Origin of the sequence: Rhizobium sp. 2MFCol3.1 (assembly GCF_000377565.1) — a bacterium.
GTDB lineage: Bacteria > Pseudomonadota > Alphaproteobacteria > Rhizobiales > Rhizobiaceae > Rhizobium.
In genome coordinates this window covers 163738-218530 of sequence record NZ_KB898363.1, presented here as the reverse complement: position 1 = coordinate 218530, position 54793 = coordinate 163738, and the positions used below count along the sequence as shown (strand labels likewise).

Sequence of the window (54793 nt, the reverse complement as noted above, 5' to 3'; positions counted from 1 at the left end):
TTTTTGCCACCGGAAGAAAATCGTGGCTGTTCAGCGATACCGTCGATGGAGCCAAAGCCAGCGCCGTGATCTACAGTCTCATGCTGACCTGCCGCGCCTGCGGCGTCGATCCGCTCGCCTGGCTGCGCCATGCGCTCACTGAGTTGCCTCAGCGCAAAGAAACTGCCGGCATTGGCGACCTGCTGCCGTTCAACTTCTCCAGAAACTCAGCCGCCTAATTAGCCGCATGTCGCTCTCAATGTAGCCGACCTGGCCCTAAAACAGCCGTCAACGCGCATGGAAAATCGCGCTTACATTGAGACTGCGCCAGAGGAACCGCGGGCCGCCCTCGACGCCCTAAGGCGCGCTTTCGGATTCATTCCGAATAGATCGGCCGGCGCTTGCCGGGGCTAGCAAGTTGCCAAGCCATCACCACGGAGAATCTCAGTTTCGCCGCTCCGAATTGGAGCGATCCCGCGTAGGCTGTCTGTTGATATTCACTGATCGGCGGCGGCGGTCTTAGCGACGCCACCGCCCTCCGGCTCGAGAGCCACGCCAGACGGATTCCATTTTCGACCGAAGCTCGCTTCCTTCAGTTCTTCAATAAACTCAGCGTGCGATTGCTTTAAGTCGACCTTGTGAATTACAAGGTACGAGAGGTTCCATATTATGTAGTGAACGTTGCTCGCCTCGACCTCGGCTACACTTCGAAAACCGTTATGAATGACTTTCGACCGTATGTCGTAAAGTTTCTTGACGGCTTTATAGAAGGATGATCTGGTCGCCTGATCGGCCGACCAGATAACGCTCGCGCCCCGCGCGATCGTCTCCGTGATCGGCACGTCTTTGGCAGAACTCGAGAGCAGCGCCTCGATTGCCGTAAAAAACAGGAGGAGGCGTTCAGCCGGCTCCGCCTCCTGACGAGCGCGAGACATCCATCCCAGCACTTGCTGCATTCGTTCGGCCACTGATCGGCTTGGGGGAGAAAACACCACCTCGGCCAAGTAACGAGTCTTCGCCTCCGAGAATCTTGCGACCAACGCAGGACCAACCTCGTACCAGGTCGGAGCGGTCCCGCCCCCGAAACGAAGACCAGCGTCTGCGCTCACGACAAAGCCTTCTTGCATCCATTGATACGGTCTGACTGGATGGGGCTCGATATCTTTAAGACGAGGAAAGAGCCCCGAATATTCTTTGTATTGCAACCGTGCGAACGACACTGCGACATCAACCAGCCAGAGCGCCTCTTGCTCGATCTTTTGCGGCATCCCTTGAATCGTAACATCCCAACAAACCTCAGGCAGATGTATCTCTGTGTCTGCCAAATCGTTGGAATGAGTTACGGTGATGGCTTCGCTCTGGCTTTTTTGCGGGGTAATTCTTACCCCCCTATTGGTCGTGCCTATCTCAGCACTCAATAGGTCACGCCTCACTATGCGCACTGGTCCTATATTAACTTCATCGACACCATCGACCAGTCGGAACAATTGGTTAGGACGGATTACTCGGTGCGTCTTCGTCGCAGCAGCGGCGATATTCGCTATTACGTCTCGCGCAACTGTTTTTGGCGGAAGTTCTCCGTCTGAATCGAAGAGGACCGACCGAGCAGCTTCTTCGACCGACTTAGCATGAATGCGAGCGGGACCAAACGACAATGTCGCGAGGTCACTCAACTTACGGCCTGCCTCGACAAGCTGCTCAGTGAACTCTACCGTCCCCCGCGCTCCAGTGCTGAAACCATTGTTGCGACTGCGAACTAGCCTTTTGTAATCGTCATGACCTGTAACGAGAGCTGCGCGAAACGCTTCTACATACTCTACTGCGAGTTTCATGAGCTGCGCCTCGTTCTTCATGCCATCCTCGCGTCCTCAACACCTAGCACTCTTTCCGATTCACATTCACGGCAAAAGTCGTTTTCACTCGTTTCGGTGACCTAACGGTCGCATAACCGCTTCTTCAAACTCTTGAACATCGGCGATTCTTATCTCGGCTCGATAAGGCGAATTAACAGCCCATACACTTCAAAGGCCGAGACTACCTCTTCATCGTTTGCCACTGCCGCCTTGTAGCGAAGTTCTTCGATGGGTGGAGCGCTCGCCTCGTCTGCGACCGACTCCAGAGAAGCGCGGGGAACGCAACGTCATCAGAGAAGACTTCTCTGATGCAAACCACACCGCGCGCTATCTCCTCAAAGGATCGAGTTGATTTCCATAAAAAGCGTCACACGCTCGATCACCGCGCTGAACATTGTATCTGCCTCGTACCTTACACCTCAACCGATGCCCTCGCCAGTCAGCCCAAAGGTCCGGCAGGAGGCATCCACGCCCTATAGATCGATGTCTGCTCGCTTGGTCAGAACGAAATCAGTTTCCACAAAGTGATAGGGACGGGCGAAGTCTACCCCTGCAAGCCCAACCTCAGCTTCTTCGGCAGCGTCAGATATCGTCTTAAAGTTGGCGATCAACGATTCCCTAACCCCAAACACGGCGTCCTCATACAGATACTGACAGTCGTCAGTGAAAATGTGCGTGATGACGGGATCGTATCCCGGAGCGCTGACGATGAAATGAATATGGGCGGCACGGTTTGGATGACGACCAAGTTTCTCGAGAAGCTTTCCAACAGGGCCATCATCGGGGATTGGATAGAACCGGGGCTTAGTAGAGCGATACCAATAGCTGCCGTCCTCTTCCGCCGTGAACACGCCGCGAAGATTCCAGTCAGGCTGTACGCCTTTCTGCTGTACGTCGTAAAAACCATCGTCGTTTGTCTGCCATACATCCACCAGCGCACCGGGTATCGGCTTGCCGTCGAGGTCGGTCACCCTACCCCTGACGACCAACGGCCCGCCCTTGCCGTCGAGGCAAATGTTGGACCCATTCGGATAGCGAGGAGCTTCCGGAACGTAAAACGGTCCGAGTACCGTATTCTCCGTCGCGCCGCTCGGACGGCGGCTGTTGATCGTCTCCACAAGCATCGAAACGCCGAGCACGTCGGACAGGAGGATGAATTCCTGTCGCCAGTCGGTACAGGTGTGGCCGACCTCGGTGAGGAATTCGATGGCCTGTTTCCATTCGTCGTGAGTGGGTTCCACTTCGATGGTAAGCTCGTGTAGATGCTTGACGACAGCCGACATCACGCGGCGCATGCGGGGACTGACGTCGTTCCCCATACGGGAGTTGACGACCGAAACGGAATTCTGCTCCTCGAGAAATGAAGGTCTCTGGGTCGGGTTGGGACTGTTATCCATGGCTTTTCTCCTCTTCCGATGCCGCTACGGGCTCATCCCCGGCGTACGCACGTTCGAGCAGACACGCGATCCCTGCGCGGTCCAGAGCTCGCGGGTTCCAATAGGGTTCTGAAATTGCGGCCGTTACCGCGTCTTCAATCCGACCCGAAGGCATCCCGATTTCTGCGAGCGATCTTTTGATCCCAAGCGTCGTGTTGAACGCGAAAAGCGCGCGCGCGGGATCGGCGTGATCGAGAACTTCGCCCAGCAGCGTTCTGACCTCGGGGACTGCAGGCATATTGTAGGCGACTACATGCGGCAGCAGTATCGAGTGCATATCTGCATGCGGCAGATCGAACAGCCCACCTAATGTGTGACAGAGTTTGTGGTGCAGCGACATCGGTACCGATCCGAGGCAAATGCCGCTCAGCCACGCCCCGTAAAGGGCAACCCTACGGGCTTCGGGATTGCCGGCAACAATTCCCGGCAGGGCTACCTTCAGAGACCTGATCGCTTCGGAAGCCATTAGCGTTACAACGGGATTCCTCTCCTGCGAGTACAACGCTTCGACGGCGTGAGCCATGGCGTTCATGCCGCTTGCAACAGCGATTTCGGTCGGAAGGCTCCTCGTCAGCTCGACATCGTAAATGACGACCTCGGGTCGCACCCTGGGATCGGTAACTGTAACCTTTCGGCCGTCATTCGTTTCCCCCAGAATCGATGTCATCTCCGAGCCAGCGAACGTGGTCGGCACGACGATCTGAGGGAGGTCGGTGCGCAGGGCAATGGCCTTTCCGAGGCCGGTTGTCGATCCTCCGCCGATGGCCACGATCCCGTCCGCATCCAACTCGCTCGCCGCCGAGAGAGCACGCTCAGTAACCGCGAAGGGAGTATGCATCGTCGCACCGGAGAAATTTCCGGCCGACACCGATCCCACTTTCTCTGCGCAACCCTGGACGAACGCGGCTTGGTGAGGCGTCGAAAGGAACAGCACGCGCTTCAGCCCCAGACGGGAAATCTCGTCTCCTAGTCGCTCGATTGTGCCCGATCCGAAGATGACACGTGCGGGCGCGGCGGTGTATGTGAACGAGCGCATCCTTCCTCCAAGGCCAAGCCAACTGCTGTGTTACCGTAAGGCCCGATCGGCGACTGCTGCCGCCGACCGGGTGGACTACTAAGCTGCGTTTTCGCTTACGCGCTCGTTCGTGGACCCGATGTACCCTTCGTGCACATCCTGGGCGCGGGCGTACTCTGGCTGGAAGCGCACGTTCGCGTAGTGCGAGGTCTTCTCGGCTTCCTGCGCGCGCTTGCCCAGCTCCGCTGTGTCACCGAAGCCGAGGACCTCACGGGCAAGCGCCGTAAGCGGGCCATCGACGTGATATTCCGTGCGCTGCAACGTGAGAAGGTTGATCAGGTACAGCGGCGTGCCGTTGAACTTCTCGAACATCTCGTGGCGGGTGCCCCATTCGGTGAGGAATCGCTCGCTGATCTGGCGGAAAATCTTGATACGGTCATTCGCACTGATTTCCGGCCCTCGAAGAGCTTCCGCGAGTTTCGGGCCGAGATACGGGTGATCGAGCTCCTTCTTGGTTGGCTGCAGAACGATGCCGCGACCGCAAAACTCGATCAGCATGTTCACCATGCGGGGCTGGTTTTCGAGGTAGTGAGCCCGACCGAAATCGATGTAGATGTTGTTCGGCTTGAACAGGCCACCCGGCGTCGCGAAGCCCGTTTCCTCGGCTGCCAACATGAAGGCGGTGCAGGTCTCGCGGAAGCGGATGAGTTCCGCCAGCTGCGACTGCACAACTGGGTTGGCGCTGGTTCCAAGGGATTGAGTTAGCAGAAGCGCGAGGCCGACCATGAGTTCGGCGTGGACGCAGTGACGAATCTGGGTTTCCAGGTGAACCCAGTCGAACTGACGCTGCGGGTACCATTTCGAATGGTCCGGATTTCCGAAATGTTGGACTTGGGACCAAGGGATCAGGACGTCGTCGAAGTAGACCATGGCGTCGAGCTCGTCGCCGATCGTCGCTAGAGGGCGGTCATATGGGTCGGCGTCCGGCACGACACGGGATTCGCGGGCGACGACGGAAACCCCTGGAGTGTTTATTGGCACAAGCGCGTAGATCGTCTGGTCCGGTGTCTGGCCCGGACGCCAAAGGTTGCCGACCAGAATATGATTGACGAAAGGAAGAGCCGTACCGATGGCCTTCCATCCCTTGACGAGGATGCCGTCGTCGCGCTCCTCAACAATGCTGAGCATCGGAGTTTCTCCGAGCGCATCCGTTCTCCCGCGGTCGAACTGGACGTCAACGAACATCGGCGAGATGGCCAGGTCTTTGCTGGTCACCTCCTCCCACTGGCGCTGGATGTTACCGCTGAGGTCGCGTTGTCCGTTCTTGAAACGCGAGTTTTTTGCCCACGGCTCCTGGTCGTCGACCTGCGTGAACATAACGCAGTTCATGCCCATCGGCGGGCGCGTGAAGATGCCACCCTTAAAATGACGGAAGATAAAGTCGGCGTATTTGCGCCGACGAACGGTGTCTTCCTTGGTCCGCGGCAGGAACCAGTGCATCGACTGGCGCTGCCCGTTGTCATCGATGAACGTGCAGATGTCTTGGTTGGCAGGGTTGAGATGGAGGTCGTAGTAGTCTGCGATAGCTTGCGCGTAGCCACGCGTCTTGGGATGTGTCGTCACATCGTCGATCAACTCGCCGCCGACATAGACCTTGCGGTCGTCCCGCAACGATTCAAGATATTCTTTGCCTGATCTCATGATCATATCTCCTTCGTGTTAAAGCTGAGTTGTTTCTGGAAGGTGGCAGCGTCCCAATAGTCTTCGCTGCGCTGGATTTTCCCGTCGCGCAGCGTCAGAACCTGGACCCCGCGCAGCGAAATTTTCTGACCATGCGCTTCCACCGGACCCATCGCCGCCTGCAGGGACGCCTTCAGGGTGTAAGTGACGGCGACATGGTCGCTGTCGGCCGAGATGATCTGCGCGACGTCCCACGCCGCATCGGGGAACCATTGGAAGAACTTGCCTAGTCCCTCGGAAATTTCCGATGAGCCCAATTTCGGATGCCCATGGGCAACATCCACATGGGAGGAATCTTCAGCGTAAAGCTGCGCCACCGCCGCCGTGTCGTGGCTGTTGTAAGCTTGGTAAAGCTCGCTGGCGATTTCTCTCGCGGTGACTGCGGTGCTCATACCGCTACTGCCTCGAGGGAGATGCCGTGCATGTATCTGCCCTCGCCATAGAGCAACGGCCTCTTCGCAGCTGGAGCAAGAATGGAGGACACCGAAGCCAGGATCACCAGATGGCTACTGGCGACGATGGTCATGTTCACTTTGCAGTCAAAGGTGATCAGTGAGTGTTTCAAAACTGGCATTTGAACCCGACCAGGCACCTCCTCGGCTGGAACGACGAAATGGTCCACGAACTTGTCTTCCCGCGGTCGGGAGCAATGTTGAGAAATCTCAATCTGATCCTGGCTGAGGATGTTCACGGCGAACCGGCGGTCTTTGGTTATGTCACCCCCCGTCACAGTATCTTTGTTGACGCAGACGAGCACTGTAGGCGGCTCCATGCATGCGGGCGTGAAGGCGCTCACCGTCATGCCCCACGGTCGCCCCTCATGAAGGGTCGTAATCACTGTCACGCCACCGACAAACCTTCTCATCGCCGAGCGGAAGGCTAGCGAGTCAGGGCCCGCGTCCAGCTCCCATCCACTGGCATCGCCAGCAAGTTCACCACTACCGGCGGAATTCTCGAGATTAAAATTGCGCATAGCCACTCCTTTGCCGCCGAGATACTTCTAGGCAAGCCGTTGCTGGTTCAATTTTACTTCGATGAACGGAAGAGCTTTCTTGGCCTCTACGAGGTCATTGCTCGACGTTCCCACTCTGTTTTAATTTTTATTGACAGCGATGTTACGTTTCTGACGTAATGTGTCCAATCGATAATTCAGAATATATCTATCCACCGCATAAATAGATCAGAGGCCTCCTGATGAACCTGCGCGCAGTCGATTTGAACCTCCTCGTCGTTCTGGATGCGCTTCTGCGGGAGAAAAGCGTCAGCCGCGCTGGTGAGGAAGTCGGCCTAAGTCAGTCAGCCACCAGCGCCGCACTCGCCCGGCTCAGAGACATATTCCACGACCCTCTCCTCGTCCGCGTCGGTCGGCAACTGGCTTTGACGGAAAACGCTGAACGCCTGGTGGAGCCGCTCCGGGATGCTCTGAGCAAGGTGCAGCAAACCCTTATGCAACAGGGAGGTTTCGACCCCGCGACCGATACGAGGACCTTCACGATCAGTGCTTCGGACTACGCCATTCTCGTGATCCTTCAGCCGCTGGTTCGCAGGCTGGAAACGCAAGCGCCGAACGTCACTGTACACATGCTCCCGCGCTCAAGGGAGACAGAGAAAATGCTGCTCGAGGACCGCGTCGATGTCGTGATCGAACCAAGTGAGTTGATGCTGGACAGCGACTTTCCTTCCGAACCGCTCATCAGCGATCGATGGCTGTGCGCTGCTGACTCACGAAACGGCTCGGTCCTAGACAACGGTCGTATTTCCCTCGAGAGATTTCTCGCGGCATCGCATCTTGCCTACGGAATTGGGTTGGATCGGCAGTTCAATTTAGCCGATCAGCACTTGGCACGCCAAGGCATCCGACGCAGGATTACGGCGACGGTGGAAAGCTTTGTGCTTGTGCCATTCCTCCTGCGAAATTCGAACATGATCAGCCTGGTTCTGGAACGGAGCATCAGGGAGCTAGGAGTTCCCGGAATCACGGGCCACGAGCCGCCTGTGCAGCTTCCCACCATCCACGAACGGACGTTCTGGCACGCGCGGCACACGAGTGACCTCGCACACGCATGGCTGCGAACTCAGCTCTCAGAAATCGCGGCATCGATCGCCGGTTCTGGTACGTGAATCGATATTGTTCCGCGTCCCATTAGATCGCTCGATCAGCCTGGTGAGTCCTCTGTGGTCCACCACGTGCCCTTGCTAATGCAGACAAAGAGTTCCTTGATCGCCGGATTCTTCTAGCTGATATACTGCCAGCGGCTCGATCATGTAGCAACGCATGTTGATGGCAGCCAAAACTGGCGACTGGTGGCGTCAATCTTATTCGATGATCATCAGGAATTCCGTCCCTCGCGCTGTGGTGGAATGCATTCGGCTTGGATGCGCCTTCTGCCCGCATCGAACATGGCCGTCAGTTTATATCGAGGTACCAAACGTACAAGATGGAGACTTTCGCGAGAGCTAAATTAGCTGTCGAAGGAGCGGTTCTCCCCCATCCTTCAGCGGCTCCGTTCCCGCCGCACCCGGCTGCTCCCCTCCCGCCGGGAATGGCCGTCCTCTGGCGATGCGTCGTGCCGGAGGACGGCCTCTTTTTGACATCCCAAACCGTTTAGTTTGAGCCCAGCGGTCGTGAGGCATAATACTCCGCAGCCGCCGAGATTTCCGCTTCGGTCATCTGCCGCGCGATGGTCCGCATCTGCTGACTGACATCGTTTGTACGGGAGCCTGCCGCGAAAGAATGAAGCTGCGCTCTGATATACGTGGCTGACTGCCCTTCGAGCCACGGACTTCCAGATTTGTTTTCGATCGTTCCATGACATGACCCGCACGGGGCGATACCGCGCATGGGGGAACCGCTCTGAACGATCAAAGGAGCGGCGTCGGCGTCCGACGGATGAAAGCCCGGAAGACGCGGTAGGAACGCGTAATACGCCGCCAGGTCGCGCATGTCCTGCTCGGTCATGGATTTCAAGAAGGGGCTCATCACGGCATTCACACGGGCTCCAGACTTGAAGTCTAGCAGCTGTTTGTAGATGACACTCGCGTACTGCCCCGCCAGATTTGGCGAGTCCGCCCTGCTGATCCCTGTGGGGCCGTGGCAAATAGCGCACTGCTGCGCCAAGGTCGCTCCTCTACCTACGGAATCCGCCGGTGGATTTCTGAATTCCGATGCTCGAAGGACCACGGCGGATGTCTGATACGGCGCGACCTCACCCTGGTCCGCCGATCGTTTGCTTGGAACACCGGCGGCGCTGCAAATGGAATCCCAGATGCCTCCGATCGCGGTGCCGTCCAGAGAGGGCGAAACGACAAATCCATAAGCCGCAGAGGCGACAAATACAGCTGTGGCCAAACCTACGCTGACACGCAACCATTTGTTTTTGAGATCAAAGAGACGGTCGTCGCTCATTTTTGTGTTCCGACGTAGAATGCAGGGACATTCGTATCGGACCGCCATGCAAGCTGCGCGATCGGGAAACCATAGTTGCTGATGGTCAACCCGATCATCAACGCAATCCACAACGCGTGCCCATTCAAAGCTGCCGGCACCCTGATGGGTGGGTGGACAGCGACAGCGAAACGGTAGGGTCCGGCTTCAGCGGGACGAGCAGACTGACTGCGGAACAAGATCACAAAGAACACGATTGCGGACGCGAGGAGCACAAATCCCCCAAACGCCGACATCACCACAGGGATGGCCTCGGGCGCAATCAGCGGGTCGCTGTAGTCGAAAAACGCCATGCGACGCGGCATGCCCAATATGCCGACGTAGTGCCAGGGGAATGTCGTCACGATCATTCCTATGAACCAGAGCCACAGCTGAAGCCGCATCAGACCGACCGACATGATCTCGCGCCCGGTAAGATGGGGCCAAAGATCGTAGGCGATGACGAAATACATGATCACGATCGCACCGCCGAATATCAGGTGAAAATGTCCCGTGATCCACTGGGTGTTGTGGATCGAAGCGTCAAGCTGATAGCTCATGTTGATCAGGCCGCCCGCGCCTCCGAAGCCGAGCATGATGAACGAGAACGCCACCGCCAGCATGACCGGGTTGCGCCAGGGCAAAGCCAGCAACCAACCAAACGGACCGCGACCGCCTCGCAGGCGACCAGCGATTTCGACCGATGCGCAAATGTTGAAAACCGTCAGCAACGTCGGGAGGGCCACAATCGCCGTAAAGGCAGAATGGATGAACTTGAACCCTGCTCCGACCTGCGGATCGGCGAATGTGTGGTGTATACCGATGGGCATTGCCACGACGAGAAACAAGACAAAAGAGATGCGAGCCATGGCGTCGCTGTAGAGCTTTCCTCCGATCGCCCTGGGGACGATCGTGTAGTAGGCGATGTAGGTCGGCATGAGCCAGAAATAGACGATCGCATGGAGGGTCCAGGAGAAGAATACGCGGGCGAGGCCTGCGTCGATCGTGGACTTGAAGCCAAGCGCGACCGGTAGAAGCTGGAAAATTAGCTCCGCCGCTGCCCCAACGGCCGTCCAACCCCACAGCCATGAGCTTGCCACGTTGGCGTACATCGGCAAAGGGACTGCGGCTCCCGGGTTGGCCCTCTTCCAGACCGCGAGATTGATCGCCATCAACGCGACCCAAATCCAAGACCCCAAGACGACGAGGACGACGCCGATATAGTAGCCGGGGTTACCGATTAGGGGCGGATAGAAGGTGTACAGGACGGAGGCCCAACCGAGCGAGACCGGCACCATTGCCGTTACGCTGCCGATCACAACAAGCCAAAAGCCTGCCCATGCCCACTGTCTCCCCACCAGTTTCTGGTTCAGGGAGCTCTCACTGATGGCGTATCCAAAACCCATGGCGACAAGCGTGGGAAAGACATAGGCCATGACTGTCCCGTGGGCCGTCAGCGACCTGTAGTACCACTCCGGATTTCCGATCCACGCAGCCATAGGACTGCGAATGAACATCTGCCAGGCACCGAGCAGAAGCGCCAGACCGAAGAGGCCGAAGGCCAACCAGAAATGGGCCAGTATCAGGCGTTTGCTACTTAGCACAGCTCAGCCTCCTCTGCGTCTCGGAGAGAGCCAGGAACTCCTCCTTCGTCACGACCTTCACGCGGCCCCACATCCCCTCATGTCCGACCGAACAGAATTCCTGACATGGCATGAGGTGCTCGCCGGGTTCGGAAAAGCTGGCATGCTGGACGGAAACGTAACCGGGAACCAGCATCGTGTTCACGTTGGTGCCCTGCACCAACAGGCCGTGCACCACATCGGCACTGGTGGCTCGCAACGTAATGGGGGTGCGCGCCGGGACAAGAATGCACTGCGGGACGAACGAATACTGTTGTCCGATCGCGCGTACGGTCACTGAGCCATCAGGCTCGATCGCGCTACCCAAATTGCCTTCGGAGAACTCACCCCCAAGGTGAAGGGTTGTCGGGTCGATCGTCTCGACTTGGGCCTGAGGCATCGTTGCTTGATGCACGCCCGCGTAGGCTGCCATCCCGGTTAGAAAAGCTATGATGATGATCGAGATTGCCGCCCATCGCTTCTCTATCCTGGCGGCGACGCCTGCGCTATGCGAACCCTCGTGGACATCGCTCATATTACCCCTCCCCGGGGAACGAACACGAGTGCGTAAAAGAGCACCCACATCAACACGACCAATGCGGTCGCTATCCCGGCGACGGTCAACGCACCAATCGGACCCGAGCTCACGATCTGTTCGATCTCGTCGTCCCTTGCTTTCGAAACATCAATCTCACTGGAATCAATCATCGAGACCTCACTGAAGGGGCGCTTTGCGCAATTCGTTAGCCTCGTCGGCACTGACGGTCGTCCCACGGTTGCCCCATGATGTCCTGATGTAGCTGACGACGGCCGCGACCTCATTGTCGGACAGGGTGACAGCGAACGGCGGCATTCCATGCGGCATTGGATTGCCCTTGGTGCCGGGTGCGTAACCACCGTTCAAAACCATTCGGATGGCGTTGACGGCTGACTCCATCTGGATGGATTGATTTGCCGCGAGCGGAGGATAGTGAGGCGGCCTTCCCTCGCCTTTCGAACCGTGACAGCTGGCGCACTGGCCGTCGTAAACCGTCTTCCCGAGGCTGATCAGCAAACTGCTTTCCGAGCGGGGCAGTCGCGAGCTGGGCGGCTCGGGCGAATCCTGCGCGATGCTCTTTAGGTAGACCGCCATCGCCTTGGTGTCTTCATCGCTCAAGTACTGGAGACTATTGTAGACAACGTCCGCCATCGGACCGTAGACCGCACCGCGCGCCGAGACGCCCTTTTGAAGCAGATCGGTGATGTCCTTGATGCTCCAGTCACCGAGACCCGCCTCCTTGTTGGAGGTCAACGACGGAGCATACCAGTTCTGCATCGGTATCAGCCCACCCTTGAAAGCTTCGGAGTCGGAGCTTCCGCCAAGCGCATTGATTGGGGTGTGACACATCCCGCAGTGTCCAAGGCCCTCTACAAGGTAGGCACCCCTGTTCCACTCCTCGGACTTGTCCTCGTTAGGACGGAATTCGCCCTCGCGAAAGAACAGCGTTCGCCAACCGAGTACGAGTGACCTGTTGTTGTATGGAAAGCTCAGCTCGTGCTCACGATCCTTCTGCGAGACGGGTTCAACCGTCTGGAGATAGGCATAAATGGCGTCGCTGTCGGCGCGGGTCACCTTCGTATAGGACGCAAAAGGCATTGCGGGGTAGAGCAATCCGCCGTCCGGGAAGCGGCCATCGGGCATGGTCTTATAGAAGTCGTCGGCGCTCCACTTACCGATCCCGGTTTGCGCATCGGGAGTGATGTTCGATGTATAGAGCGTGCCGAACGGCGTCGGCATGGCACGCCCGCCGGCGAAAGTACGGCCCTCGGGAGCGGTGTGGCAGGCGATACAGTCACCTGCCCTCGCCAAATACTCGCCTTTGGCAATGACGGAGGGATCGACGGTGGCCTTGAGCTTAGTTTCCTGCGAGTAGGAAACCGAGGCGAGCAGGACGAGCACAATGGAGATCGGAAGCTTCTTCATTTGTGTTCGTCTCCGCTTGGCTGACTTCCGCATGCGAAAGGCAAAGCGTAGCTGTTCGCGGGAGCCGGCGATGCATCTGCAGGCGCTGTCACAGAAGCTAGCCAAGCAGCGACCGCGCGAACGTCGTCTTCCGTGAGATGTCCCGCCACGATCTGCATGCAGTCCGGCGCTATCGCAGTTCTGGTGCCGTATCGCCAAGCTCCCAGCTGCGCGCTCAGATATGTCGCGCGCAACCCCAGCAAGCCCGGAATGGCGGGCTCCTGTCCTGTCAAATTGGCACCGTGACAGCTAACGCACGCCGGAAGGCCCCTCTCGATGTCTCCCTGCTTGGCTATGGCCTCGCCATGCGCGAGGACGGCTTGGCTCACTTCGTTGGCAGTAGCGACTGGCAGAGGCGGCCGTTGATCGGCAAAATAATCTGAGATTTTCTTGAGATAGTCGTCCGGCATGAATTGCAGGAGGTAGTTCATCGGCGGGTACTTGCGGCGGCCGCTACGGAAGGCGAGCAACTGGTTATAGAGATATCCCGACGGCTTTCCCGCCAAACGCGGAAAGTACGGATCGTTGGTGCCTTTACCGGCCGCGCCGTGGCACGGGGTGCATGGCTGGACGCGAGCTTCCATCGTGTCGGGCGCTGATATGGTCTGCCCGAACATTTGTCCGCTCGCCAACAGCGACAAACAGAACGCCAAACAGATGGTCTTTCCGGTTTTCACTCGCCACCCCATCTATCTAAGACGCGACCTGCCCGAGGTTCTACGGTCATCGCCTACGCGCGAATTGGACAATTCGGACATCCGTGGCCGTATCTGCGCAGAATCGTCGCGGCACGGCCGCGGCTGACGGCCGCCGCTGCGAACAGAACCGCCCCCAGTCAACGCGCCTTGCTATTTGTCCGGCACGGTCAGTTTCTTGTCGTCAGAATCCACGACGAAAACCGCCAAGAGGCTCGCGGATTCCGTCTCACTGGCATTCTCACTAATCGAGTGACTGGAACCCGGCTCTTCGTAGAAGCTTTCGCCAGTTTTATAGACCTTGGTCTCTCCATCGTTCACTTTGCTCCGGATCGATCCGGACAAGACGTGAGCGAAGATGAATGCCGACTTGGCGTGGTGATGCGCCGGGGACTTTCCCCCCGGTTCGTAGGTGACAACCGCGGCGATCATGCTCTTGCCCGGGACGTTGGGTAGTTCATGCTGGAAAACCGGTTGCACATGCTCGCCGACATCATGCGCGCGCGCAACCAACGCCGAAAACTGGAGGCAGGTCGCGGCTACCAAACATGTCGCGATACGGAGCGTGTTCATCATACGGTTCCTTCTTGGGCAGCCACAGGCTGCTTGTTCCAGTGGTTATTGGCAGCGGCTACTGTCTGGAAATTGATCGCGATAACTTGGGACACGAGAATCAGACTGTCGGCGTCCTGCTCGTAGACCTCCCTTAGCCTGGAGCGGACCTCGTCGGACGGTTGGGTCACCTTAACCCCCATGCGGGAAAGCTTTATCGCCAGCTCCCAACCCGCCTGTGGGGTGGGCGTAATTAATGAAGTCAACCAGGGCTCAGCCATCGATCCTCTCCGTCGTTAGGACTCCGACTCCTAGCGGCCGCGATCGCGAATATCTGTCACGAACAGGGCGGGGCTAGCACAAAACGGACGCGATCTTCGCGACCACGTCTGGAGGCAACACGGCATACGCAAGAAGATGTGGGTATTCGTCACGAATGGTTGAAAACCGCTAATCTCGACTTCTGACTAGATTCCTATCGGCCCTATTGCCGCCGGCGGTTTTCGCACTGAGCATCGGTTCATAGGAACACGATGCGCAAGCAAGAAATTGATCAGGACGTTCGAGACAAGGCTGATATCAGAGGGGCGTAAAGCGGCCCGTCTTGCGCCCGTTCTTGCCGAATATGCCGACCTAATGAGCCGAGCCGAGCGTCTGTTGCTGGCGCAACTCAAGGCAGGTCGGTCGTGGACCGGTGATCTGAAAGTTTCGTTCTACCAGCCGCTGGGCATCTCGTCCGTTCATCTCGACATGGCGTATCGCCAGCAGGTGGCAAAGCTGGCGTCTGTCTCCGAGCTCGCTAAGGAGCACGCCAAGGACCTCGCGCAGAAGGTCGCATCGAAGAAGACCGACATTAAACGCAAGACACTGGCCTTGGCGCGCGCCAAGAAGGCGCGGGTCAAGCTGGCCGAGGAACTGGCGGCGGTCAGCGCCAAGGTCGAGAAGCGTCGCTCGTCCATGATGATCGCGACAGAGAAACACCGCGCCGACGAACTCTTCGCGTTGAAGCAGCTTCTCACCAAGCATCACGCCCGCACAGCGGAGCTCGACAGTGTCACTGTCGAAATCCAGGGACTGCGGTTCGCACTTCATCAACACCAGCGGCGTCTTGGAATCCTCGTGACGAAGCACGAGACAGCGCGCGACCAAGCGGTCGATCCGACGCTATGCTTCGGCTCGAAAAAGCTGTTCCGCGAGCAGTTCGACCTACAGGGAAATGGCTTTACCGATCACGCGGAGTGGCTATGTGCTTGGAAAGCCGCACGCTCTGCGCAGTTCACCCTCGATGGCAACAGTAGAAAGGAAGGCGGCAACCAATTCGCCCGCCTGCGACCGCGCGGCAATGGCCGGTTCGATCTGGAGCTGCGGCTTCCGAGAGCTCTGGCACATCTCGCCACGAGGACATTTAAGGTGACGGGTCAGACAATCGCATGCGTCGACTTCCGCGGCCTATCCTTCAATCATGGAAACGACGTCATCCAAGAAGCTCTGGCGACCCGCAAGCCCGTGACGGTGAAGTTCGTGCGTGACGCGAAGAGCTGGAAGGTCGCGGTCAGCATCGATCATGCCCTGGATTGGAAGACGCCGGACTTCAGCGCCGGCGCGCTCGGCGTCGATCTCAACGCAGGACATGTGTCGGCGGCGCTGGTCGATCGCGACGGCAACCCGGTAGAGGTCTTCAATTTTCCATGTGTGACCTACGGCAAGACCTCCGACCAGGCACAGGACGCGATCCGCAAAGTCGCCGCCCAAATCGTAGCGCTAGCAGAACGACTGGGCGTGCCCGTCGTCTGTGAGCAGTTGGACTTCAGCGAGAAGAAGAGAACGCTGAAGGATGCAAAAGACGCGCGCTACGCCCGGATGTTGTCGTCCTTTGCCTTCAGTGCCTTCGGGAAAGCCCTCGGTTCTGCGTGCGCGCGCCAAGGCGTGGCACTACGGCGGGCCAATCCTGCCTATACATCGATCATCGGTCGCGTGAAGTTTGCTCGCCGCTACGGCTTGAGCGTCCACGAGGCCGCATCCGTTACCATTGCCCGACGGGCAATGGGTTATTCCGAAAGACTGCCCCGTTCCTCGGGTGGTACCGTCAAGGTGCCGACGAATGGCTGCGATCATGTCACCCTCGACCTACCTGTAAGGAAGGACGCCTCGGAGCTCGCTCCGAAGTCGAGGCATGTATGGTCGCGGTGGAACGGGCTGAACAAGGAGTATCAGAAGGCGCTTGCAGCGCTGGGGTCGTCGCGGCGAAGGCCGCGACCCAAAAGGGGGAAATCGCAGGCTTGGGGCAGGCAACTGTCACAGGCAGGCGGCGGAACCCTGGCGGGCGGAGCGGAGAACCGCTCCATGGTTCTACGGAAGAGGCAGGACGTTTCTGCTGAAAGCCGCTTCAGTCACGTTGCCAGGGGTGGGCAACGTGCCGGGAAATAATTCCTGAAATGAAGTTCGTTTCGGTGGGTGAGATTTGTGTTCAACCATACGTGACGAATACCCGGAGATGCGACAGAACAACGCAAGGTGAAAACATATATTGCAGATATATCTTTAAAAGCCTAATCGTCCCGCCATCAGTCAAAACACAAAAAGGAGATGACCGATGTCAAAGCTTCTGAGCGAAGGAACCAAGGCGGTGGTCAGGGCCACCGTTCCCGCCCTGCAGGCCCATGGAACCGCCATCACGGCTGCAATGTATGAGCGCCTCTTTAAAGACGAAGAGGTGCGCGAACTGTTCAATCATTCAAACCAGGGCGAAGGTGGCCGACAGACGAAAGCGCTCGCCCAAGCGATCCTGGCTTACGCTCAGAATATCGACAACCTCGGTGTTCTCGCCTCTGCGGTGGAGCGTATCTCGCAGAAGCACGTGGGCTTGAGCATCAAGCCGGAACATTACCCCTATGTCGCAACGGCACTTCTCGGTGCGATCGGTGACGTTCTCGGCGACAAGGCTACTCAGCCTGTCCTCGATGCATGGGGCGAAGCTTTCTGGTTTCTTGCCAATATCCTGATCGGAAGGGAAAAAGCGGTCTATGACCAGCTTGAGGCGGCCCACGGCGGCTGGATCGGCTGGCGGGAATTCAGGGTTGCTCGTAAGGTCGACGAAAGCGAAATCATCACCTCGTTTGTCCTCGAACCGGTGGACGGCGGTCCGGTATTGCTCCACAAGCCGGGGCAATATCTAACCTTCCGCATCCCAATCGACGGCCTTGGCCCACAGAAACGCAATTATAGCATTTCGTCAGCGCCAAACGGCCACACGTACCGCATCTCAGTGAAGAGAGAGCCGAACGGGCTGATCTCGAACCATTTGCACGACAACGTTCACGAGGGTTCGATATTACAGGTGGCCCCGCCGACCGGAGACTTCTTCCTTCGCGAGGAGTCGGAGCGGCCAGTCGTCCTCCTGAGTGGCGGCGTCGGCCTTACCCCGATGGTCAGCATGTTCGAAGCACTCGTCTCTTCCGATAAGGCCGTTGACGTTCATTACGTTCATGCGGCGCAGAACGGGCGCGTTCACGCCATGGGCAAGCACGTGCGTACGCTCCGAGAGAAGAAGCAGAATGCCAATACAGCATTCTTTTACGGCGATCCCCACGAGCACGATCAGCAAGGCGAACACTACGATCACAAAGGCTACATCACGGTGGATTGGCTCTCAGCCAATACTCCTATTGAAGAGGCCGACTTCTACCTTTGCGGTCCCAAACCCTTCCTTGCCGCGTTCGTTAACGGTTTGGCACGGGCGGGTGTGGACCAGAACAGAATTCACTACGAGTTCTTCGGCCCGGCGGACGGCCTGCAAGAGTAAATACCATCGACGGGGCGGCTTGGCCGCTGCCCCGTCGCTATGCTACATCGCCTATAGATGTTTATGACGGAGCAAAGCATGCGTCTGACGGTATATTCCGACTTTGCCCTGCGGCTGATGATGTACCTTTGCCTGAACCACGACAGGCTCTCCACGATATCCGAGGTTGCGGAAGCGTACGACATTTCGAAGGCACACCTGATGAAGATCACCAACGAACTCGGGCAAAAGGGCCTTGTCGAAACGGTGCGCGGGCGGCAGGGAGGAATGCGCCTCGGCAAATCCGCGTCCGCAATCAGCGTCGGGGAAATCGTACGCGCCTGCGAGCCAGATTTCGCCATCGTTCCCTGCTTTGAAGCCAAGGGTGCCGTCGTGTGTGTCATCCAGCCGGCCTGCGTATTGAAACGAGCGCTCGCGGCAGCAACGGCCGCATTCCTCGAGACACTCGACGGTTACACACTCGCCGACCTCGTGAGGCCGACCGTTCCTCTTCGATCCTTGCTAGGTTTGGACAGTTCGACGAGCGGCTTGGCCGCCCACTGACCACTCCTGAGCGAACGCGAAAGGCCTGCGCAAGGCCGGAAGCGCATTGGTCATCGACAACGATCCGGCTCGAGACCAATGCAAATAACATCCAGCAACATCTTCGAACTGATGACCCGCACGACGCTCAAGTCGGGTTCGACGCAGAAAGATGCCACTACGCTCTCCAGCGATCAGGTATGGAGCGCGGATCGATGGCGTCAGCTGGCCGACGATGGCGACGCCGAGGCCCGGGCAGCCCAAAAGATCGCCGACGCCAAAGAGGAACTGGAGTTCCTCAGGCGCTCCGGTTTCCCTCCGGATGTCGTCGTAAGACTTGCCCAGGAGTTGCTTCACAAGATTTCCTCAGCGATGGGCGAATACGGGGCGTCTGCTGCGGATCACTCGGACCCCCTACCCGGGGACGTCCAAGTGCAGCCCGTTACGGCGTCGCAGTCATCCGATACCTCGGTTTCGACGCACCCCGACACAGCTGACGCGGGAAAGATTGCGCAGGTCAACGGCGCTTACCTTAGCGTGATGGACGATAAAGATCGCTCGGGCTTGCCCCAAGGCAATGACGAAACAAACGATAGTTTCAGGTCTTTGAGGACCGAGATCAGGGCGCTTATCGCCAAAGCCGAGCGTGAGAGAGGCGACCAGTCGCCGTGATCAGGGCGGCCGGCGACATGTCGTCCGCTTTGGACGCACCGGTTCAGTTTCGTCCGGTTTTTAAAACCCGCGACCAGCTTGTTCTATAGCTGGCCACCAGCTCCCATAAAGTCCCTAGATGCGGCGCAAAGCGCCCTGGAACCAGGGGACTCCAAATGGCACAGAGACTAGACTACCAGTCGCTCGCTCCCGAAGGGATGCAAGCATTCGGCGCTGCATACGGGTACATCAGCCAATGCGGTCTCCCCACGGAACTTATCGACCTCGTCTACCTCCGAGTTTCGCAGATCAACGGATGCGCTTACTGCATGGAAATGCACAGCCGCGGTCTGATGGAAAACAACGTCCCGATTTCGAAGATACTCTTAACGTCGACTTGGCGCGAGGCCGGGGATTTGTTCGACGCGCGGGAACGCGCCGCCCTTCAATGGGTCGAAACCGTCACCCTGATCAGCGTCTCGCATGTCCCAGACGACGCTTTCGCTAAAATCCGCGGCCTCTTCGAAGAGAAGGAAGTCGCCGACCTAACCATCGCGATCGGTCTTATGAATGTGCTCGATCGTATGGCCATAAGCTTCCGCGTCCCTCCGAGCATCGGACACTGACACCCTGGAGACAGCCCGGATAGGAGCAAGACATGAAGACCCAACCTGTTGAAATCGTAAGACGCTTTTTACAGCTCCCCGCATGCAAGAAAACACTTTCGAACATCGTTGCCGGAGACGTCACCCTCATCGCCCCTGACGGAGTGTTACCTAGTCAAGTGTCACGGCTCCCCGGACTGGACGACTGTAAAACAGACGTTCTGGATGCCGCAGTAGCACTACTCCACTGCTCCACAACTCGGCGCGTAACCGTCAGCTCTATTTTCGGAGCGGGGGCTAATGTTGCTGCTTTTGGCACCGTTACCGAGGTTATGTGTTCGGGCGAAGATGTCGCAACTCCCTTCTCGCTTTGGATCAAAGTCTCCCACGGGCGTATCACCTACATTCAGTACCTCGACGGTGACTCGAGAGCCGACACCTTAAGAAAGTCGAAAGAAGCGTGAACTTCTCCCGGCAACATCGAGACGTATTGAAACACGAGTTGAGAGGTGGCATGCCAGGGTGAGGGTGTGAAATCTGCTAGCCAGGCGGAAGCACCGCCAACTTTCAGCCCGCAATCGGTGGACATATGGATCGTCTTACAAGTCTTCTCGTGTTTGGTCGTGTCGTGGAAAGCGGAGGATTTTCTGCAGCCGCCCGAAGGCTGAACATGTCGGTGACCATGGTAGGCAACCACGTCCAGTCGCTGGAAGACAGGTTGGGAGTGCGTCTTCTGAACAGGACGACCCGGAAGGTCAGTCTAACCGAGACGGGCAAGTACTATTACGAGCGCTCCGTCCAGATACTCGGCGATCTCGAAGAAGCCGACCGGACTGCCGGCGCGCTTAATACCACGCCCAGAGGTACGCTGAGGGTTTACACCAGCAGCGCAATTGTCAGGTTTCTTAATCCCATCGTGACGGAGTTTCTCGAGAGTTACCCAACGATTTCGCTTGATATCAACATCGGCGAACGGATGGTCGACATGATCGAGGACGGGTACGACCTCGCCATTCGGACAACCCCTCCCCCGGATTCAAGTTTGGTCGTTAGAAAGCTGACGCCTTGGCGTCACGTTCTGTGCTGCTCTCCCGGATACCTTGAAAACCATCCGATGCCCGAGGAGCCTGAAGACCTCGCCGTGCACAATTGCCTTCGATACGCCTATTACCCCTTCGGTGACGAGTGGCGGTTTGAAGATGCGGCAGGCTCCGAGCAAAGCGTCAAGATCGCGGGCAACGTGATCTCGAACAGCGCGGAGACGCTCCGGTATCTAACGGAAGCCGGTAAGGGTATCTTTCTCGCACCGAGTTTTGTCATCTTCGAGGACATCGCAGAGGGGCGGATGGTTCGGATCATGCCTAAGTTCAGCCCGGTCGAATTCACAATCAACGCGATCTATCCCAACCGCAGCCATCTCCCAACGAAGGTGAGGCTTTTCCTTGACCTCTTGGCGGAACGGTTCGCCGAGCATCGAAAGTGGATGGCGTAACGTCTCGATTGTCCAGCGTGGCTTGCATATCCTTCCCTAATTGCCCGGATTATCGGCAGCCTCTGAATGACGCATCTTCTGTCTGCGACGGCCGAAACGGCCATATCTTCAGGAGAACTGACATGAGCAATCAAAAGACAATGCTGGCCTACCGCGTCCATGAATTTGGAGCTCCGGAAGTCATCAAGGCTGAACAGGTTGAACTTCCCGTTCCTGGCCCGGGCGAAGTTTTGGTGAAAGTACATGCCGCGGGCGTCGGCCCATGGGACGGTTGGATACGGAGCGGAAACAGCGCTCTGCCGCAGCCTCTGCCGCTTACCCTCGGCTCCGACCTATCGGGCGTTGTCGAAACCATCGGGCCCGACGTAGACGGTTTCGAGGCTGGCGACGAAGTTTACGGAGTGACGAACCCGCGTTTCATCGGCTCCTACGCGGAATATGCCATAGCGCAGGCCTCGATGATCGGTCACAAGCCCAAGAAGATCGACCATGTCGAAGCCGCCTCCATCCCCGTCATAGCTTCCACCGCCCGGCAAGCCCTGTTCGAACAGGCAGGCCTAAAAGCTGGACAAACCGTCTTGATCCACGGCGCGGCGGGTAACGTCGGAGCATACGCGGTTCAATTCGCCCACAAGGCCGGGCTCAGGGTAGTAGCCACCGCTGACGCAAGAGACATCGAAACAGTCCGAAACCTCGGTGCCGATCAAGTGATCGACTATCAGAAAGAGCGCTTTGAGGATGTGGTCAAGAATGTCGATGCAGTCATCGACCTCGTCGGCGGAGAGACCCAGACCAAATCTTTTGCTGTCTTGAAGCGTGGCGGAAAACTCATTTCCGCTGTTTCCAAGCCCGATCAGGAGGTAGCTGCTTCATTTGGCGTGAGCGCGAGTTTCTTTTTGGTGGCGGTCAACACACGTGAACTCAACGAAATCGCCGAGTCCGTCGACGATGGAAGTCTCAAGACAAAGGTTGGTACCGTCCTTCCCCTGACCGAAGCAATAAGCGCTCACGAAATGCTGGAGGGAACGCGCGAGCACGCCAAGGGGAAAATCGTTCTCAAGGTCGACTGATTGACCAGCGACTGCATCCTCGCTCCGGTGATAGCCGGAGCGATAATCTCTTTCAGCGGCCGGACATCACGAGCGATCACGCATACCAACCGTCAGTGCCTGAGAAATTCGTTTCTGTTCGCGCGAAAGAACTCCGGCGGGTTACCAAGGACCGCCATGAACGAGGCGGTCATGTGGGAACCGTCAGGGTACCCCGCCATGCGAGCGATCTCGTCGATCGGTTTGTTACTCTCCCTTAGTAGCGAAATGGCTTTGTCGGTACGTCTCCGAGCCAGCCATTCCGGGGCACTGGTTCCCGTTTGCTGACGAAAAAGCATTACAAATTCGCCCTCGGAAAGCCCGCAGACCGCAGCGAGTTGCGCTAGGGCTATGTCACCGTCCAAATTCGCGTCCATCAATTCCATTGCGGCACTCAATCGTTTCCCGCTGATCCTTGGTGTGTTCAGCTTTCCCCTGTCCAGTTTGTGCGAGTATGTCGCTAGGAGGTGGCTAGCGGCGGCATTGACGATATGGTCCACAAACAAGGTGCTCGCGTGACGGCGGTTACGAAATATGGGAACCAGTCCTTTCGCCAGATGGAACATGATGAGGTCACTGAAAGCGAAGCTATCAGGCACGGCAAGCTCGCTTGACGCATATCCCAGTTCGGCTGCAACTGTGTCGAGGAAGGTCTTGGACATGTAGAAATGGACGTGTTGGAATCGGCGAATTCCGGACGCGTAGGCTTGGGTCCTCAGATCGAAGATAGAACAAGAACCGCGCCGCAGTTCTCCGCTCAGGAGGAACTTGCCGTCGATCCACAGCTGGTAAGGCGTGGAATCCTCAAGTCTGACGACAAACACGTACGCTTCGTCATATGGCAGTGGTGCCGAAACCGCGTTGCCGTCTCGTCTACCTGTCACCAGGGAAATCGATGCATCCACGCGACGGGTGATGACCTGAGGATTAAACGCCAGAAGAAAACGGTCCTCCATTTGGCGGACGTAAGAGGCACTATGGCCGCCAGCCTGCATAATCTCGATCGACATCAATAAATCCTCGGGACCAGAGTTCTGACCAGCGACAATGCAGCAAGAACACATCCCTGCATTGTACGAAGCGGACAATAATTCTCGGTCCGTCGATCTGAAAGATGAGTGATCGAGTCCGAAACCGAACATGCATATCGTCTTGGTGCAAGCGCGCTCCGCGGCCTCGAATTATGATGGCCACTGAAGCGGATACTCTGTCTCCCCTCATCCGCTTCCCAGCGGCAAGAGCCGCCGCACCCGGTGTCCCCCACCCGATGGTGCCCGCAGACTGCCCCTCGAATCCGACGAGGGGCAGTCTCACCTCATCGGCGACCCACCATCTCACGCCGCCATGCGCTCGGCGTCGCTCCAACGATGGTAGTGAATACCCGAGAAAAATGGCCGGGGTCAGCAAAGCCGACGCGAAGCGCGATCTCCGGGAGACCGGAATCCGGCTGTCCGACGAGCAAAATCTTCGCCACCTCAATTCGACGATAGCGGAGCCACTCATGAGGCGATCTGCCCACAGTCGAAACGAATGCCCTCGTGAAATGCCTTACCGATAACCCACATTCCGCCGCGAGGTCGACCAAGCCTGGAGGACTGGCAAGCCTGGCATCCATCATGTCAAGAACACGCCGCTGCTGCCATGGGGCTAGACCGCCTTTCGTGACGGCAACGGAGCTGCGATCTGCGTAGTTCATGGCGAGATGGCTAACGAGCGCCAGACCGACATGATCGAGATAAAGTTGATTGCAGACCTGCCCTTGGACCAACGCGCCACGAGCGGACAGGATCAGATTTCTGAGGATGACGTCGGTCATCCCCATGCCCGGCTCATATCGAAGGTTCGACAATCCGGTCGCTCGTTCGTCGTATATCTCGTCCAGCGCTGCGCGAGGAATGTGGCAGTAGACCGTATGAAACGGTCGGTCCATGATCGCACGCCCGTCGAGACGCATGTCGTTGAATGTCACCTGTCCCTTGATCAAATCGCGGACCGGTGCGGCCCGTCCGTCTTCCCAATACTTGTATTGCGGAAAATCCTGCATGATCACGCCGACTATGTAAGCGTCTTCCTGCACCCGAGGCGCAGTTTGGAACGGTACATGCCGATCGGACTTGAGTTCGACGAAGCTGAGCGTCCTCCTACGTCCCGCGTGCGAGACCGCCGAGGGTGCCTTGTCGAGCTTGAACCGCCCCCCGAGCTGAGTGGCGACATCTGATGCGCGCATAGTGCTCTCCCTTTCGATAAGGGTTATTGGCCGCGAGACAGCTCTGTATTGTCGATTTCGGATATCAGTATAACAAATCGGCCATCAGCATTCAGGCGAGAGTTTGGAGAACCTTGTCCGCAACCGACACGTCCGATGTGCCCTGGCCCTCCGCGATGCGTTCCCTAACCGAGCTTAACAAGGCTTTGGCTTCGTTGTCGCGCCCGCCAGACATCCACACGCGTGCGAGTACGGTCGCGCTGCGCAGTTCCCACGCGACCGCCTGCTGCTGTCGCGCAATTTCCAGCGACTTCTGAAGAAGCTTTTCGGCGGCCAGAGTGTCATTGGGATTGGTCTCGAGAAGCAACTCTGCGTCGACCCGGAGCAATTCCGGTGTGCACCAACTTCTCTCGATTATGCGCTCGCTCGCTCCGTACGCGGCCTGCTGAATAGGACAGAGCAGCGTGGCCATAGTCTCCTGTTGGAGACTGCCCTGCGGAGCGACGAGGCCGGCGACTGACGATGCGTCGCCCGTCGTGCGGTTTTGGATAATGGCATGGAACATCTTCCCCCATGAGTGCCAGTGGCCGAGCGTGTAACGAGATGCCGCATCAAGTAGCGTCATGGTCCTTTCAAGAGCGCGCTCGTTTTCACCCCGCCACAGCAATATCGGACAGGCCGCTAGTGCGAGCACCTGGCACAGCGCCATAGGGCCATCCTCCTTCGACAACTCGATCGCGTCGTCGATCACGGCCAACGCACGATCCCCCTTTCCCTCTAACCAGAGGGTGCGGGCCAGGACAATCCTCATCGAGACCCGCCTATCGACCTGCACGCTTCCGTAAGCTACCGGGATATTCACTACGGGATGCTGCAGGACGAGCTTCGCGAGTTCCGCAGCTCTGGTATGCTGTCCACTGAAGTGAGAAATCTGTGCAAGTACTCTCCTCACACCGAGTTTGGCGATGTCGTCGTCCACCCTTTCCGCGAGCTCCATCGCCTGCTCTATGTGCTCCAGAGCGACTGCGTAGTTTCCCATACCCAAGTTGAACGCGGCAGATACCATATGAGGTTCGATGCGGAATCGATCGTCACCTATCTTATTGGCGAGATGAGCAGCCCGGACGAGACCCGCCTCGTTGAAGCTTACGGGCCGAACCTGGTTCTGGTTTAGAATCCCATAAACCAGGTTAAGGCGCATTTCGGCAAGCAACTCGGGTGGCGCGAGCTCGCGTGCGTGCTGGATCGCTCGCTCTACATGAGTGCGAAATTCGTCCACCAAACCCATCTGCAGGCCCAGCGGGACCAGAAGCGCCGACAGTACCACCCCGGGGGCCGTTTCACCGTTCTCAGAAAATGCCCACGCAAGAGCCTGTCTTGCATCGCCAAGTATCGGTTCGTACGCCTCGAGCCATGAAGCTCGGCGCGTGTTCTGCCACTCGTGCTCAGCGCGACGAAGGACATCTGTCACATAGTCCAGATGAAGCCGCTTGACCCGTAAAGATTCATCCACTTCGCCGAGCTTTTCCAGCGCGTAGAGCCTTGTGCTCTCCAAGAGACGATAAGCGATCGTCCCCGCCCTGCTTGACGGATGCAAAAGCGACTTTCGAACCAGGCTGGCAACGCCTTCCCGTACCGCAAAGGGATTGAGGTATTCATCGCCGGCGACCATTACAGCGGCCTCTAGCGAAAAACTCCCTGCGAAGATGGACAACCGCCGCAAAAGCACGCGCTCGGCATCGGCCAGCAACTCGTAGCTCCAGTCGAGCATTTTACGGATCGTCTGATGCCGCTGGACAGATGTCCGCCTGACGACAGCAAGAACCTTCAGACGGTCCTCGAGACGTTCCGCGAGTTCGCTGACACCGAGAGTTTCGGTACGAGCTGCCGCGATTTCGATCGCAAGCGGGATGCCATCCAACCGTCTGCATATCTCGGCGATGGCGGGCAAATCCCGCTCCCCCATGAGCCAATTCTGATTGCACGACATGGCACGTTCAACAAATAGCTCTATGGCGGGATATTCCAGCGCGGTTTCCATGGTCAGCTCTTCCACATCGCTGGGGAACCCAAGCGGCTGAAGTTTGAAGAGCCATTCTCCCTGCGCCGAGAGCGGCTCGTGCGACGTTGCAAGCAGCTTGACGTTGGGTGCACCACCGAGGATCGCTTCCGCCAGCTCGGCTGCAGTGGCAATCACGTGTTCGCAGTTATCCAGAACTATCAGCAGGTTTTTCCGACAGAGGAAGTCCACCAGACTGCCAATAGGTCGATCGGATTCGAGGGATACATTGAGGGTCGCGGCGACCACATGCGGCACCATGGCTGCTTCTGAAATGGTCGCGAGATCGACGAAGCACGCGGGCGCGTCTATGCCTTCTTGAAAGCGGTGAGCCACCGCGAGTGCGACTGTGGTCTTCCCCGTTCCTCCCGGACCGACGACTGAAACTAGCCGCTGCCGGGTCAGTAATCCTAAAATGTCGCCGATATCGCCTGCTCGACCTACGATCCTGGAAAGTGGCAGCGGCAGGCTGGAGGAGATCGGCGCTCCATCGTTTGATGCCTTCGGCCCAAGCTCAGACCAGGAATCCAGACGTTCGACATTCGCGGTGAACCGATACCCCTGACCGACAACGTTGTCGATCAGCCTCAGATTTGCTGAAGCGTCCTGGAGTGCCCGGCGGAGGGCGTTGATGGTGACCCGCAAGTTACCTTCCTCGACGTGCGTCGATGGCCAAGCGGCCGCAAACAATTCAGCGTTGGTCAGAATTTCACCGGGCCTGCTAAGAAAAGCGTGAAGGATCGCCCCGGCTCGGCTTCCCAACTTGAGTTCTCTTGACCCCAACACGAGAGTTCTCGTTGCGGGATAGTAGATCAGCTCCTCAAAGGCAAAGCCAATGTCGCGGGTAAGCTTCCGCTCGGTAGCGGCCGGATTTGCCAATACTGAATTCCGCAAGCCTTCCCGCATAGCACTGTCTATTTTCTCGATAACGCTGTCCTCAAGAACAACGGAATGTACACCTCATTGCCCATCCTGTGCAATCACGCGTCACCACTGCTCTATTCGTCGCTTCCATGCAACAGCGCCCTGCATCTCCGCTTGGCGCAATGCCTGCTCGAAAAGACGGACCGCGCGTGCTCGGTCCGTCGGATAAAGACGCGACGCCCGGATTCTGAGTATCTCAGGCGCATTCCAACTCACGATTCCACTCTCGACTCTTTTCAACGCGTTGGAGCTCAGGAATCGATCGTCGAACGTGGGCAGCATGTCGCTGACCGAGACGTCTCTCAGCTCGTCGTCTTCATCCACGAGCTTCCCGAAGGAGGACGGAGTGAAGCGACCGCGCATATACGAGATAGCGTCGCCAAGGTTTGACGCAAGCCGTCCCCAATAGGCGTATTTGTTACGGATCGCGATGCCAAGCGCTGTCTCCGTCAGCGGTTCTGCCTGATCTAGCAGTCCTAGCCAAAGCGCCAACGGAACGGCACACATGGTCAACGCGAGACAAAGTGATGACGCGTGTTCGCGTGCACGCTCTAGGAGCTCTCCGTTTAGAGCCTGAGCCTCGTCGTCCCTTCCTTGAAGGAACGCCACCCTCGCCAGGATGATCTTCATGGACACTTTGTGGCTGATTTTCGAAAATGGCAGATTCTCAAAAGGGCTCTCGACAACCGCCTGCGCCAGCTCCTTCGCATCGGTCTGATGGCCCTCGAAATGAAGGGTCTGGGCTTTGAATCGCATGGCCGCGACCCTTAGCGCTTCGCTGTCCAGCTTTCTCGCGAGTTCGGTCATGCGATCTGCTGCAACTGTCGCTGTCGGATAGTCTCCTCGGACAAAGGCATCCCCCCATTCCGAGTAGATGGCTTCCGGCGTTTCCGATCCAGTTCGTTCCCGCCACTCGAGCGCCGCGTTGCGAGCTCTATCGTACGCGGCCGTCTCGCCGAGCTGTGTCAGCTCGGCGTTCAGTGACAGGCCGAGGGCGAGCACGTCAGGCGAAGCCGCCGGGCCGATATGACCCAGCCTCGCCATCGCTTGGTAGAGGCGATCTCTGTATTCTTGGAAGAGTTCGAAGTGTTGCGCGAAAGGTGCCGACGCAACCGTCAGCTTTGCGGCGATTTCGTCGTCGCCTCCTGAGGAAAAAGCCCATTCTAAAGCCGCCAGCACGTCGTCGACAAGGTCGCCGTAATGCCCAGCCCACGTGACGTTGTCCATGGACAGAAGGTCCGTCGGTGCATCCCTCATCAATTTCAGCATTAAATCTGCATGAAGTCGGCTGGCGCGCTGTCTCCGCTGTGCAGAAGCGAATTTTGCGACAGCATAAGTCCGGACGATTTCAGATAATTTGTAACGCGATACGCCATCGCGCACGTCCGCGCGCAGAAAGGACTTCGCCGCAAGATCAGCCAGTGAAACCGCCACATCGGCAGGCGTCAGGTCCTGACCTGCCGCTACGGCAACCGCATGATCAATCCCGAAGCCACTACAAAATACAGAGACGTCCGCGAAAACCTGCTTCTCAGGCGGCGACAATGTTTCGTATGTCCAGTCCAGCAGGGTTTTTAAAGTACGGTGTCGAGCAACCGCCGTTCGGCGGCCCGGAGTTTCGAGTATCGTTCGCGTCCCATTTTCACTGTTAAGCTCTCTAAGGCCGAGGACGTCGACGCGGGTCGCCAACAGCTCGATCGCGAACGGATTTCCGTCTAGCTTGCGACAGAGCCCTATCAATTCTGAGGTGTCGCACTCTGAAAGGGAAAAGCTCCGGGAAGATGCAGCCGCCCGCTCCCAAAAGAGCCGCAAAGCCGAAAAGCGCATCGCGTCGACCTCAAGCAGGTCGTCCCCACTTGGGACTTCGAGACCGGGGAGACGCAGAACTCGTTCGCCAGGAACCCGGAGCGGCTCGCGGGAGGTCGTCAATATCCGGATATGCGGAGCGCTGGTCAAAAGCGCTTCCACAACAGCAGCGGTGGATTCGATGACGCGATCGCAATTGTCCAACACGAGAAGAGCGCGTTGGGTCACCAGCAGCGGTCCCAATTCCTTGCTATTGCAAACAGCCTCGTGTCCGAAAGCTTTCCCCACCGCGGACACCACAGGCTCTGCTGCCGACAACGTCGATAAATCCACGTAATTGATCGGCTGCCCGGAGTTAGCGGCACTTATCGCCACTGTGCTTTTGCCGGAACCGCCGGCACCGACGATCGTCACGAGCCGCCAGGTCGCTAACGCGGTTTTGATACCGGCCACGAAGTCATCACGTCCGATCGGAGGCTCGATCAGCGGAGGCAGCGCACCGGCGAGTGCGGCCTCCGAAAAGGTGACCACGCTTTCGCGTTCAGCCCGGATTGGAGCCACGAACGAATAGCCGCGTCCATGTTCATTGGATATATAGTGTGCGGTGAGATTACTGTCGCCGAGCAGCCTTCGAAGGGAACTCATGTGTGCCCGGAGGTTCGCGGCATCGGTGCCCACTGCTGGCCATCCCCGAGAAATCAGTTCGTCCTGTGAAATGAGCCTGCCCGGCGTTTCCAGAAGGATTGCCAGAAGGTCCGTCAGGCGTTCGCCCATTCGCAGGGGCTGGCCATCCTGGTAGAGAAGACGTTCGTCCTCATCCCACTCGAACGGTCCGAACCTCAACAGGCGACCTGCGACTTTCAAAACTCTTTCCTTTGCTTCCCTGTATCTCTCATTTCAACTGACGGCCCGCACGACCGGACGGTCCCCAACCTAGCACCAGTCCAATGAAGAGAACCAGCGTACCTGCAATGACCGTGAACATAGCATACGCTCCGTGTGATTGCAGTACGGGCAGTAGTGCAAGCGGCGTCAAAGCCGAGCCGATGCGATTGGCCGACCAGGCAAATGACGTCGTCATCGCGCGACGACTGTTCGGAACCATCTCGGCGGCGTACAAAAACAACACTGGCAAAAAGAGCGAGACCAAAAGATTGAAGGCGATCCCGCAACCTATTAGCCACATCGGAACGGTCGTACTAGCAAACAAAAGGCCGATGAGCGCCATCGCCGTGGCACTTGCGATCAGAGCCGTTCGCCGTTGCACCTTGTCGATGAAATAGCCTCCAACGATTGTTCCCACGATTGGTCCGAGCGTGGATATGCCGAGATACAGCAGTGAGTCTTGGAGATTTATGCCTTTTTGGACTAAAACGGCCCCAGACAGCAAGGTGAAGCCAACTGTCGCCCAAGGGGTGAGGAAAAACACAAGCACTAGGAAGCCTACCACGAAGCGGTGAGTACGAAACTGATCGTCTTCCGTCGAGATGGACTTCGGGACACTCGGGAGATGTTTGAAGCGAGAAACGGGTCTCGATGCCTCGAAAGCACGAGCAGTGACGTTTGCCTGTGCGTCTCTTCCCTTGGACATCAACCAAGACCCGGACTCCGGGAGCCGGTAGAACAAGAACGAACACACGGCGGCTCCAGCCCCGCCGAACAGAAAACCCCACCTCCAGGCGTCGAACCCCAGGGGGGCGATGGGCGTGAGCCAGCGGACCAAGAAGATGAAAATCGTCGGCCCTGCATATCCGAACGCAGTGGCGACCATGACGAGTTTTCCCCGTTGTGCGGCGGGAAGGATGTCGGACAAATAAGAGAACATGAGAGGCGGATACGCACCGAGGGCCAAACCCGACAGCATCCGGAAAGCGACAAGCCAACCGACATCCGGAGCGAAGGCAGCGCCCACTGATGCAAGTGCAAGCGTAGCCATCACCGACGTAAGGCCGATACGCCTGCCGTGCTGGTCCGCAAGCCAGCCGAAAAGAGGCGCTCCCGCGATCGCCCCAATGTAAACCGCTGACAGAAGCCAGGAAATTTCCGTCTTGTCTGCGGCATACGGCGGCGACGAAAATACGGCCGCCAGGATTGAGCCGAAAGCAATTTCCGCGAGATCGAAGCTAAAGCCAAGCGCGCACGCTCCGATGATGAGCAGGTGGAGCCTCTTGAGCGATCCTGCCGACGTGGGAATGATGGGTTCGTTTCCTTGCACGCCGGTCTGCATTCGTCCCCCCTGTAAAATGAAGCCTACAAGCGGCGATAGGAGGAATTGCACCGAGACGTGAGTTAAACCTTGTTAAAAAGCGAAGGACGTCGAAGGAGTTGGCGCATATGGCATGGGAGGCATTAAGCGAACTAAATTCCGAGCGCTGACATTTCCAGCTCCCAGGCATCCATCCCGTCTTTGATCAACGTGTACACCTTCTCGTTCGAGCCGTCGTTGAGCATGAGGGCCAAGAACGTAAAAGGGGTGAGTGGCCCGCTCAGGTGCGTGACGCCTACGAAGAATGCGTGACCGAGCGTTTCATCGGGACGCTGACCATGCGACACAAAGAGCGCGTTGTGGCGGTCAAGCTGTCCATGCTTGTGACTATCGTGAGCATCTCTGATCTTTGCGAGTGCCGGATATCGCTGGCCAAGATCATCACGAAACGGGCGGGGCTTCCGGCCGATATGATGGGCTACGACTTCAGCTAGGATATCGATTTGCGACAGCGCATGAACAGCGAGGTGTTTGGATTGCTGGTTGGCCTTCCAGGCCTCGGCGGCCGGCACGACATATTCGGCCATGAAGTCGTTTGGATGCATGAAACGCTCGAAGCAGAAAAAGGACTCGGATGCTGTAGAAAAGCAGTACTTACTACGATATCGATTACAACCCTAAGATTTATCGAAAGCGGGAGCGGGCTTTGTCCTTTGACGACATGCTGAATGACGTGGTGATCTTGGTGAAGAAAGACGGCACGATCGCCAAAGAAGGCATCAAAGCTCAGGTTTCCAAGGGGGCGATTATAACTTTCGACGGAAGTTTACCGATTGAGCCAGGTGACCATTTCGTACGCATTCAAGAGAGCGGTCTTGCCGAGGACTATGTCGTCATCGATCCAGGATATACCTCCGGAATCGGCGGTCGTGCTGGCATTCCAAATCACTTCCAGAGCAAAGTCCGTCGAAGCAATGCTCCTGCCGCGCCGCCTTCGACCATAATCAACAACCTCCACGGGGCAAACGCGCGGGTAAATATCAACTCGACCGATAATTCCACGAACACGACGATCACCGTCCAACCCCTGGAAGTCGCCGCACTACTCGAGAAAATCAAGCCCCACCTTTCCGCGCTTCCCGAGGAAGCAAGGAGCAAGATGCAGGTGTCGATTGAACTGGTTGAAGCAGAAATCCGATCGGGAGCCGGTAAAAGCTCTGTCCTGATGGAAGGGTTGAAATCGATGAAGGTGATCGCGGAAGGCGCAGCAGGAAATTTGGTCGCGGCCGGTATCGGAGCTGTGATTGGATCGCTGATTGGGGGCTAGCCGGGTTTTTTCCCCATATCCCACATGGGCACTACCAAATGGATGTATTAGGTACTCTCTTCAAAACGATGAGCCGCGTTTGCGTTGGTGGGGGGGTAGGGCAAGAAAATTAGTCCTTGCACTTCTTCACTCGCTGAAGCCAAGCCAGTAACCGCAAACTGCGCGAGCCGATCAAGGGCTGTTCTGATCGAGGGAACGCCTCCATTTCGCTGGGGACGTGCCGAACTCCTTCGTGAACACCCGGGTGAAGTGGCTCTGATCTGAAAATCCGCAGCACACGGCGGTCTCCGCCAGTGATGTGGTCCGGTCTATCAGGATCGCTTTAGCGTGTTCAAGGCGTGCAAGAACCGACCACTGATGCGGTGAAGTTCCGACCGTGTCGGTAAACGATCGCGTGAAATGACGGGTTGAAATTCTGCAAGCCTTCGCGACTTCGGAAAGGTTTGGTGTCGAACGCATGTCCCCGGAGAGCATCTGCTTGGCGATCTTCAACTGCCATGGTGCCAGCTGATTGCAATTACGGCCACTGGCACTCTGCGATCGTCCATATCGCTCAACAGCATGAGCGCAAAGAGCAAGGATGATCTGCTCAGCGAAATGTGTGTTTCCACCGTTTTCGCTCCTGTGGCTGAGGTTCAAGCACGTTGCCAGGTCAGAAATGACCTCGTCCTCGATCTCCTGCCCCCACTCGACGGACAAGCCGTAGAAGTTCTTAATTCCAGATTTTCGCGCACATTTAACCAAGGCATCGGTTGGCAGGAAAACCTCAAAGTGCTGCCCGTCGTCGCCAGCACTCGTATGGCAGCCCTCGACAAAAACGACGTTCTTGGACGAGCCACCACCTTGAACGACGACAGTGATGCCCTCCATATGCGCCGCACCAAGCAGTTTATTCGTGGCTGCTCTTGGCAGATTGGAGGTTGATTTTCCGTTTTGCGCGGCGGACTGGGCACGGCTTGGAGTTCCCCAATCAGCCGAGCGCTCAGCGAAGTCAGTTATTTGCTGCTGTCGGCTGACAAACTGGTTCATGACCCGCTCCAAAGCTATCAATGGGATCACTCTGGAGCCTAAATCATTAGTGCGCGAGTTAAACTCCGTTAAAAAAGGCAACTCGCGTAGTTTAACTCCCACTATTGACTGAATACTTGGCCTTTCTCCATGCCCCCGGCGTCATTCCGACCAATTGCGCAAAAACCCTTGTGAAATGGCTTTGGTCAGCAAACCCGCAAGCGAGCCCGACGTCGCCGAGACAAGCGTTCGTCTGACTCAGCAGTAACTTGGCCTGCTCGACGCGGGCGTTCTGAATGTAAAGGTGAGGAGCTGTGCCCATCGTTTGTCGAAAGGCTCGTTGAAAATGACGATGCGATATCCGACACTCGTCCGCAAGGTCGCCCACGGTGAGACCGCCCTCTGTTCCGGCCGCTATGAGCTCTTGTATTCGCTTTTGCTGCCATGGAGCCAAGCCGCCTCGGCGTCGACGACTGTGAGGAGTCATTCCCCCATACGCTTGCGCCAAGTATGCTACCAACGCCGCTCCGACATGATTGAAAAGACCATCCTCGCGCCCCTCGCCCGAGCGCAGCGCCGACATTAAAACCTTCATAAGATTGATGACGGTTTCGTCGTAGACGCCTTGACCCGCTTGGGAACCCAAGCCCGCGATTTCTTCGGACTGGCAAGCCTCGGCAGCCTCGTCGAGCGCATGGCGGGGAATGTGCAGGTTAATAGAATGAAAGGGGTGCTCGAAGTTCAGACGCATGGGGCGATTGAGGTCCTGAAATACGGCCTCCCAAGGCCCCACGTTCACCGCCGGACATTCGGCATCCACCTCCCCAATGCTAACAAACCGAACAGGGGAAAGGTAAAGCGAGACCATATACGCGTCTTGGCGGGGAAGCGGTTTGGTCTCTAGTCGCTGGTTGGGTGATCGAATTTCCGTAAGCTCCAGTACCGACAGGGCCGCGGTCTTAATAACAGCGCTTCGCGCGCTTTCGTTTTGAAAGGCAGTGCGGAGCTCGCGGCCGAATTGCCCACCTCCGGGTTCAACCTCTGTCATCGTCCTGGTACTCCTCCGTAGACATAAGCTGTGGCTTAGGGAGGAATGTTCGGGCAATGGCAGAGTGCCCGTTGGCGCGCGCGGAGACGCTCTATATGGCCATGGCGTCCAAATCGTTCTCTTATGTTCAAAAAACGCGTTGCCGCTCAGTCCCGGCAGCGGGCGGGCTCAGCTAGACTGCGGCGTCTAAACAGAGCGGCACTGACGAGCTATCTTATCAATGTCGGGACGGTGCCGCGAAATATGGAGGCGGCTTGCGTTCGATCCTGAGAGGAAAGCGAGGGCGCTCTTGCACAGTCTTAATGCTGCACACGCCAAATCTCGGGGTGGACCCCGACGTGACGGCTGAAAGCTGAGACGAAGTGAGGAATGTCTACGAATCCCACTATGTCGCGTACTTGATCCAGCGGGATGAATGGCCGGACAAGCAAAATATCGCGCGACGTGCCCACCGCACAAGCTTCCAGCCACCGCCAGGGCGGCATCCCGGTTGTTTTTCTGAATGACCTCGCAAATTCAAGGGCTGGCAGCCCGCACTGTGCCGCGATGTCGTCGAGGGAAATCCCACCGTCCAAATGTGCCCGCAACATCTCGCATGCCATCGCCTTTTGCCATGGCGAAAGCGGCTTTGGTTCGGCCATGCGCGTTGGCGACCGCCCGCTGGAGACCCCGTAGGTCCGCAATACGTGAGATGCAGTGGCCATCGTCAGATGATCCGTAAAAAGTCGGTTGGCATGCTCCGCCCTCTTGAGCGAAGGGAGAATTGTCTTTCCGAGTGTCGCTAAAACGCGGTCCTGATGCCCGTCCAACAGGGAAAGGCGAAATTCATCGACCGTCGCTAGTCCCTCGCGCTCCGCTATCTGGTTCAGGGCGGACTTTGGCATATGGAAACTAACGTGGTGAAACGCCTCCAATACTCTTACTGAAGGTTCGCTTCTCAAGTCATAGAGGACCGTAGTTCCTGCGGCCAACGGGTTTGTCTTCAAGAAATCATTCGCGATCCAGAGGTCATAAGTGGGGCTATTGCTGACATGGATTGTCACCAGCAGGCTGTCTTCGGAAGGAATGGGCGAAGATTTTTCGGGATCGGGCGAACGGCAATGCATCTCGGTCACGGTGATCGGAGCCTTGTCCAATTGCCGCATGACCAACGGCTGACGCGGCTCGAAACTGAATTTCGAGTGCATCCACCGATCGAAATCCACATCGTCACGCTCGGTACCGCTCATGTGCTCCCCCGGATTTCGCCCGGCTCACAATGGCGGCACCTTCCGGCTAAATCTTGCAGCGAACAGACTGATTTGTACGATTGCGGCCAAAACCGTTCAGTCGACTGTCAGGACGATCTTCCCGGATTTGTGAGAACGGTCGCCGTCAAGCATCTTGTGCGCCTCAGCAGCCATCGACAGTGGTAGGACTTCCCCGACATTCGTGGAGAGCTCACCCACGTCGATCGCTGCGGCAATATCGATCAGGTCAGCACTTGTGACATCGACGAGGAAGAACCTTGCGTCGACCCGAGCCGCTGCCGCGATCTCTCTATCCGGCTGCGACACAGCGGAAACCAGACGACCTCCAGGCCGCAACACCTCGAAAGAGCGCCGCTGCGTATCTCCTCCGATCAGGTCGATGACGGCATCGAAGTCTCGCGTGACCTCTTCGAAGCGTGTCTGCCCATAATCGATGACGCTGGTTGCGCCGAGACCGTAGAGATATCTCTCGGCGGCCCCGGAGGCGGTCACCGTGATATGTAGTCGCGCCCTGCTTGCAAGTTGGACCGCATACGATCCAACGTTTCCGGCAGCCCCGTGAATTAGGACCCTTTGACCGGCCCGGAGCTGTGCGTGCTTGAACAGTGCCTGCTTGGCGGTAACCGCGACGACCGGCACCGATGCGGCTGCCACGTCGTCAATAGTAACGGGTTTCTTGGCCAACATCTCCGCCTCCGCCAGTGCGTATTCGGCATAGGCCCCGACGAAGCGCGAATTGGTGACGCCGAAAACGGCGTCTCCTTGCTTAACGCTCACAACTCCAGGCCCTATATTGGCGACCACCCCGGCGAAGTCGGAACCGAGTGTCAGGGGGAGAGGTTGCGGCAGTGCACTTCGGCCCGCGCGTATCCACCCGTCCCAGGGACCGACGCCGATCGCTCCCACCTTCACAAGGACCTGCCCCGGTCCCGGCCGCGGGCAAGGAAGGCGCTCAGCAAGAATAACATCCGGTCCGCCGAACTTGTGGACGCGGTAGGCGGTCATTGTCCTATAGCCTTGGTGGTTGGTCTTGGTAAGTTCGAGCATCGACATGCAAATCTCCCATGCTTGCCGTCATAATCGCTCTGATTTTCAGATTTCAGCGGCAAACAGTCTGGAGCAAAAACTGCCCGAATGGCTCGTTTCGGCCATTAAAATGGATCGATGAAATCACGGCAGCCCCTCTCTACCGTTCAGGGCCGTGGTGTTCCAAAAGTGGCGAAACGGTACAATCCAGTTCGCACCCACCGTGTCAACGTCAGACCGTTCCCCCAGCCGTGCGACAATCGCGCGGTAGCAGACGAGCCATCCGCGGGCCGTGCTGCAACCTGCCCGCCGAGTCCTCAGCCTCCTCGGCGGGCCCTTTTTTGGGGCGCGAGCATAGCGGTAGGAGATGACATGCCAAAGTTTCGCACAACAGAAACGCCCGAACAGGCATCCGGCAGCTTTCTTGGCCTGCTGATCATTGTGAGCATGCTTGCAATGATCGTGGCGCTGTTCGTTACCACAGACCCCCTCGCCGGCCATTCCCTCCAGTCACACGTCTACGTTCCCGAAGCGACGGGCGACTGACACAACGGCGACTTTGCTGCCACAAATTTCCTTGGAGCGACTTATGTTAATTCTACTGGCATTTTTGATAGGGTGCGCGGCCGGCCTGCGGGCATTCACCGCACCGACTGCGGTCTCCTGGGGGGCGCTTTTGATGATCTTCGACGTTCCAGCCGCATCATGGCTGTCCTTCATGGCGTCGAAATGGACGGCGGGGATTATGTCCGTGCTGGCATGTTTCGAGTTCTTCACCGACAAGCGACCGTCCACTCCATCGAGATTGGTACCCGTCCAGTTTTCAGCCAGACTTTTGACCGGCGCGCTTGCGGGCGCAACTCTTGGCGCAGCTCACGAAAGCACCCTCGTCGGTGCGGTCGCTGGGATTTTGGGATCGATCGCCGGAACCCTCGGCGGCTCCTTTATCCGCCGAAAAATGGCGCAGTCTTTTGGGCGAGACCTTCCAGCCGCTTTGACAGAGGATGCGGTGTGCATCGCGCTGGCGGTGGTTTCAGTTTCGGCATCTCAGTTCATCTAGGAGCGATGACATGCCCGTAGCGAGCTATCGATCGAAATTTCTGGAAATTCTTTGCCAAGTCTGTGATCTGGCAACCACCGACGAGCGCCCTGACGACTTCAATTGGAGGGCCGACTATATCGCCCGAAATTCGCTCTGGTACAGGTTCCAAGGGCACGGTTGCTCATTCGACGGAGCAGCAGACGGACGATTGCTCGACATCGACACAGGACACGTGCAGCGGTTGAGCCCCTCCCTGATGTCCTATTCGTTGCTCGAGTTCGACTGCAACGAACTGATTGCGGCATACAACGGCCCAAACCTGTCGCCGGTCTGCGTGGCTCAGGGGTTGGTCGTCTCATACAATGCGACACCGGAGATCGTCTCGCTTCATATCGAGAAAACGGCAGGGTCCGAATTTGCGCGTGTTTCGAAGATAGAGACGTCGATTATTTTCATAGGTTTCAAACACCTTAGCGACGCAGGTCCGAACGAAGCCGTACTCGCGCGCACGGCTTCGCTTACCTCTCAACACTGGTATCACGAGCGTCACTTCTTCGGGGCCGCGGCTATCTGACAAGCCGTGGGGCGACGGCTTGTCTGTCGGCGATAGGTGACGGGCGTCGTCACGAGGGAACCGTCTTCCTGCGAAAGTCACCGACGGCCTTGCAAAATCGTGGGTTCCAAGCCTACCATTGAGGGGTCGGACTCGTTCCCGGCGCTATCAATGCCAACCGTGACCTGCCGGTCCTCGATTAAGCTGCATGTGACACCGATGCTTTCCAGCGATGCCTTATTTTCCGAGCTTTTTACAGCGGTAAAAAAGGCGGCTCTACCTCATCCGACCTCATCAAAATTCATTCCTGAGAGCTGGAAAGCGGCAGTCGACGCGATAAGTGAACCATCGGTGCGAGATGCGAACCTTTTCAAAAGCGCAATCGTGATAGGTGGCAATTTACAGACGCTGAGAACAAAGTATCTCGAAAAGCTGTTCGTGGGACTCACTCCTGTGCAGGCTGTCGCGTTTGCGATCGCTGATGCAAATCGGGCCTGGGTAATCATCCGACAGAAGAGCCAGGAAGCTCAAAGCGAGGCTGCGGCGAAGTCGGAGGCTGTCTACACATCGACAATGGGTCGAGCGACGTTAGACGTTGGACCGACAGCGACCAACGGCTCCGCCGATATGCTGAACACGACATTTGTTGACTGCATCCCTCACTGGTTTTCCTACGCGCGGTTGGCTGACACACCCTCAAGACTCCCGTTTGAATACGCGCTCGTCGCCCCCAAAGCTCAGTATGGTTTTTCGCTAGAACACACGTTCAAAGAAATCTGGCTTCAGATTTGCTGGGAACCATGGAGCATAGTTCGCTGCGATTCCGGATGGCTCGTATTTCCAGACGAACCAAACGACCGTGGGCTATGGAGTGCTTGGGGCTGGCGTGACGAAGCGTTGGCCTATCAGCACGCCATCAACCGGCTGCATTTTCAAGACGCCGAGCCTGAGATACCCAATCCACTGCTTGAAAGGACAGCCGTTGCAACCGTCGCAGGCGACGGGAGAGTGAAGATCGTGACAGGACCACCCACAGCCGCGCACAATCGCGATGTGAGTTCGGCAATGATTACCCTTGAGACGAGTTATCTCGGAGAGTTCGCAGACGATCCGATCTCTCCCTCTCAGCCGGCCGTAACACTTCGAAAGCTCGAGCTTGCGACCCGGACACTTCAGGACGTGGCGAAGCTCATCTTGGGGGATGACGCGGATGTCGAGTACAGGACCGAAGAGGATATTGAGCGTATCTCGTGCGCTTTTCCAGAAAGTGAACTCACGTCGCTTCTATCGGAGGCTCTTGCAGTACCGATCGCCACGGCAGAGCTTTACCTAAAGCACCTGGTATGTAATCCGCTCGACGATCTGGGTGCTCTTTTTCGGAATGCACTGTGGCACCGCCCGTTGGTGGCAAGTGGCTCCGACCAACCACTCCGTATCGTCGCCGGATCGTTGGTATGGGGCTCGCCCGTCAGACGCTTCGAGCATTGGCTGCAGGAGGCAAACAAATCAAAGGACCCGAGCGACCTTTCTAAAACGCCACTGGGCCTCAAGTATGAGGCTGCGCTACGCGGGCGTTTAAGTAATGCGATCGCCGCCAACCCCATTCTGGCCCCAGCATCGACCAGAGCCTTGCCGATTCCAGCGCGTCAAGGGGGAGAGGAAATCGACGGAGTGCTTCGAATCGGCTCTACGATATTGGTACTTGAGATCAAGTGCTTCCTCTCTCCATCTGAGCCGATTGAACGCCACAACTACCTACGCAAACTGGAAAAAGCATGCGCGCAGGCCAGCCGGAAAGCGGAATGGCTCGAACAAAACCCGGGAGAGATTGAACAACTATTTGGCAAACTACCGCCTCGTGACCAGTTGCGGTTCGTTCCCTTAGTGGTCGTAAACCAGAGCGCTGGAATTACGTGTAAGTTTTCCGGTTCAATTATCGTCGATGCTCTTTTCCTTGAGTTGTTCTTGGGCGGCGGCAGCATCCGGACAGGCGCGGTTCGAGACTTCCGAAAAGCAGACCTCCTGCGATACATCAGTACCCAGCTCTACACGACAGTCGACGAGGCAGAGGCAGCGATCCCTTCATTGTTCGAGCACCATCCCGGACTAGAGCCGTACAAGGCCTCAGTCGACTGGGAGCAGTCGACCGTTCCACTGCACAATGGTTCCGAGCTAAATGTTGTATTTCCAGTGATGAGCGAGGCAGCGTTCACCGCAAGCTATCCAGCCGTGGATGCTGTGCTATCGCGAAATGAATAAACGCTCGGCTCGACGTAGCAGCTAGGCTGACTGGGCTCTTTGCACACCTTGCAGAAACAGCCGAACAGCCGTCCTAAGACCGAGCTCGATCCGCTCGTTTTCTGCGGTGAGCCCCAGCAGCGCCAGCCTGCTCAACCGCCCGATTACAAGACCCAGGAATAGCTCGGCTGCCAGGTCGAAATCGTCTATTTCGACCTCGCCACGCTCCGATAGTTTCCGCAGCAAACGAGCAATACCACCCTGCCCACGTTGAAACCCCTCACGATCCATCAGAATTCCCAACTCAGGAAATCGTGGGGTTTGCGCGATCACCATTCGATAGATCGCCGTTGTTTCGGGTTTAAGCACCAATTTCAACGCCTGCCTTCCGACCTCAAGCAGAACTTCAGTTGCGTCACCTTGCGTTCCATCGAAATCAAGGTTCTCAAAGAGTTCGCTGATCTGCCTGCGCACCACCGCCGCGAACAGCTGGGCCTTGTCGTCGTAGCGGGTGTAGATCGTTGCCTTGCTGACGCCCGCTCTCTCCGCAACAGAGTCTACCGAAGTGGAATCGAAACCGTTCTCCGCAAACAACGCAGCGGCCGCCTCGATCAACCGTCTTTCTAAAGCCCCCGATTCAACGCGTTTGGGCCGACCGCCTCGCCTTCCGGATTTCAACATTAGTAAACGTGCCTGTCCGATCCATAGCTTGCCTTTGACAACGGTACGCCGGATGTAGAGAACTTCGCCGGAGGGATATAGTCGAAACGCGCCGCAAAAGCCGACCCCTTAGGCCCGCCGCCCGGATTCAATGCGTCCGCTGAGCTGCTTGCCGATCGGTTAGGAGCGACAGTGTTCGGATCAACTGAAGCGCAGCGGTGTCGTTCTTCTCCTGGCGCGCCACGTCATACGCGGCGAGGCAGAGATTTTGGAGCTTTGCGGTGGCCCGCCCCTCATCGATCTCCGTCACGATACAGGTGAACAAGACGTCGCCTACGGACCGTCCTTTCATCACCACCATTTTTGTTTTCCCGTCCGTGCAAATCTCGAAGACTTCATGAATGGTTTCGCAACGCGCGATGCATGTGTAGAGCGCTTGGGAAATTCTGGGACGGTCCCTCGGACTGATACTCGCAAGGAACATCTCCACGCCAACACCGAGATGACAGTCGTCCTCGTCCAAGCCGAAGAGTACAGCTGCCACGTCATCAGCGATAACGATATCCTGGCTCGTAAACCAAGTGATGAGACCACTGCTAAGCTCAATAAAGTCGATGCCATCCATGGCAAGCTTCCTAAAAAAAGAGAAAGCGACTCGCGTTCGCATTAACAATGTAACGACTTTCTTTCCTGTTGCTAGAGTGCAAAAGAACGCCACTTGGGCGGAGCGCAACACTACATCGACCCCGCTCCAAGGAACGGCTATCGGACTGCCTGCAGCTCCCGCAAATAAGCAATCGCGGCAAGGCTGTACTGCCGCTTGACTTCGTCCCAGGCGAAGTGGCGCATGATCGGGTCTTGCCCCCTCACCTTCGTCAAGGCCGCGTTCGTGATGATCGAGAAAACCACCTTAGCCGCCGTTTCCGCCACCTCGCCGTCCAAGCCCGCAAGGTGAGTGGACAATCCCAAACTAAACTGGGAATAGATTGTCGACCGCACGTTCTGTCCCGTCTCGAGCATCTTTGGGCTGGCAACCCGAGGATCGAAAAGAGCCCGATGTAGCTCTTCGTCGCTGGAGAAAACGCCGATTACCGCGTCGGCAAATCCCTCCACATATGATTGCAAATCGCGGTTTGACTGAGTTTTGACTGCTGAACTAACCGCCGTTGCGATACGGCTCGCGACGGCGTCTTTAAGAGCTTGCAGGATGTCGTCTTTGCCTTCGAACCGCCGATAGATGTTGCCGATCGGGATTCCTGCCAGCGACGCAATTCCGCCGATTGAAAACCCGTCTACCCCTTGCGCACGCAGGAGGGTATCGGCGGCTGCGAGAATACGCGCTCGGGTTTCCCGGCTGCGGTTTTGCTGTGGTGCCAGCCTTGAAGGAGGCTTTGGATCGAGCTTCGTCATGAAGCCTAGTACCATGCGCCCGGCCACCATGTCATGTGATTGTCGGCGTGTTAGGGAGCCGACAGCCACAGCGACCGCGACACCATGTAGGTAGTCGCGGCCGCCGGCCCGGACCGGGGCCGCCTGCTCCCGGTCCGCACTCATCCCGGGTTAGGCTGCTTTGCTAGCGCCTTCGACGGGATGGGGAACGCGGAAGCTGATCGCCAAGCGGTTCCAGACATTGATCGCACCGATAGCAACGGTGATCTTCGTCATCTCTTCTTCCGAGAAATGTGCCTTCAAAGCCTGGTAGTCGTTATCAGGCGCGCCAGTCTCGGCGATTTTCGTTACCGCATCGACCCATCCAAGCAGAGCGCGTTCCTTCTCGTCGTAGACCGGCGACTCGCGCCACACGCACATGAGATTGATCCACTGTTCGGACATGCCGTCGTGACGGGCCTCCTTCACATGCATGTCTACTCAATACGCGCAGCCGTTGATCTGCGACGCGCGCAGCTTGATAAGGTGGATGTAGCGGGCCTCAAGACCGCACTTCTGAACGTGCTCGTCCAGGGCGGCGACTGCCTTATACGAGTCAGGCGAAGCCTTGCCGAAGTTGAAACGTGGTTGCATTTTTCTTTTCCTTGGTTGGTTGCGCGGCGGCGCGTCGCGCCGCCGCAGGTTGGCGACGTCGTGAGGCCTCAATCGGCTTGTCGATCCGACGTCGATATCGTGAAGAGCTCGATCGGTTCTTCGAATCCCTTCAGATGGTGGAATCTTGTAGAAACGACGCGTGTGGTGCCAACGCGCTCCCGAAAGGCGTCGGACATAAGCACGGCCTTTCCAAGCGTACCGCATGCCGTCTGTATGCGACTGAGCAGGTTCACGTCCGGGCCGATGACAGTGAAATCGAGGCGTCTTCCGGACCCGATATTTCCGTAACTTACCCTGCCGTAATGCAAGGCGACCGCTGCCCCGACGCTCACACCATCCACTGCGAAACCCGAAAGCTGCTCAAGTACCCGGTCTGTGGCCGCCAGCGCCTGTTCGCATGCCGCTGCCGCGTCGGAACTCGGAAAGAACGCCAGAACGGCGTCACCCATGAATTTGAGGACTTCCCCTCCATAGGTGGTGATAGCGGGTACGACCACGTCGAAGTATGCGTTCAGCAACTCCAGCACCTTCTCGGCGGGCAACTGGTTTGACAGCGCGGTGAAACCACGGAGGTCGCAGAGCAGGAGCGCTGCTTCCATCGTCTCGATCTCACCCTGCCGAATGCGGCCCGCCAGAATACGCTGGGCGGTCATTGGCCCGATGTACACGTCGAGCAAGGATAGCTCGGCCTGACGCATTACCCGCATTTCGCATGTGTTCCGCAGCGCGGGAAGAATCCGCTCTATCAGTTGCACTTCCGAAAGCGAGAAACCCGATGGGCGCTTTGTCGCGAACACCGCCGCGCTGACAGGGCCATCGACATTGCAAAGCGGAGCGATCACCAACTGTACCAGCCCCCGGTTCTCGAAGACGTCGATATGCTGCCAAGGCCAAATCGGGTCGTTGGCATCGACGATCATCGGCTCGCGGGAGTCCATCACCTTGCGAAGCGGGCTTGATGCGTAAGCCATCTTCATTCCGTGCTCCCGGTCGTGAACCTCGACAGGTTCTCCAGGTGCCCAAGCAAGCGTGCGTCCGAGGATTTCGGGATGCAGCGTCATCAGGTGAAGCGTCAGCCGGTCGATCGGCAACCCGATCTGGCGGAGTCTCTTGCCGAGCCCAGCTATCAGCCCGGCCTCGTCTACCGAGTGGCATTCGTCACCCGACAGCCACTCGAGAATGGAAAGCACGGAAGACTGATCAGCGTTTAGGGCGATCGCGCCTTTGTCCTTGCGCGTAGAATGGTTCTGCATGGTGATGGTCATTGCCATTATCCTCAATGAGCGCCTGCGCCGGAGACGTGGCCGGGCTTTTTCAGAAGAAGCGTGGCCAGCAGGGCAACAACAAGCGCCGCGCCGAGCAGGAAGAAGGTGTCACTGAACGCCATGATATTTGCCTGCTTGCGAACACTGCCTGCCATGGCGACCAGCGCCTTATGGGTGGCGGTGGCCTGGTCGCTGACACCGTGCGACATGAAGTAGTTGGTAAGGCGTGCGACACGAAGCCTCGTGGCTTCTTCGAAAACACTGACGGAGTTCGTAAGGATGTTCGAATGGAACTGTTCGCGTTTCGATATGAAGGTCTGCAGCGACGCAATCCCCACGGCACCCCCTAGATTTCGCATCATGTTGAACAAGGCGGACGCGGAGCCTGCGTTTTCCTGCTCGATTCCGGCGGTTGCGATCGCAGAGAGCGGCGTGAATACCATAGCCTGTCCAATTGCCCGGACCACATTGGGCCAGAAGAGCTGGTCACTGCCGTAGTCGCCTGTCATGTGCACGTTCATGAAATTCGATGCGGCAAAAAGCGCGAAACCGAAGACGATGAGCAGGCGCAGGTCAAAACGCTTCATCAACCGTGGAACCAGCGGGATCAGCAGCAGCTGCGGAATTCCCGTCCAGGCAAGAACAAGGCCGATCTGTTCAGAATTGTAGCCCTGGATACGCGACAGATAGATTGGAAGCACAAACGCTGAGCCGTAAAGGGCGATCCCCAACAGGAAGTTCGCGACAATACCAAAGCCGAAGTTCCGGCGAAGCAGCAGGCGTAGGTTCAGCAGCGGATGTGCGGTTCTCAGCTCGATGATCAGGAAAAGTGTAAGCGAAACCGCGGCGATGGCAGAGAGACGCACTATGAAGTCCGAACCGAACCAGTCGTCTTTGTTGCCCTCTTCGAGGACCGTCTGGAGGGCCGCGAGACCGACCGACATCGTGACGATGCCCGGCCAGTCACCCTTTGCAAGCAGGCCGAGGTTCATCGGAGCGCGGTCGAGGGACGCCCAGAGCATTGCGATCATGATCGAGCCAGGGACCAGGTTGACGTAGAAAATGAATTCCCACCCATAATTCTCCGTCAGGTAACCACCGATGGTCGGACCGATCGCAGGGGCGAATGTGGCAGACAGCGCAAACAGCGCCAGTCCGATCGGCTGCTTCGGCTTAGGAAGAAGCGTGATGATAATTGTAAACGCCATCGGGATGAGCACGCCACCCGAGAAGCCTTGGATCGCCCGCAGAACGATCATCTGTTGAAGGTTGACTGCGAAAGCACAAGCCATCGAGAAAAGCAGGAACAGGACCGCGTTCACAAGCAGGTAATTGCGGACGGAGAAAACCCGGGCCAACCATCCGGAAAGCGGGATCACCACGATCTCGGCGATCAGGTAGGAGGTCGAAATCCAACCACCGTCGTCTTTGCCAGCGCCGATAGCGCCCTGGATGTCCGCTAGGGAGGCATTGACGATCTGAATGTTTAGGACCGCCATGAACGCGCCGAGCGTCGAGCCGACAACCGCGCACCACATGCGCAGCGAACTCATTTCCGGCTTCGATGGAGCAAGTGGAGCGGCTGGAGCTTGCCCGGCCTGCTGCGGCTTGTCGTTGTTAACTGCGAGCTGAAGAGTGGCCATGACTAATCTCCTTCCGGTTCGACCGGAATCTCTCACGACGATGGGTTGCTGATAATCGGGAAAGGATGGGTAGGACTGTCCGCCACGAGCGGATAATCGCTACTTCTCCGAGGACTGTTGCGCTGCCTTGGTATCGATTTCCGGCTCGGCGGACATGCCGGACCGGAGACGGCCGGCGATCTCGTCGTTGTCGAGGACGATCTTCACGGGGATGCGCTGGACGATCTTCGTAAAGTTGCCCGTGGCGTTATCCGGAGGAAGAAGCGAAAATTCGAGACCACTCGCTGGCGATATACTGTCGACGTGGCCCTTTATGTCGAGATCGGGAAAGCTGTCGACCTTGACGTCAACCAACTGCCCGGGCTTCACGTACGTGAGCTGGGTCTCTTTAAAATTCGCGACAATGTAAACGGAATGCAGCGGGACGACGGCCATCAACTGCGTGCCTGCCGAGACGAACTGGCCAACCCGGATCGATCGTGCGCCGACGGTTCCATCCACAGCCGCAACGATATTGGTGTAGGACAGGTTTAGTTCCGCCTGGCTCGCGACTGCCGCGGCCCTGTCGCGCTGCGCGACGGCCTGGTTACGTTGCGTCTCCAGAACGGGTACCTTGTTCTTCGCGGCGACGAGTGCCGCTTGGTCCCGCTCGACAGCGGCCGAGGCCTGATCCATCAAGGACTGAGTCTGTTCCGCCTTGGACTGGCTTCCGGCTCCGTTGACGATCAGACGAGCGTTACGCGCGGCTTCCGACTTGGCATAGACCAGTGAGGCGTTGGAAGCGTCGACTGCCGCTTTGGACTGGCCGATCACAGACTTCTGCAATTCGATCTGGGCATCGATGTTTGTGATGGCTGCCTCAGCGGCCTTGACGTCAGCCCGAGCCTGATTGAGCGCCGCCTGGAAATCGCGATCGTCGATACGAGCAACCACCTGACCTGCTTTGACGACGTCATTGTCATTGACGAGGACTTCCTTGATATAGCCCGCCACTTTTGGGGCGGTCGTCGTGTAGTCGGCCTTCACATATGCATCGTCGGTCGACTCGATAAAACGACCGACGGTCCAATAATGGTTGCCGTAGTGCACGCCGTACGCCGCGCCAGCCAGAAGCACCAAAGCGAAGATGCTCTTCTTGACGACCGACTTGCGAGATTTCGCCGGGGCTACGGGAGCGGGCGTCTCAGCGGGGGCAGATGGGACATCCTTGATCTTGCGATCAGCTTCTGCCGATGTCTCAAAGACTTCCTTGCGTGGCAATTCGACCATTGGAGTTCTCCTTCGTTGCGCCAAGAGCGCGGGCTGTTCTGATGAGCCCAAGATGCGCCGCAAACCGACGATTGATAATCCGCTGATCTGTTGAAGCATCATACACTCAGAGCGGATAATCGCTGGAGCTGTGGACAGTGCCGAGGGGGAGCAGCGGCGGTATATTTCGAGTCGTCTCCGTGCAAGACTTGGCCTTGTCTTACGCGCTAGCGTGGGCATTCCCTGCGCGATCCGCAGCGCCCCCCACTTCGCATTGGCTGCACGGACGGGCGACGATCTGAGACACATCCCCTTCCCGCGAGATACTGGAGCCAGCATCCCAGATGGCCTACGAAGTGCTTTACGACTACCGCATCCAATTGTTCGGGCTTGTCGCTTTGCGAATTGCAACCCGTGTGTTTGGCAGGGCTACCCCTCCCATCAAGCTCGCCCTGAACGCGTCATTCTTCTCGGCGTTGACCGCGGTCCTGCTCTACCATCAGATCGTACCCTACGAGGCATCGCCCTCGCCCGGGTCGCGGGTCGCTGGGGCCAGTCAGGCGATCGGCAAGTCCATTTGGTGGATATCCGGGTCGATGCTACTTGTCAGCCTCATCAGGCTCTTCCTGGTTTTCGAGCGCACACCACGAGAAGGACGACTGCTGCAGGACGTTCTGGTCGGGCTGATCTTCGGGGGGACCTTTCTGTCGATCGCATCGAACGTGTTCAATATTCCAGTTGGCACGTTGATCGCGACCTCCGGGGTCTTCGCCATCGTTCTCGGCTTGGCACTTCAAAACACGCTCGCAGATGTGTTCTCGGGGGTGGCTTTGAACCTCGGTAAGCCATACCGCATCGGCGACTGGGTGGTTCTGGACGACGGAACCCAGGGACGCGTCGTCGAAACGAACTGGCGCGCAACTCATCTTCTTAACGGTGCCAACGACCTCGTCGTGGTTCCGAACAGCGCGCTTGCCAAGGCACGAATTGTGAATCAAAGCAGTCCCGACGAAACACATGGGATCACGCTCAAGCTCAGAATGAGGCCAACCCACTCCCCTGCCACCATCGAAGACGTGATGCGCACGGTGTTGTGGAGCAGCAACCACATCTTAAAGCACCCCGAGCCCTCCGTTCGCATAACTGCGCTGGATGCGACCGCCGTAGAGGTCGAGCTTGCATGCCGCGTCGGGGACATCACTCGCACCGTAGATGCCAAGAACGAACTCTTCGATCTTGTCTTTCGCCACGCTCGTGCGTCGAACTTGGCAATGGCGTCGACTGCCGGCTTTCCTGAATACCTCCCAACGCCAATTACGGAAACCCAATCCAGGGGAACGCCGTGGCGGCTGGTCAATTCGATCGCGATTTTCGCGGCGCTTTCGGATGACGAAAAAGAAAAGGTGGCAGAGACTTTGGTGAGGCGTGTGTTCGACAAGGATACCATGGTCGTGGCGGAGGGCGAGATTTGCCACGGTCTGTTCATCGTGCGGAGCGGCGTTGTCGTTGTCGAAAGGCAGCTTGCCGAGAAGGTGGTCGAACTCACCCGCCTTGCTCCGCATGACTGCTTTGGCGAACGAAGCATATTGTCCGGTTTGCCGGAAACGGCGTCGAAGAGGACCCTGACACCAGTGGTCGGTTACGAGATACCCTCGGAGGTTCTTCGCCCAATCCTTACCGAAAAGCCGTGGTTGCGGGATCAGTTGCGGGCCCTCTCCCATCGTCACACCGAGCATGATCACCACGTCATGGCCGAGTTGGTTAAGACTCCGAGGCAGCAGACATACTCCTTCGCAGACCGGATCAGACATTTGTTCGATGCGTCGGAGGATTACTGAACAGCACAGGCTCGTCTTGTGGAGTTCAGAAGACCACGGAACGAGTGAAGCGAGGCTGATGGCTTCAGAGCGAGCTGGTAGATTCGCTGCAAGTCCGCAACGGCGCGGACCTTGTAAAGGCAGCCAAGTTTCATCTGTTCGCGAACGAGTTGCTAGTAAGAGCATCCACCGCCATTCGACGGCGAAAAATGCTGTGTACACCCCATATTCAGTGGCTTTTTACGATCTACCTGCCACTTGGTGCTCGAGCCGCTGCGTGTGTTTGTCTTGTAGGCGTGCTTGAATGCCGTTGAGTTAACGCCCGCTTTCGAAGTCGACGACTGTGCGGATTGGGCTACGGTGATCGTCGTGGGAAGCGTCAGTATTGCGATTGAAAGTGCGATTGTCAGTCTCATTTTGCTGGCCCTGGATTGACGATGCAACAGTCTAGGCGACGTCCCTCTTTGGCTTCTTGAGCTAACAAGACTTGGATTGGAGAAGGCGGACTCGAACAGGCCCGCCAGGACTGTCGCCGAGGCGTCCGACGAGTCCGCGTTCCGCAGGGGTTTTGGTCAGTGTCATTGGGTAATACCCATGCAGCGCGGTCGATGAAAATGACTTCGTCAAACACGTGCCACGACACCCGGGGCGAAACTGGGTCAGCGGTATTGTCGAAAGCAAGCTCATTCGCCTGGCCGTCGGAAGTCCGTTCGTTCGCAAAGCGCAGGCGCGGAAAAATCGTACTAAATACGGCGGATAGCTGCGAAAGCGTCTAGTCTCTTGCATGCCATCATCTGTCAATGATCTCAGGCAAAGCAGAGGAAATGAGGATGGTAAAACGAGGCATTCGGTATCGATGTGTGGCTGAAGGCATCGAGCGCTCTGTGACGAAAGAGGTTACGGAATGGAGCCTCGATCAGGCTTACGATATCGCCAGCCAAATAGCTGCTCGAGCGGTTGTACAACCTTTCGCCCTCCAGTTCGTGACATACGATCGCGAGCCGCTTTCAAAGCGCAACGTGGTTCATCAGTTCTCCGGTTTTTACTTCATAGGCGGGCACCCAGCTTCGCTGCAGGCCATCCTATCGAACGATGACCAGTCGCTTGATCGTCCACTGCTCCAATCGTTGGCGAGGCGCGGCGTTCTCCAGGTTGTCGTTCAAGACAGTCCTAAGGAGGCCATCTATCCGCTGCGTCCGGTTGACGCCATCTTGGACTGGAGGTTGCCGACACGTGATCAGTCACGATCGACGGGCGCTTCACCTCAGCCGTAAGCCGCTACTGGCAAAAGAGTAACGAGGCGTCTACGGTCGGGCAAAATGGGGCCGCCCAGCACGAGGCGACCCCTTTATGTGTCGTCAAAACCCGCCTGCCAAGTCGGCAGGCAGGCGACTGTAATCAGAGCACCGAGACGTTCTCAGCCTTCGACTTTCCAGTCTTGCGGTCTTGCCCGACCTCGAAGCTGACCTTATCGCCCTCACGCAGCGAACCGCCTCGGGACAAGGCGGAGACGTGAACGAACACATCCTGGCCGCCGTTCTCGGGCGTTATGAAGCCGAATCCCTTTTCGTCGTTAAAGAATTTTACAGTACCAGTAGCCATTAAGCCTGCTTCCTCGTGGTGTGGCATGAATGCCAATTTAACCTACAGCCCCTGAGCAAAGTGTTCAACCTTGGGGTCGCGGAAGCAGCTATTCGGCATGGGGATTTGGCCAGATGACCAGAGCAATGCCACATCAGGCAGTTGCAGACCACACTGATCCACCGCAGCCAGTTCGGGGAAGCGAACGTTGCCTGGGCGGCGTCTCGAACATGCACCGCTGTAAGAACCTGTCGAATGGGCGCGATGGCTAGTGAAGAACCTTGGCCTCGGATTGAAAAACTTCATCATGATCGTCTTCATCGTGATCGTCGTCGTCACAAACGGCATCACCGGAGTGGCAGTATCTGTCGGAGAGCGCCGCGACGTAGCTGATGCCCTGTTCAAGAAGTATCTCTGTAGCCCTGAGGTCGGCTTCATGATGCCCGCATCCACGCAGTACGTGGGCCAGATAGGTGGCATTTCCCGCCGACACCCTATCGCCCCGGTCCTCGGCATCTTCGGCAAGGTCGTCCAGCGTCTGCGCCACCAAGGATATCATGTTCGACCGCTCGTGCCGCGTCATCTCATCAAGCGCTCTTGGCGTCATCGTCTTCTCTCCATAGTTGGCGTGGCCGAAACATCGAAAGTGAGCGATAGGCTGTAGGAATAAGGGGCACGACTTACCTGCCCGGTTGAACGTAGTATCTTCGAAGCAAGGCGAAATCAGGCGTTCGCCTGAGTTTCACGTACCGCTCGAATACCATTTCGTCGCTTGAAGCGGTCGGGCTTACGAAAGCGGGCTTGGAGGCTCATGTCGGGAAGCGTAACGAATCACGGTTGAGAAATCCAAGTCTACGCCCAGTCCGCACACCTTTCAAACAATCATGCCGCTTCCATGTAGCTGTCGAGATGTTCTGGTTGACGCCTTGATGCTTATCGGAGCCTGGGCCTTGACGATGGTGAGACAATATTCTTTGGGCTTGCCGCCAAGACCTCTACTGTTTCATGAACGTTGTCCTTAGAACACGATGCCATTGCCAAAAACTGCCGGCAGCATCCGGTCAATCCGGCTTCCTTTTTCCCATCGATCCAGTCCCTAACGGTAAGGCCGCTGTGACGATAGCTTGGCTTGGTCTCGTCTTGCCTGTCGAATTTGCTTCGGGTAATCAGCCGCCAGATCGCGAACAAGGACAAGAGATTGGGAAAACGTCGTCTTCGACCCGACAACCTACCCGGGCCTAAGCTGAAGGACATCCGTCAGCCAATTATCGAGGTCGTATGCGTCAGATGCGATCGCCGGGACAGCTTGGATCGTAAGGCACTCGTCGATCAACTGGGCGCTGGAGCGAGCTTTGCTCGACTGCGCCGTCGTCTCGCTATGGGGTGCGATCGCATGACGGGCCCGCAAGGCGATCGGTGCGAGACGCGGTTCCCCTGCCTCGACCCCTAAAGGCAGCTCGGAACCTTCAGCTTTAACACCCGTTGGCTCTTCACGAAACTCAGGAGGAGCACATCATGACCAACATCAGCAATGGGGACGCGCCGAACCTCGCCAGCGGCCTCGCCAAGAGTACATTGACAGCGTTCTTCGACAGCCGAAGCGAGGCCGAGACGGCAATTGACAAATTGAAGTCGGCCGGGGTCTCCGATGTCCGACTGATGCCGGGCTACGAAGCCGACGGCGAAGGACCTGCAGCCGCGGCAGAAGGGTCCGGGTTTTGGTCACGCCTCGGAGACTGGTTCTTCCCGGACGAAGACCGAGACGTCTACGCTGAAGGTCTCCGTCGGGGCGGATTTCTCGTTTCTGTGTCCGTAGGCCAGAGCAGTTACAACACGGCGCACGACATTCTAGCTGACGAAGGTTCAATTGATATGGACGAGCGCGCTGATCTCTGGCGAGAGGAAGGCTGGACGGCCGGTGGCGGCCAGCAGGCCATCGGGTCTGAGGACGACGTCTTCCAGGCCGATACGGCGTCAGGCAGCGCCACGGGCGTCGGCCGCTACAAAAGGAGCACTCAGGTGACCTCACCACGGGTGCGAGGCTACGATCTGGCCGAGAACCTTCCCGACGATATCGTTGACGACGTCGTCCCGACAGGGCATCAGCGCGACGTGTCCGAAGGGGATCGCCCAGTGGACGGACGGGCGTCGCAGGAGCAGTCGATCGAAGACCTGCGACAAAGCCAGATGCTGCCTGGGAGCCGCTGAGCGGTCGAGACAATCTGGAGCCGCGCGTGGTCGCGCGGCTCAACTCGATGGACGCTATCGCATTTGTCCTTCGGTTTCGTCCGCCGGATCGTAGTTTATGTCCCAATCTTTGACGGGCTTCTTCCCCGGCGGGGTCTTGTGTTCGCGCGCATCTTCCGACCCGGTTATCATCGTCGGCTTGGCACTGTGGACGCCACTCGATTTCCTATCCGCTACAGACTTGGCAAACTGACCTTTCGCAAACCGGATGGTGAACATCGCGGTTTTTCCGATATCTCGCGATGGCCGACGAAACGACAGACGAGCGCCCACCTGTTCGGCATCGCCCTCACTATCACGTACCAACGGTAGAAGTTGACCCTACCCGGTTCGCCAAAACTCTCGCCCCCCGCAGGGGAGAACGTAATGGGAACATTCAATTCTGTGAAAAGATGATGGCGATGACCAGTGCTGCGATTGAAGGCAGTGCCTTTCGACCCACTCAAGCAGTACGTTGGCGAAGTCTTAGTACTGCGCTTATAAACGTGCGGCTCCGGTGCGGACGCCACCTGTGAACATCAGCTCAAGTCGACTCCACCAAAGCTTGTGCAAAGTTGGCGAGCCCAGCAGTAGGATGTCGCTTGGCCCTGGCGTATCGACTGACCCTGGGATTCGCAAGTCGCACTTACATCGGCCAGCTAGGAATGCGGAGTACTTGATCGCTTGCGATGGCAAGGGGAAGGAATGCGAACTGCGGCAAAGCCCACTCCTTACGCATGCCAGTTACGTTGTCGCGCTCTCAGGCGCTGTATTTCGCCGAATATCAGTGTGACGTTGGATGGTCCATTCGGAACCTGCCGTGCGGATGTGGCCGCATCGAGCTGGACACATCGGAAATGATGTCCTGTCTTTAACCACAGGGGATTGAAGCAGACTCGGCGGTTGTGTATCGCTGTTACCTCAATCTGGGGGACTTCATGAAATTCCTACTCAAAACCATCTCCATCGCCTCACTGGTGGCTCTCACGGGCTGCGTGACGAGCGAGGACATTCAGTCGGGTGTGAATACTTTCAAGGGCCAGAACTACAAGGCAGCCTTCGCTCAGCTCGGGTTCCCCGATGCCGAGAACAAGATCGCTGGCCACACAGTTTATACGTGGGGCAACCAGAACTCTGGC

General features: G+C 57.5%; 52 protein-coding genes (1 of these 52 cut by a window edge). 19 read left to right on the top strand and 33 right to left on the bottom strand.

Translation table 11 applies throughout. The annotated features are described in order from the left end of the window. On the top strand, positions 1-218 hold a 218-nt coding region (locus D460_RS0120860), incomplete at its 5' end, for a transposase domain-containing protein (RefSeq protein ID WP_018900531.1). A 258-nt stretch (positions 219-476) separates the two neighbouring features. Here D460_RS0120860 and D460_RS0120855 read toward each other — a convergent pair. The 6 genes from D460_RS0120855 to D460_RS34610 all read right to left on the bottom strand — a co-directional run bounded on the left by D460_RS0120855 (position 477) and on the right by D460_RS34610 (position 6996). After that, entirely contained in the window at positions 477-1832 is a 1356-nt protein-coding gene (locus tag D460_RS0120855; protein ID WP_018900530.1) for a HEPN domain-containing protein, read from the bottom strand. A gap of 473 nt (positions 1833-2305) precedes the next feature. Further along, complete coding sequence (locus tag D460_RS33430; RefSeq protein ID WP_018900529.1) at positions 2306-3229, bottom strand: dioxygenase; 924 nt, start codon at positions 3227-3229, stop codon at positions 2306-2308. Continuing rightward, positions 3222-4304, bottom strand: coding sequence for a maleylacetate reductase (locus tag D460_RS0120845; protein ID WP_018900528.1), 1083 nt, complete (start codon positions 4302-4304; stop codon positions 3222-3224). The genes D460_RS33430 and D460_RS0120845 overlap by 8 nt, the downstream gene beginning before the upstream one ends. A 78-nt stretch (positions 4305-4382) precedes the next feature. After that, the gene (locus D460_RS0120840) at positions 4383-5984 is read right to left on the bottom strand and encodes a 4-hydroxyphenylacetate 3-hydroxylase N-terminal domain-containing protein (RefSeq protein WP_026283358.1); all 1602 of its coding nucleotides are present in this window, start codon (positions 5982-5984) and stop codon (positions 4383-4385) included. A gap of 2 nt (positions 5985-5986) precedes the next feature. Further along, positions 5987-6415: an ester cyclase gene (locus D460_RS33425; RefSeq protein ID WP_018900526.1), complete on the bottom strand. Its 429-nt coding sequence runs from the start codon at positions 6413-6415 to the stop codon at positions 5987-5989. Then, positions 6412-6996, bottom strand: coding sequence for a flavin reductase family protein (locus D460_RS34610; protein WP_018900525.1), 585 nt, complete (start codon positions 6994-6996; stop codon positions 6412-6414). The genes D460_RS33425 and D460_RS34610 overlap by 4 nt, the downstream gene beginning before the upstream one ends. 221 nt (positions 6997-7217) lie before the next feature. On the opposite strand from D460_RS34610, the gene D460_RS0120825 reads away from it, so the two are divergent. Continuing rightward, positions 7218-8144 (top strand): LysR family transcriptional regulator, encoded by a 927-nt coding sequence (locus D460_RS0120825; RefSeq protein ID WP_018900524.1) that lies wholly within the window; start codon positions 7218-7220, stop codon positions 8142-8144. A gap of 484 nt (positions 8145-8628) precedes the next feature. On the opposite strand, the gene D460_RS0120820 is transcribed toward D460_RS0120825, so the two are convergent. From D460_RS0120820 to D460_RS0120785, 7 genes are all read right to left on the bottom strand, one after another. After that, positions 8629-9429 carry a c-type cytochrome gene (locus D460_RS0120820; protein WP_018900523.1) on the bottom strand — a complete coding sequence of 267 codons (801 nt, stop codon included), beginning with the start codon at positions 9427-9429 and terminating at the stop codon, positions 8629-8631. Further along, the gene (locus D460_RS0120815) at positions 9426-11051 is read right to left on the bottom strand and encodes a b(o/a)3-type cytochrome-c oxidase subunit 1 (RefSeq protein ID WP_018900522.1); all 1626 of its coding nucleotides are present in this window, start codon (positions 11049-11051) and stop codon (positions 9426-9428) included. The genes D460_RS0120820 and D460_RS0120815 overlap by 4 nt, the downstream gene beginning before the upstream one ends. Beyond that, a complete protein-coding gene (locus D460_RS0120810) occupies positions 11041-11604 on the bottom strand; it encodes a cytochrome c oxidase subunit II (RefSeq protein WP_018900521.1) in 564 nt (187 codons plus the stop codon). Before D460_RS0120810 ends, D460_RS0120815 begins: the two co-directional genes overlap by 11 nt. Positions 11605-11784: 180 nt before the next feature. After that, positions 11785-13032: a cytochrome c gene (locus D460_RS0120800; protein WP_018900519.1), complete on the bottom strand. Its 1248-nt coding sequence runs from the start codon at positions 13030-13032 to the stop codon at positions 11785-11787. Continuing rightward, positions 13029-13688 carry a c-type cytochrome gene (locus tag D460_RS0120795; RefSeq protein ID WP_051110812.1) on the bottom strand — a complete coding sequence of 220 codons (660 nt, stop codon included), beginning with the start codon at positions 13686-13688 and terminating at the stop codon, positions 13029-13031. The genes D460_RS0120800 and D460_RS0120795 overlap by 4 nt, the downstream gene beginning before the upstream one ends. Positions 13689-13919: 231 nt before the next feature. Continuing rightward, positions 13920-14339: a cupin domain-containing protein gene (locus tag D460_RS0120790; RefSeq protein WP_018900517.1), complete on the bottom strand. Its 420-nt coding sequence runs from the start codon at positions 14337-14339 to the stop codon at positions 13920-13922. After that, on the bottom strand, positions 14339-14599 hold the full coding sequence (locus D460_RS0120785) for a hexameric tyrosine-coordinated heme protein (protein ID WP_018900516.1): 261 nt from the start codon (positions 14597-14599) through the stop codon (positions 14339-14341). Before D460_RS0120785 ends, D460_RS0120790 begins: the two co-directional genes overlap by 1 nt. Positions 14600-14975: 376 nt before the next feature. On the opposite strand from D460_RS0120785, the gene D460_RS0120780 reads away from it, so the two are divergent. The 8 genes from D460_RS0120780 to D460_RS0120750 all read left to right on the top strand — a co-directional run bounded on the left by D460_RS0120780 (position 14976) and on the right by D460_RS0120750 (position 22460). Beyond that, positions 14976-16745: an IS200/IS605 family accessory protein TnpB-related protein gene (locus tag D460_RS0120780; RefSeq protein ID WP_196809349.1), complete on the top strand. Its 1770-nt coding sequence runs from the start codon at positions 14976-14978 to the stop codon at positions 16743-16745. A 166-nt stretch (positions 16746-16911) separates the two neighbouring features. Continuing rightward, entirely contained in the window at positions 16912-18120 is a 1209-nt protein-coding gene (hmpA, locus tag D460_RS0120775) for an NO-inducible flavohemoprotein (protein WP_018900514.1), read from the top strand. Between the two features lie 78 nt (positions 18121-18198). Then, positions 18199-18663: an Rrf2 family transcriptional regulator gene (locus D460_RS0120770; RefSeq protein ID WP_037111757.1), complete on the top strand. Its 465-nt coding sequence runs from the start codon at positions 18199-18201 to the stop codon at positions 18661-18663. Between the two features lie 78 nt (positions 18664-18741). Next, positions 18742-19314, top strand: coding sequence for a hypothetical protein (locus D460_RS0120765; protein WP_018900512.1), 573 nt, complete (start codon positions 18742-18744; stop codon positions 19312-19314). 155 nt (positions 19315-19469) lie between these two features. Then, positions 19470-19919, top strand: a complete 450-nt coding sequence (locus tag D460_RS0120760; protein ID WP_018900511.1) for a carboxymuconolactone decarboxylase family protein — start codon at positions 19470-19472, stop codon at positions 19917-19919. Between the two features lie 32 nt (positions 19920-19951). Next, a complete protein-coding gene (locus tag D460_RS33415; RefSeq protein ID WP_018900510.1) occupies positions 19952-20362 on the top strand; it encodes a hypothetical protein in 411 nt (136 codons plus the stop codon). A 125-nt stretch (positions 20363-20487) separates the two neighbouring features. Next, entirely contained in the window at positions 20488-21390 is a 903-nt protein-coding gene (locus D460_RS0120755) for a LysR family transcriptional regulator (protein WP_026283356.1), read from the top strand. Positions 21391-21512: 122 nt separating this feature from the next. After that, positions 21513-22460 carry an NADP-dependent oxidoreductase gene (locus tag D460_RS0120750; RefSeq protein ID WP_018900508.1) on the top strand — a complete coding sequence of 316 codons (948 nt, stop codon included), beginning with the start codon at positions 21513-21515 and terminating at the stop codon, positions 22458-22460. A gap of 92 nt (positions 22461-22552) precedes the next feature. Here the strand turns inward: D460_RS0120750 and D460_RS0120745 are convergent, their stop codons facing one another. The 6 genes from D460_RS0120745 to D460_RS0120720 form a co-directional block, all read right to left on the bottom strand. Further along, positions 22553-23488: an AraC family transcriptional regulator gene (locus tag D460_RS0120745; protein WP_018900507.1), complete on the bottom strand. Its 936-nt coding sequence runs from the start codon at positions 23486-23488 to the stop codon at positions 22553-22555. A 305-nt stretch (positions 23489-23793) separates the two neighbouring features. Next, positions 23794-24705, bottom strand: a complete 912-nt coding sequence (locus D460_RS33410; protein WP_018900506.1) for an AraC family transcriptional regulator — start codon at positions 24703-24705, stop codon at positions 23794-23796. Between the two features lie 91 nt (positions 24706-24796). Then, a complete protein-coding gene (locus D460_RS0120735; protein ID WP_018900505.1) occupies positions 24797-27622 on the bottom strand; it encodes a winged helix-turn-helix domain-containing protein in 2826 nt (941 codons plus the stop codon). 108 nt (positions 27623-27730) lie between these two features. Further along, positions 27731-30337 (bottom strand): winged helix-turn-helix domain-containing protein, encoded by a 2607-nt coding sequence (locus D460_RS0120730; RefSeq protein ID WP_018900504.1) that lies wholly within the window; start codon positions 30335-30337, stop codon positions 27731-27733. A gap of 28 nt (positions 30338-30365) precedes the next feature. After that, a complete protein-coding gene (locus D460_RS0120725; protein ID WP_018900503.1) occupies positions 30366-31700 on the bottom strand; it encodes an MFS transporter in 1335 nt (444 codons plus the stop codon). 131 nt (positions 31701-31831) lie between these two features. Further along, a complete protein-coding gene (locus D460_RS0120720) occupies positions 31832-32284 on the bottom strand; it encodes a hypothetical protein (protein WP_018900502.1) in 453 nt (150 codons plus the stop codon). A gap of 101 nt (positions 32285-32385) precedes the next feature. On the opposite strand from D460_RS0120720, the gene D460_RS0120715 reads away from it, so the two are divergent. Next, positions 32386-33006, top strand: a complete 621-nt coding sequence (locus tag D460_RS0120715; protein WP_018900501.1) for a hypothetical protein — start codon at positions 32386-32388, stop codon at positions 33004-33006. A 171-nt stretch (positions 33007-33177) separates the two neighbouring features. On the opposite strand, the gene D460_RS34605 is transcribed toward D460_RS0120715, so the two are convergent. The 4 genes from D460_RS34605 to D460_RS0120695 all read right to left on the bottom strand — a co-directional run bounded on the left by D460_RS34605 (position 33178) and on the right by D460_RS0120695 (position 37365). Then, positions 33178-34035 (bottom strand): AraC family transcriptional regulator, encoded by an 858-nt coding sequence (locus D460_RS34605; protein WP_018900500.1) that lies wholly within the window; start codon positions 34033-34035, stop codon positions 33178-33180. A gap of 91 nt (positions 34036-34126) precedes the next feature. Further along, positions 34127-35062: an AraC family transcriptional regulator gene (locus tag D460_RS33400; protein WP_018900499.1), complete on the bottom strand. Its 936-nt coding sequence runs from the start codon at positions 35060-35062 to the stop codon at positions 34127-34129. A 299-nt stretch (positions 35063-35361) separates the two neighbouring features. Beyond that, complete coding sequence (locus tag D460_RS0120700) at positions 35362-36291, bottom strand: AraC family transcriptional regulator (RefSeq protein ID WP_018900498.1); 930 nt, start codon at positions 36289-36291, stop codon at positions 35362-35364. 96 nt (positions 36292-36387) lie between these two features. Next, a complete protein-coding gene (locus D460_RS0120695; RefSeq protein ID WP_018900497.1) occupies positions 36388-37365 on the bottom strand; it encodes an NADP-dependent oxidoreductase in 978 nt (325 codons plus the stop codon). A 345-nt stretch (positions 37366-37710) separates the two neighbouring features. Here D460_RS0120695 and D460_RS36035 point away from each other — a divergent pair, with 345 nt between their 5' ends. The 4 genes from D460_RS36035 (at position 37711) to D460_RS0120675 (ending at position 41192) form a co-directional block, all read left to right on the top strand. Beyond that, the gene (locus D460_RS36035) at positions 37711-37884 is read left to right on the top strand and encodes a hypothetical protein (RefSeq protein ID WP_018900496.1); all 174 of its coding nucleotides are present in this window, start codon (positions 37711-37713) and stop codon (positions 37882-37884) included. Positions 37885-37927: 43 nt separating this feature from the next. Next, positions 37928-38398: a DUF4126 family protein gene (locus D460_RS0120685; RefSeq protein WP_018900495.1), complete on the top strand. Its 471-nt coding sequence runs from the start codon at positions 37928-37930 to the stop codon at positions 38396-38398. Positions 38399-38408: 10 nt separating this feature from the next. After that, on the top strand, positions 38409-38954 hold the full coding sequence (locus D460_RS0120680; RefSeq protein ID WP_018900494.1) for a hypothetical protein: 546 nt from the start codon (positions 38409-38411) through the stop codon (positions 38952-38954). Positions 38955-39104: 150 nt separating this feature from the next. Then, positions 39105-41192, top strand: coding sequence for a hypothetical protein (locus D460_RS0120675; RefSeq protein WP_245267774.1), 2088 nt, complete (start codon positions 39105-39107; stop codon positions 41190-41192). Between the two features lie 21 nt (positions 41193-41213). Here D460_RS0120675 and D460_RS0120670 read toward each other — a convergent pair whose 3' ends face one another. The 7 genes from D460_RS0120670 to D460_RS0120640 form a co-directional block, all read right to left on the bottom strand. Continuing rightward, positions 41214-41786, bottom strand: coding sequence for a TetR/AcrR family transcriptional regulator (locus tag D460_RS0120670; protein WP_018900492.1), 573 nt, complete (start codon positions 41784-41786; stop codon positions 41214-41216). A gap of 193 nt (positions 41787-41979) precedes the next feature. Continuing rightward, a complete protein-coding gene (locus D460_RS0120665) occupies positions 41980-42456 on the bottom strand; it encodes a hypothetical protein (protein WP_018900491.1) in 477 nt (158 codons plus the stop codon). Positions 42457-42593: 137 nt separating this feature from the next. After that, positions 42594-43241, bottom strand: a complete 648-nt coding sequence (locus D460_RS34600) for a TetR/AcrR family transcriptional regulator (RefSeq protein ID WP_196809348.1) — start codon at positions 43239-43241, stop codon at positions 42594-42596. Positions 43242-43391: 150 nt separating this feature from the next. After that, positions 43392-43853 carry a carboxymuconolactone decarboxylase family protein gene (locus tag D460_RS33390; RefSeq protein WP_081619929.1) on the bottom strand — a complete coding sequence of 154 codons (462 nt, stop codon included), beginning with the start codon at positions 43851-43853 and terminating at the stop codon, positions 43392-43394. A 68-nt stretch (positions 43854-43921) separates the two neighbouring features. Then, entirely contained in the window at positions 43922-45127 is a 1206-nt protein-coding gene (locus D460_RS0120650) for an adenylate/guanylate cyclase domain-containing protein (protein ID WP_026283351.1), read from the bottom strand. Between the two features lie 23 nt (positions 45128-45150). Next, the gene (locus D460_RS0120645; RefSeq protein ID WP_018900486.1) at positions 45151-46782 is read right to left on the bottom strand and encodes an MDR family MFS transporter; all 1632 of its coding nucleotides are present in this window, start codon (positions 46780-46782) and stop codon (positions 45151-45153) included. A 99-nt stretch (positions 46783-46881) separates the two neighbouring features. Continuing rightward, a complete protein-coding gene (locus D460_RS0120640; RefSeq protein ID WP_018900485.1) occupies positions 46882-48051 on the bottom strand; it encodes an HlyD family secretion protein in 1170 nt (389 codons plus the stop codon). A 323-nt stretch (positions 48052-48374) separates the two neighbouring features. Between D460_RS0120640 and D460_RS0120635 the strand changes: the two genes are divergently transcribed. Continuing rightward, positions 48375-49868 (top strand): mechanosensitive ion channel family protein, encoded by a 1494-nt coding sequence (locus D460_RS0120635; RefSeq protein WP_018900484.1) that lies wholly within the window; start codon positions 48375-48377, stop codon positions 49866-49868. A gap of 809 nt (positions 49869-50677) precedes the next feature. Continuing rightward, positions 50678-51121 (top strand): hypothetical protein, encoded by a 444-nt coding sequence (locus tag D460_RS0120630; RefSeq protein ID WP_018900483.1) that lies wholly within the window; start codon positions 50678-50680, stop codon positions 51119-51121. 124 nt (positions 51122-51245) lie between these two features. Here the strand turns inward: D460_RS0120630 and D460_RS0120625 are convergent, their stop codons facing one another. Beyond that, complete coding sequence (locus D460_RS0120625; RefSeq protein ID WP_018900482.1) at positions 51246-51449, bottom strand: cold-shock protein; 204 nt, start codon at positions 51447-51449, stop codon at positions 51246-51248. Between the two features lie 247 nt (positions 51450-51696). Continuing rightward, positions 51697-52035: a hypothetical protein gene (locus D460_RS33385; RefSeq protein WP_018900481.1), complete on the bottom strand. Its 339-nt coding sequence runs from the start codon at positions 52033-52035 to the stop codon at positions 51697-51699. A 908-nt stretch (positions 52036-52943) separates the two neighbouring features. On the opposite strand from D460_RS33385, the gene D460_RS0120615 reads away from it, so the two are divergent. Beyond that, the gene (locus D460_RS0120615; protein WP_018900479.1) at positions 52944-53636 is read left to right on the top strand and encodes a hypothetical protein; all 693 of its coding nucleotides are present in this window, start codon (positions 52944-52946) and stop codon (positions 53634-53636) included. A 54-nt stretch (positions 53637-53690) separates the two neighbouring features. Here D460_RS0120615 and D460_RS0120610 read toward each other — a convergent pair whose 3' ends face one another. After that, entirely contained in the window at positions 53691-53894 is a 204-nt protein-coding gene (locus D460_RS0120610) for a hypothetical protein (protein ID WP_018900478.1), read from the bottom strand. Between the two features lie 698 nt (positions 53895-54592). Between D460_RS0120610 and D460_RS0120605 the strand changes: the two genes are divergently transcribed. Then, on the top strand, positions 54593-54793 hold the 5' end (the start) of the coding sequence (locus D460_RS0120605) for a hypothetical protein (RefSeq protein ID WP_026283348.1). The gene runs 225 nt beyond the window's last position; 201 of the gene's 426 nt are visible here — the first part of the coding sequence; it begins with the start codon at positions 54593-54595; its stop codon lies beyond the right edge, outside the window.

Excerpts from the sequence above, each read along its gene's own strand:
- D460_RS0120855 (WP_018900530.1), bottom strand. The coding sequence starts at position 1,832 with ATGAAGAACGAGGCGCAGCTCATGAAACTCGCAGTAGAGTATGTAGAA.
- D460_RS33430 (WP_018900529.1), bottom strand. The coding sequence starts at position 3,229 with ATGGATAACAGTCCCAACCCGACCCAGAGACCTTCATTTCTCGAGGAG.
- D460_RS0120845 (WP_018900528.1), bottom strand. The coding sequence starts at position 4,304 with ATGCGCTCGTTCACATACACCGCCGCGCCCGCACGTGTCATCTTCGGA.
- D460_RS0120840 (WP_026283358.1), bottom strand. The coding sequence starts at position 5,984 with ATGAGATCAGGCAAAGAATATCTTGAATCGTTGCGGGACGACCGCAAG.
- D460_RS33425 (WP_018900526.1), bottom strand. The coding sequence starts at position 6,415 with ATGAGCACCGCAGTCACCGCGAGAGAAATCGCCAGCGAGCTTTACCAA.
- D460_RS34610 (WP_018900525.1), bottom strand. The coding sequence starts at position 6,996 with ATGCGCAATTTTAATCTCGAGAATTCCGCCGGTAGTGGTGAACTTGCT.
- D460_RS0120825 (WP_018900524.1), top strand. The coding sequence starts at position 7,218 with ATGAACCTGCGCGCAGTCGATTTGAACCTCCTCGTCGTTCTGGATGCG.
- D460_RS0120820 (WP_018900523.1), bottom strand. The coding sequence starts at position 9,429 with ATGAGCGACGACCGTCTCTTTGATCTCAAAAACAAATGGTTGCGTGTC.
- D460_RS0120810 (WP_018900521.1), bottom strand. The coding sequence starts at position 11,604 with ATGAGCGATGTCCACGAGGGTTCGCATAGCGCAGGCGTCGCCGCCAGG.
- D460_RS0120800 (WP_018900519.1), bottom strand. The coding sequence starts at position 13,032 with ATGAAGAAGCTTCCGATCTCCATTGTGCTCGTCCTGCTCGCCTCGGTT.
- D460_RS0120795 (WP_051110812.1), bottom strand. The coding sequence starts at position 13,688 with ATGTTCGGGCAGACCATATCAGCGCCCGACACGATGGAAGCTCGCGTC.
- D460_RS0120790 (WP_018900517.1), bottom strand. The coding sequence starts at position 14,339 with ATGAACACGCTCCGTATCGCGACATGTTTGGTAGCCGCGACCTGCCTC.
- D460_RS0120785 (WP_018900516.1), bottom strand. The coding sequence starts at position 14,599 with ATGGCTGAGCCCTGGTTGACTTCATTAATTACGCCCACCCCACAGGCG.
- hmpA (WP_018900514.1), top strand. The coding sequence starts at position 16,912 with ATGTCAAAGCTTCTGAGCGAAGGAACCAAGGCGGTGGTCAGGGCCACC.
- D460_RS0120770 (WP_037111757.1), top strand. The coding sequence starts at position 18,199 with ATGCGTCTGACGGTATATTCCGACTTTGCCCTGCGGCTGATGATGTAC.
- D460_RS0120765 (WP_018900512.1), top strand. The coding sequence starts at position 18,742 with ATGCAAATAACATCCAGCAACATCTTCGAACTGATGACCCGCACGACG.
- D460_RS0120760 (WP_018900511.1), top strand. The coding sequence starts at position 19,470 with ATGGCACAGAGACTAGACTACCAGTCGCTCGCTCCCGAAGGGATGCAA.
- D460_RS33415 (WP_018900510.1), top strand. The coding sequence starts at position 19,952 with ATGAAGACCCAACCTGTTGAAATCGTAAGACGCTTTTTACAGCTCCCC.
- D460_RS0120755 (WP_026283356.1), top strand. The coding sequence starts at position 20,488 with ATGGATCGTCTTACAAGTCTTCTCGTGTTTGGTCGTGTCGTGGAAAGC.
- D460_RS0120750 (WP_018900508.1), top strand. The coding sequence starts at position 21,513 with ATGAGCAATCAAAAGACAATGCTGGCCTACCGCGTCCATGAATTTGGA.
- D460_RS0120745 (WP_018900507.1), bottom strand. The coding sequence starts at position 23,488 with ATGTCGATCGAGATTATGCAGGCTGGCGGCCATAGTGCCTCTTACGTC.
- D460_RS33410 (WP_018900506.1), bottom strand. The coding sequence starts at position 24,705 with ATGCGCGCATCAGATGTCGCCACTCAGCTCGGGGGGCGGTTCAAGCTC.
- D460_RS0120725 (WP_018900503.1), bottom strand. The coding sequence starts at position 31,700 with ATGCAGACCGGCGTGCAAGGAAACGAACCCATCATTCCCACGTCGGCA.
- D460_RS0120720 (WP_018900502.1), bottom strand. The coding sequence starts at position 32,284 with ATGCATCCAAACGACTTCATGGCCGAATATGTCGTGCCGGCCGCCGAG.
- D460_RS34605 (WP_018900500.1), bottom strand. The coding sequence starts at position 34,035 with ATGAACCAGTTTGTCAGCCGACAGCAGCAAATAACTGACTTCGCTGAG.
- D460_RS33400 (WP_018900499.1), bottom strand. The coding sequence starts at position 35,062 with ATGACAGAGGTTGAACCCGGAGGTGGGCAATTCGGCCGCGAGCTCCGC.
- D460_RS0120700 (WP_018900498.1), bottom strand. The coding sequence starts at position 36,291 with ATGAGCGGTACCGAGCGTGACGATGTGGATTTCGATCGGTGGATGCAC.
- D460_RS0120695 (WP_018900497.1), bottom strand. The coding sequence starts at position 37,365 with ATGTCGATGCTCGAACTTACCAAGACCAACCACCAAGGCTATAGGACA.
- D460_RS36035 (WP_018900496.1), top strand. The coding sequence starts at position 37,711 with ATGCCAAAGTTTCGCACAACAGAAACGCCCGAACAGGCATCCGGCAGC.
- D460_RS0120685 (WP_018900495.1), top strand. The coding sequence starts at position 37,928 with ATGTTAATTCTACTGGCATTTTTGATAGGGTGCGCGGCCGGCCTGCGG.
- D460_RS0120680 (WP_018900494.1), top strand. The coding sequence starts at position 38,409 with ATGCCCGTAGCGAGCTATCGATCGAAATTTCTGGAAATTCTTTGCCAA.
- D460_RS0120675 (WP_245267774.1), top strand. The coding sequence starts at position 39,105 with ATGCCAACCGTGACCTGCCGGTCCTCGATTAAGCTGCATGTGACACCG.
- D460_RS0120665 (WP_018900491.1), bottom strand. The coding sequence starts at position 42,456 with ATGGATGGCATCGACTTTATTGAGCTTAGCAGTGGTCTCATCACTTGG.
- D460_RS34600 (WP_196809348.1), bottom strand. The coding sequence starts at position 43,241 with ATGACGAAGCTCGATCCAAAGCCTCCTTCAAGGCTGGCACCACAGCAA.
- D460_RS0120650 (WP_026283351.1), bottom strand. The coding sequence starts at position 45,127 with ATGCAGAACCATTCTACGCGCAAGGACAAAGGCGCGATCGCCCTAAAC.
- D460_RS0120645 (WP_018900486.1), bottom strand. The coding sequence starts at position 46,782 with ATGGCCACTCTTCAGCTCGCAGTTAACAACGACAAGCCGCAGCAGGCC.
- D460_RS0120640 (WP_018900485.1), bottom strand. The coding sequence starts at position 48,051 with ATGGTCGAATTGCCACGCAAGGAAGTCTTTGAGACATCGGCAGAAGCT.
- D460_RS0120635 (WP_018900484.1), top strand. The coding sequence starts at position 48,375 with ATGGCCTACGAAGTGCTTTACGACTACCGCATCCAATTGTTCGGGCTT.
- D460_RS0120630 (WP_018900483.1), top strand. The coding sequence starts at position 50,678 with ATGGTAAAACGAGGCATTCGGTATCGATGTGTGGCTGAAGGCATCGAG.
- D460_RS0120625 (WP_018900482.1), bottom strand. The coding sequence starts at position 51,449 with ATGGCTACTGGTACTGTAAAATTCTTTAACGACGAAAAGGGATTCGGC.
- D460_RS33385 (WP_018900481.1), bottom strand. The coding sequence starts at position 52,035 with ATGACGCCAAGAGCGCTTGATGAGATGACGCGGCACGAGCGGTCGAAC.
- D460_RS0120615 (WP_018900479.1), top strand. The coding sequence starts at position 52,944 with ATGACCAACATCAGCAATGGGGACGCGCCGAACCTCGCCAGCGGCCTC.
- D460_RS0120610 (WP_018900478.1), bottom strand. The coding sequence starts at position 53,894 with ATGTTCACCATCCGGTTTGCGAAAGGTCAGTTTGCCAAGTCTGTAGCG.